General features: G+C 40.9%; 56 protein-coding genes, 1 tRNA gene, 1 rRNA gene and 2 pseudogenes. 50 read left to right on the forward strand and 10 right to left on the reverse strand.

Annotated features, from left to right (window positions below):
* Positions 1 to 64 precede the first annotated feature (64 nt).
* The 7 genes from rrf (at position 65) to ACVR1G_RS02945 (ending at position 7554) form a co-directional block, all read left to right on the forward strand.
* Positions 65 to 180, forward strand: a 5S ribosomal RNA gene (rrf, locus tag ACVR1G_RS02915).
* A gap of 6 nt (positions 181 to 186) precedes the next feature.
* Positions 187 to 260, forward strand: a tRNA-Asn gene (locus ACVR1G_RS02920).
* Positions 261 to 448: 188 nt separating this feature from the next.
* Positions 449 to 1654: a quaternary amine ABC transporter ATP-binding protein gene (locus ACVR1G_RS02925; protein ID WP_447451718.1), complete on the forward strand. Its 1206-nt coding sequence runs from the start codon at positions 449 to 451 to the stop codon at positions 1652 to 1654.
* Positions 1655 to 1656: 2 nt separating this feature from the next.
* A complete protein-coding gene (locus ACVR1G_RS02930; RefSeq protein WP_447451719.1) occupies positions 1657 to 3372 on the forward strand; it encodes an ABC transporter permease/substrate binding protein in 1716 nt (571 codons plus the stop codon).
* Between the two features lie 312 nt (positions 3373 to 3684).
* Complete coding sequence (polA, locus tag ACVR1G_RS02935) at positions 3685 to 6324, forward strand: DNA polymerase I (protein WP_447451720.1); 2640 nt, start codon at positions 3685 to 3687, stop codon at positions 6322 to 6324.
* 334 nt (positions 6325 to 6658) lie between these two features.
* Entirely contained in the window at positions 6659 to 7096 is a 438-nt protein-coding gene (locus tag ACVR1G_RS02940; protein WP_447451721.1) for a LytTR family DNA-binding domain-containing protein, read from the forward strand.
* 11 nt (positions 7097 to 7107) lie between these two features.
* Entirely contained in the window at positions 7108 to 7554 is a 447-nt protein-coding gene (locus ACVR1G_RS02945) for a DUF3021 domain-containing protein (protein ID WP_447451722.1), read from the forward strand.
* 60 nt (positions 7555 to 7614) lie between these two features.
* Here the strand turns inward: ACVR1G_RS02945 and ACVR1G_RS02950 are convergent, their stop codons facing one another.
* Together ACVR1G_RS02950 and ACVR1G_RS02955 are read right to left on the reverse strand one after the other, a co-directional pair.
* Positions 7615 to 8664 carry an Acg family FMN-binding oxidoreductase gene (locus ACVR1G_RS02950; protein WP_447451962.1) on the reverse strand — a complete coding sequence of 350 codons (1050 nt, stop codon included), beginning with the start codon at positions 8662 to 8664 and terminating at the stop codon, positions 7615 to 7617.
* 101 nt (positions 8665 to 8765) lie between these two features.
* On the reverse strand, positions 8766 to 9407 hold the full coding sequence (locus ACVR1G_RS02955) for a TetR/AcrR family transcriptional regulator (RefSeq protein WP_447451723.1): 642 nt from the start codon (positions 9405 to 9407) through the stop codon (positions 8766 to 8768).
* 161 nt (positions 9408 to 9568) lie between these two features.
* Between ACVR1G_RS02955 and ACVR1G_RS02960 the strand changes: the two genes are divergently transcribed.
* The 4 genes from ACVR1G_RS02960 (at position 9569) to ACVR1G_RS02975 (ending at position 12917) form a co-directional block, all read left to right on the forward strand.
* Positions 9569 to 10003, forward strand: coding sequence for a CoA-binding protein (locus ACVR1G_RS02960; RefSeq protein WP_447451724.1), 435 nt, complete (start codon positions 9569 to 9571; stop codon positions 10001 to 10003).
* Between the two features lie 73 nt (positions 10004 to 10076).
* Positions 10077 to 10571: a Fur family transcriptional regulator gene (locus ACVR1G_RS02965; RefSeq protein ID WP_447451725.1), complete on the forward strand. Its 495-nt coding sequence runs from the start codon at positions 10077 to 10079 to the stop codon at positions 10569 to 10571.
* A 148-nt stretch (positions 10572 to 10719) separates the two neighbouring features.
* Positions 10720 to 11970 (forward strand): threonine ammonia-lyase IlvA, encoded by a 1251-nt coding sequence (gene ilvA, locus ACVR1G_RS02970; RefSeq protein ID WP_447451726.1) that lies wholly within the window; start codon positions 10720 to 10722, stop codon positions 11968 to 11970.
* A gap of 56 nt (positions 11971 to 12026) precedes the next feature.
* Positions 12027 to 12917, forward strand: coding sequence for an SPFH domain-containing protein (locus ACVR1G_RS02975; RefSeq protein WP_447451727.1), 891 nt, complete (start codon positions 12027 to 12029; stop codon positions 12915 to 12917).
* 243 nt (positions 12918 to 13160) lie between these two features.
* On the opposite strand, the gene brnQ is transcribed toward ACVR1G_RS02975, so the two are convergent.
* From brnQ to ACVR1G_RS02990, 3 genes are all read right to left on the reverse strand, one after another.
* Positions 13161 to 14552 carry a branched-chain amino acid transport system II carrier protein gene (brnQ, locus tag ACVR1G_RS02980; protein ID WP_447451728.1) on the reverse strand — a complete coding sequence of 464 codons (1392 nt, stop codon included), beginning with the start codon at positions 14550 to 14552 and terminating at the stop codon, positions 13161 to 13163.
* A gap of 175 nt (positions 14553 to 14727) precedes the next feature.
* On the reverse strand, positions 14728 to 15468 hold the full coding sequence (locus ACVR1G_RS02985; protein ID WP_447451729.1) for an amino acid ABC transporter ATP-binding protein: 741 nt from the start codon (positions 15466 to 15468) through the stop codon (positions 14728 to 14730).
* Positions 15468 to 17003 carry an ABC transporter substrate-binding protein/permease gene (locus tag ACVR1G_RS02990; RefSeq protein ID WP_447451730.1) on the reverse strand — a complete coding sequence of 512 codons (1536 nt, stop codon included), beginning with the start codon at positions 17001 to 17003 and terminating at the stop codon, positions 15468 to 15470. Before ACVR1G_RS02990 ends, ACVR1G_RS02985 begins: the two co-directional genes overlap by 1 nt.
* A 289-nt stretch (positions 17004 to 17292) precedes the next feature.
* On the opposite strand from ACVR1G_RS02990, the gene ACVR1G_RS02995 reads away from it, so the two are divergent.
* The 31 genes and pseudogenes from ACVR1G_RS02995 (at position 17293) to ACVR1G_RS03145 (ending at position 47748) form a co-directional block, all read left to right on the forward strand.
* Entirely contained in the window at positions 17293 to 19212 is a 1920-nt protein-coding gene (locus tag ACVR1G_RS02995; protein ID WP_447451731.1) for a DUF2207 family protein, read from the forward strand.
* 49 nt (positions 19213 to 19261) lie between these two features.
* Entirely contained in the window at positions 19262 to 20104 is an 843-nt protein-coding gene (locus ACVR1G_RS03000; RefSeq protein ID WP_447451732.1) for an undecaprenyl-diphosphate phosphatase, read from the forward strand.
* Positions 20105 to 20474: 370 nt separating this feature from the next.
* A complete protein-coding gene (locus ACVR1G_RS03005; protein ID WP_447451733.1) occupies positions 20475 to 21293 on the forward strand; it encodes an adaptor protein MecA in 819 nt (272 codons plus the stop codon).
* Positions 21290 to 22453, forward strand: a complete 1164-nt coding sequence (locus ACVR1G_RS03010) for a glycosyltransferase family 4 protein (protein ID WP_447451734.1) — start codon at positions 21290 to 21292, stop codon at positions 22451 to 22453. The genes ACVR1G_RS03005 and ACVR1G_RS03010 overlap by 4 nt, the downstream gene beginning before the upstream one ends.
* A 229-nt stretch (positions 22454 to 22682) precedes the next feature.
* On the forward strand, positions 22683 to 23453 hold the full coding sequence (gene sufC, locus ACVR1G_RS03015) for a Fe-S cluster assembly ATPase SufC (RefSeq protein ID WP_447451735.1): 771 nt from the start codon (positions 22683 to 22685) through the stop codon (positions 23451 to 23453).
* A gap of 74 nt (positions 23454 to 23527) precedes the next feature.
* A complete protein-coding gene (gene sufD, locus ACVR1G_RS03020) occupies positions 23528 to 24790 on the forward strand; it encodes a Fe-S cluster assembly protein SufD (RefSeq protein WP_447451736.1) in 1263 nt (420 codons plus the stop codon).
* A gap of 379 nt (positions 24791 to 25169) precedes the next feature.
* A complete protein-coding gene (locus ACVR1G_RS03025; protein ID WP_447451737.1) occupies positions 25170 to 26396 on the forward strand; it encodes a cysteine desulfurase in 1227 nt (408 codons plus the stop codon).
* A complete protein-coding gene (gene sufU / locus ACVR1G_RS03030) occupies positions 26383 to 26817 on the forward strand; it encodes a Fe-S cluster assembly sulfur transfer protein SufU (protein ID WP_447451738.1) in 435 nt (144 codons plus the stop codon). Before ACVR1G_RS03025 ends, sufU begins: the two co-directional genes overlap by 14 nt.
* 19 nt (positions 26818 to 26836) lie before the next feature.
* On the forward strand, positions 26837 to 26959 hold the full coding sequence (locus tag ACVR1G_RS03035; RefSeq protein ID WP_447451739.1) for a hypothetical protein: 123 nt from the start codon (positions 26837 to 26839) through the stop codon (positions 26957 to 26959).
* Entirely contained in the window at positions 26925 to 27485 is a 561-nt protein-coding gene (locus tag ACVR1G_RS03040) for a nitroreductase family protein (protein ID WP_447451740.1), read from the forward strand. Before ACVR1G_RS03035 ends, ACVR1G_RS03040 begins: the two co-directional genes overlap by 35 nt.
* A 21-nt stretch (positions 27486 to 27506) precedes the next feature.
* On the forward strand, positions 27507 to 28919 hold the full coding sequence (gene sufB / locus ACVR1G_RS03045) for a Fe-S cluster assembly protein SufB (RefSeq protein WP_447451741.1): 1413 nt from the start codon (positions 27507 to 27509) through the stop codon (positions 28917 to 28919).
* 105 nt (positions 28920 to 29024) lie between these two features.
* Entirely contained in the window at positions 29025 to 30665 is a 1641-nt protein-coding gene (locus ACVR1G_RS03050) for a CHAP domain-containing protein (RefSeq protein ID WP_447451742.1), read from the forward strand.
* A 153-nt stretch (positions 30666 to 30818) separates the two neighbouring features.
* Positions 30819 to 31316, forward strand: coding sequence for a beta-class carbonic anhydrase (locus tag ACVR1G_RS03055; protein WP_447451743.1), 498 nt, complete (start codon positions 30819 to 30821; stop codon positions 31314 to 31316).
* 107 nt (positions 31317 to 31423) lie between these two features.
* Positions 31424 to 32170 (forward strand): TIGR00266 family protein, encoded by a 747-nt coding sequence (locus tag ACVR1G_RS03060; protein WP_447451744.1) that lies wholly within the window; start codon positions 31424 to 31426, stop codon positions 32168 to 32170.
* A 236-nt stretch (positions 32171 to 32406) separates the two neighbouring features.
* Positions 32407 to 32853, forward strand: a complete 447-nt coding sequence (locus ACVR1G_RS03065) for a LytTR family DNA-binding domain-containing protein (RefSeq protein ID WP_447451745.1) — start codon at positions 32407 to 32409, stop codon at positions 32851 to 32853.
* A gap of 8 nt (positions 32854 to 32861) precedes the next feature.
* The gene (locus ACVR1G_RS03070; protein WP_447451746.1) at positions 32862 to 33527 is read left to right on the forward strand and encodes a LiaF transmembrane domain-containing protein; all 666 of its coding nucleotides are present in this window, start codon (positions 32862 to 32864) and stop codon (positions 33525 to 33527) included.
* Positions 33528 to 33707: 180 nt separating this feature from the next.
* Positions 33708 to 35165, forward strand: coding sequence for a glutamate--tRNA ligase (gene gltX / locus ACVR1G_RS03075; protein ID WP_447451747.1), 1458 nt, complete (start codon positions 33708 to 33710; stop codon positions 35163 to 35165).
* A 402-nt stretch (positions 35166 to 35567) separates the two neighbouring features.
* Positions 35568 to 36317, forward strand: coding sequence for a response regulator transcription factor (locus tag ACVR1G_RS03080; RefSeq protein ID WP_447451748.1), 750 nt, complete (start codon positions 35568 to 35570; stop codon positions 36315 to 36317).
* Positions 36318 to 36787: 470 nt separating this feature from the next.
* Positions 36788 to 37984 carry an argininosuccinate synthase gene (locus ACVR1G_RS03085; protein ID WP_447451749.1) on the forward strand — a complete coding sequence of 399 codons (1197 nt, stop codon included), beginning with the start codon at positions 36788 to 36790 and terminating at the stop codon, positions 37982 to 37984.
* Positions 37985 to 38526: 542 nt separating this feature from the next.
* Positions 38527 to 39921 carry an argininosuccinate lyase gene (gene argH / locus ACVR1G_RS03090; protein ID WP_447451750.1) on the forward strand — a complete coding sequence of 465 codons (1395 nt, stop codon included), beginning with the start codon at positions 38527 to 38529 and terminating at the stop codon, positions 39919 to 39921.
* A gap of 125 nt (positions 39922 to 40046) precedes the next feature.
* The gene (gene rnpA / locus ACVR1G_RS03095) at positions 40047 to 40412 is read left to right on the forward strand and encodes a ribonuclease P protein component (protein ID WP_447451751.1); all 366 of its coding nucleotides are present in this window, start codon (positions 40047 to 40049) and stop codon (positions 40410 to 40412) included.
* The gene (locus tag ACVR1G_RS03100) at positions 40390 to 41190 is read left to right on the forward strand and encodes a YidC/Oxa1 family membrane protein insertase (RefSeq protein ID WP_447451963.1); all 801 of its coding nucleotides are present in this window, start codon (positions 40390 to 40392) and stop codon (positions 41188 to 41190) included. The genes rnpA and ACVR1G_RS03100 overlap by 23 nt, the downstream gene beginning before the upstream one ends.
* Before the next feature lie 54 nt (positions 41191 to 41244).
* Positions 41245 to 41722: pseudogene (locus tag ACVR1G_RS03105) on the forward strand (Jag N-terminal domain-containing protein); the annotation flags it as partial.
* Between the two features lie 227 nt (positions 41723 to 41949).
* Positions 41950 to 42378, forward strand: a pseudogene (locus ACVR1G_RS03110) (Jag family protein); the annotation flags it as partial.
* A 170-nt stretch (positions 42379 to 42548) separates the two neighbouring features.
* Positions 42549 to 43403 (forward strand): ABC transporter ATP-binding protein, encoded by an 855-nt coding sequence (locus tag ACVR1G_RS03115; protein WP_447451752.1) that lies wholly within the window; start codon positions 42549 to 42551, stop codon positions 43401 to 43403.
* A complete protein-coding gene (locus ACVR1G_RS03120) occupies positions 43403 to 44248 on the forward strand; it encodes an ABC transporter permease (protein WP_447451753.1) in 846 nt (281 codons plus the stop codon). The genes ACVR1G_RS03115 and ACVR1G_RS03120 overlap by 1 nt, the downstream gene beginning before the upstream one ends.
* A 164-nt stretch (positions 44249 to 44412) precedes the next feature.
* The gene (locus ACVR1G_RS03125; RefSeq protein ID WP_447451754.1) at positions 44413 to 44868 is read left to right on the forward strand and encodes a LytTR family DNA-binding domain-containing protein; all 456 of its coding nucleotides are present in this window, start codon (positions 44413 to 44415) and stop codon (positions 44866 to 44868) included.
* A gap of 9 nt (positions 44869 to 44877) precedes the next feature.
* On the forward strand, positions 44878 to 45285 hold the full coding sequence (locus tag ACVR1G_RS03130; RefSeq protein ID WP_447451755.1) for a DUF3021 domain-containing protein: 408 nt from the start codon (positions 44878 to 44880) through the stop codon (positions 45283 to 45285).
* Positions 45286 to 45386: 101 nt separating this feature from the next.
* The gene (gene rpmH / locus ACVR1G_RS03135) at positions 45387 to 45521 is read left to right on the forward strand and encodes a 50S ribosomal protein L34 (protein ID WP_002885866.1); all 135 of its coding nucleotides are present in this window, start codon (positions 45387 to 45389) and stop codon (positions 45519 to 45521) included.
* Between the two features lie 115 nt (positions 45522 to 45636).
* Entirely contained in the window at positions 45637 to 46173 is a 537-nt protein-coding gene (locus ACVR1G_RS03140) for a DUF1307 domain-containing protein (RefSeq protein WP_447451756.1), read from the forward strand.
* A gap of 132 nt (positions 46174 to 46305) precedes the next feature.
* Entirely contained in the window at positions 46306 to 47748 is a 1443-nt protein-coding gene (locus ACVR1G_RS03145) for an IS1182 family transposase (RefSeq protein ID WP_447451757.1), read from the forward strand.
* Positions 47749 to 47850: 102 nt separating this feature from the next.
* Here the strand turns inward: ACVR1G_RS03145 and ACVR1G_RS03150 are convergent, their stop codons facing one another.
* The 4 genes from ACVR1G_RS03150 to ACVR1G_RS03165 form a co-directional block, all read right to left on the reverse strand.
* Entirely contained in the window at positions 47851 to 48234 is a 384-nt protein-coding gene (locus tag ACVR1G_RS03150; RefSeq protein ID WP_447451758.1) for a hypothetical protein, read from the reverse strand.
* A 1-nt stretch (position 48235) separates the two neighbouring features.
* Positions 48236 to 48823 carry a toxin-antitoxin system HicB family antitoxin gene (locus ACVR1G_RS03155; protein WP_447451759.1) on the reverse strand — a complete coding sequence of 196 codons (588 nt, stop codon included), beginning with the start codon at positions 48821 to 48823 and terminating at the stop codon, positions 48236 to 48238.
* Positions 48810 to 49067 carry a HicA family toxin-antitoxin system gene (locus tag ACVR1G_RS03160; protein ID WP_447451760.1) on the reverse strand — a complete coding sequence of 86 codons (258 nt, stop codon included), beginning with the start codon at positions 49065 to 49067 and terminating at the stop codon, positions 48810 to 48812. Before ACVR1G_RS03160 ends, ACVR1G_RS03155 begins: the two co-directional genes overlap by 14 nt.
* Positions 49068 to 49311: 244 nt before the next feature.
* A complete protein-coding gene (locus ACVR1G_RS03165; protein WP_447451761.1) occupies positions 49312 to 49875 on the reverse strand; it encodes a TetR/AcrR family transcriptional regulator in 564 nt (187 codons plus the stop codon).
* 120 nt (positions 49876 to 49995) lie between these two features.
* Here ACVR1G_RS03165 and ACVR1G_RS03170 point away from each other — a divergent pair, with 120 nt between their 5' ends.
* Complete coding sequence (locus ACVR1G_RS03170) at positions 49996 to 51177, forward strand: macrolide family glycosyltransferase (RefSeq protein WP_447451762.1); 1182 nt, start codon at positions 49996 to 49998, stop codon at positions 51175 to 51177.
* Between the two features lie 15 nt (positions 51178 to 51192).
* The gene (locus tag ACVR1G_RS03175; RefSeq protein WP_447451763.1) at positions 51193 to 52008 is read left to right on the forward strand and encodes a tyrosine-protein phosphatase; all 816 of its coding nucleotides are present in this window, start codon (positions 51193 to 51195) and stop codon (positions 52006 to 52008) included.
* Between the two features lie 273 nt (positions 52009 to 52281).
* Here ACVR1G_RS03175 and ACVR1G_RS03180 read toward each other — a convergent pair whose 3' ends face one another.
* Positions 52282 to 52656 carry a MerR family transcriptional regulator gene (locus ACVR1G_RS03180; RefSeq protein WP_447451964.1) on the reverse strand — a complete coding sequence of 125 codons (375 nt, stop codon included), beginning with the start codon at positions 52654 to 52656 and terminating at the stop codon, positions 52282 to 52284.
* A 78-nt stretch (positions 52657 to 52734) separates the two neighbouring features.
* Between ACVR1G_RS03180 and ACVR1G_RS03185 the strand changes: the two genes are divergently transcribed.
* The 6 genes from ACVR1G_RS03185 to ACVR1G_RS03210 all read left to right on the forward strand — a co-directional run bounded on the left by ACVR1G_RS03185 (position 52735) and on the right by ACVR1G_RS03210 (position 57671).
* Positions 52735 to 53493 (forward strand): SDR family NAD(P)-dependent oxidoreductase, encoded by a 759-nt coding sequence (locus ACVR1G_RS03185; protein WP_447451764.1) that lies wholly within the window; start codon positions 52735 to 52737, stop codon positions 53491 to 53493.
* A 280-nt stretch (positions 53494 to 53773) separates the two neighbouring features.
* Entirely contained in the window at positions 53774 to 55216 is a 1443-nt protein-coding gene (locus tag ACVR1G_RS03190; protein WP_447451765.1) for an IS1182 family transposase, read from the forward strand.
* A gap of 55 nt (positions 55217 to 55271) precedes the next feature.
* Positions 55272 to 56054, forward strand: a complete 783-nt coding sequence (locus tag ACVR1G_RS03195; RefSeq protein ID WP_447451766.1) for a TatD family hydrolase — start codon at positions 55272 to 55274, stop codon at positions 56052 to 56054.
* 202 nt (positions 56055 to 56256) lie between these two features.
* Positions 56257 to 56829: a ribonuclease M5 gene (gene rnmV, locus ACVR1G_RS03200; RefSeq protein ID WP_447451767.1), complete on the forward strand. Its 573-nt coding sequence runs from the start codon at positions 56257 to 56259 to the stop codon at positions 56827 to 56829.
* 17 nt (positions 56830 to 56846) lie between these two features.
* A complete protein-coding gene (locus tag ACVR1G_RS03205) occupies positions 56847 to 57473 on the forward strand; it encodes an alpha/beta fold hydrolase (RefSeq protein WP_447451768.1) in 627 nt (208 codons plus the stop codon).
* A gap of 36 nt (positions 57474 to 57509) precedes the next feature.
* Positions 57510 to 57671 (forward strand): hypothetical protein, encoded by a 162-nt coding sequence (locus tag ACVR1G_RS03210; RefSeq protein ID WP_447451769.1) that lies wholly within the window; start codon positions 57510 to 57512, stop codon positions 57669 to 57671.

The following is a 57671-nucleotide window of genomic DNA, read 5'->3' on the forward strand; positions in this document are numbered from 1 at the left end:
AGGTTAGGCTTGATACAATAGATAGGTATTCAATTTTGAATTGGCAAACTAAGTCCATTCATAGTTAAGTGACGCTAGCCTAGGAGAGACACCTGTACCCATGCCGAACACAGTCGTTAAGCCCTAGCACGCCTGAAGTAGTTGGAGGTTGCCTCCTGCGAGATAGGGGAGTTGCTTAGCAGATTATCCGCCATAGCTCAGTTGGTAGTAGCGCATGACTGTTAATCATGATGTCGTAGGTTCGAGTCCTACTGGCGGAGTTTAGTAGAGAGGAGGAAGTCCTTCTCTTTTTTTGTGTTTTGGTAGGCAGGCTAGGAGTTTGACTGGAGAACTTCATTTGTAAACTTTTTTTAATTTAATAAGGGCTTGAATTTGATATAATAGTACAGATATGTTTTTTATCCTATATTAGGATAATCGCTTTAATAATATTAGAGAAAGGATAGATATGGGAACAATTCTTAAAGTGAACCATTTGACCAAGATCTTTGGAAAGAAGCAGAAAATGGCTCTTCAAATGGTTAAAGAAGAAAAGAGTAAAACTGAGATTCTTGAAAAGACAGGCTGCACTGTTGGTGTTTATGACGCTAATTTTGAGGTGCAAGAAGGCGAAGTTTTCGTCATCATGGGATTGTCAGGAAGCGGGAAGTCAACTTTGATCCGTTTGATCAATCGCTTGATTGAACCTTCGTCTGGTGACATCGAAATCAAAGGGAAAAATGTTTCCGAAATGAATACAGCCGATTTGCGTGAAATTCGTCGTCACTCTGTCAATATGGTTTTTCAGAATTTTGGACTTTTTCCACATAAAACTATTTTGGAGAATACAGAGTACGGCCTAGAACTACGTGGCGTTCCTGAAGAGGAGCGCACTGCTGCGGCTGAGAGAGCTCTGGAAAATTCTAATCTCATTGCTTTTAAAGATCAGTATCCAGATCAGCTGTCTGGAGGAATGCAGCAACGTGTTGGCCTAGCACGTGCATTGGCAAATAATCCTGATATTCTTTTGATGGACGAAGCTTTTTCAGCCTTAGATCCTTTGATTCGTAAGGAAATGCAGGATGAGCTGCTAGATTTACAAGACCGAGTACAGAAGACCATCATTTTTATCACACATGATTTGAATGAAGCACTTAGAATTGGTGATAGGATTGCTCTTATGAAAGATGGGCAAATCATGCAGATCGGTACAGGAGAAGAAATCCTCACACAACCAGCTAATGACTTTGTACGTGAGTTCGTTGAAGATGTCGATCGCTCTAAGGTTTTGACAGCACAAAATATTATGATCAAACCTATTACCGCTAATGTTGAAATAGACGGACCTAACGTAGCCCTCAAGCGTATGGATACCGAAGAGGTCAGTATGCTTCTGGCTACTAACCGTAAACGTAAACTCTTAGGTGTCATTACGGCTGATGCTGCTTATGAGGCTCGCAAAAATGGTACGAAACTAGCGGACAGTGTTGATCCGAATATTCGAACAGTGTCGAAGGATACTGTTTTGACAGATATTTTGCCTTTAATTTACGATTCTGCAGCTCCGATTGCTGTTCTAGATGATAATAAGCGTCCCGTGGGAGTTATTATCAAGGGACGTGTGATTGAAGCGTTAACGAAGCAAGGAATTGACACGGAAAAGGAAGGTGAGTAATTTTGGAAATACTATTAGCAGCAAAATTACCGATTGCAAACTATGTTGATAGTTTTGTGGATTGGTTGACTAATACTTTCTCAGGGCTTTTCAATATCCTTAAAGTCGTTGGTGATGGTATTATGGGCTTTATTTCTAATACCCTGACTTTCATCAATCCTTGGATTCTTATTGTTTTAATTGTGGCTCTAGCCTATATTCTTTCTAAGAAATGGAGCTTTACAATTCTTACGGCTATTGGATTGCTCTTTATCTATAATCAAGAATTATGGGGAGATTTAATTAATACCTTTACTTTGGTTCTGCTTTCCAGTCTCATTTCCATCTTGATTGGGATTCCTCTGGGGATATGGATGGCTAAAAGTGAAAATGCCAAAAAGGTTATTAATCCTATCCTAGACTTTATGCAAACCATGCCAGCCTTTGTTTATTTGATTCCTGCAGTTGCCTTCTTTGGCATCGGTATGGTACCTGGGGTATTTGCTTCTGTTATCTTTGCCTTACCACCGACAGTACGTATGACTAACTTAGGGATTCGTGAGATTCCAACTGAGTTGATCGAAGCTTCGGATGCTTTTGGTAGTACTAGTTCACAAAAGTTGTTTGGTGTTGAATTGCCGTTAGCAAAAAACACAATCATGGCAGGGGTCAATCAGACCATTATGCTGTCTCTCTCTATGGTAGTCACAGCCTCAATGATTGGGGCTCCTGGCCTTGGTAATGGTGTCTTATCAGCTCTGCAACATGCTGAAATTGGTAATGGTTTTGTCAATGGTTTGGCTCTGGTAATCTTGGCCATCATTATTGATCGTTTTACCCAAAAATTAAATGCACCAATTGGTCAAAAACAAGAACGTCCTAAATGGCAAAAATGGATTGCACCAGCTCTAGTTCTAGCATTTATGGCTACTGGTATTACCCAGACGGTATTAAGTCATATGGGTGTTCAAAAACCAAAGGTTACTTTGGCTTATGTTGAGTGGGATTCAGAAGTAGCTTCGACTAATGTTCTGGCTGAGGTCCTCAAAGATAAAGGATATGATGTTGAAATCAAGCCTCTGGATAATGCTATTGCTTGGAAATCAGTTGCTGACGGTAGTGTTGATGCATCTGTAAGTGCTTGGTTGCCGGTTACGCATAAAGCACAATACGAAAAATATAAAGGACAATTAGATGACTTGGGAGTTAATCTAAAAGGAACCAAACTAGGATTAGCTGTGCCAACCTATATGACTGATGTCAACAGTATTGAAGACCTATCTAATCAAGCTGATTCAACCATTACTGGTATTGAACCCGGAGCCGGTATTACGACTAGTGCCGAGAAGGCACAAAAAGAATATTCCAACCTCTCGAATTGGAAGGTAAGTTCTTCTTCTACTGGTGCTATGATTACCAGCCTAGAACAGGCTTTAAAAAATAAAGAAGATATTGTTATTACGGGTTGGAAGCCGCATTGGATTTTTGCCAAGTATGATTTAAAGATTTTGGAAGATCCAAAAGGTGTTTTTGGTGGATCGGAAGATATTCATACGATCTCCAGAAAAGGACTTAAGAATGATAATGCTGGCGCCTATAAAATTATTGACAACTTCCACTGGACCTCTAAGGATATGGAGTCAGTCATGTTAGATATCAGCAATGGAAAATCACCATCTGAAGCTGCTCAGAAATGGATTAAAAACAATCCTGATAAGGTGTCAGACTGGACGAAGTAGTCTTAAAGAATTTTGAATTATTGATAAAAATTTGAGATTTGAATGGTTTTTAAGTCACTATTAAGTGAGTTAGGATATACTATAGTCATCCTAAATAAACTTTTCTTTTTCATAATCTCCTGAGAGTGCCCAGCTTTTTGCTGGGTTCTTTCTTTTAGCTCTTTGTTTAATAGATGGTTCAGTTGTTAAAGTCGTGTTGCTTCATTCTTTATTTAATCATTCCGATAAAATTTGCGACACTTGAAAAGCTAATTATCGTCTGAATTTGCCTACAATTTATTGGAAGTGGTGTATCTGTGGTATAATATGCCTATGGTTAATAAGAATAAATTATTGTTAATTGACGGATCTTCCATTGCTTTTCGAGCTTTTTTTGCTCTTTATAATCAAATTGATCGCTTTAAAAGTCCTGCTGGTCTCCATACCAATGCTATTTATGGTTTTCATTTAATGCTGGACCATATGATGAAACGCATTGAACCGACTCACATATTGGTTGCCTTCGATGCCGGTAAGACGACTTTTCGAACGGAGATGTTTGCTGATTATAAGGCGGGGCGAGCTAAGACTCCAGATGAATTTCGAGAGCAATTTCCTTACATTCGAGAACTCTTGGATCATCTTGGTATTGCTTATTATGACCTTGAGAATTATGAAGCCGATGATATCATTGGAACTCTGGATAAGCAGGCTGAAAATGGGGAATTTGATGTTACTATTGTGAGTGGCGATAAAGATCTCATTCAGCTAACCGATGACAATACTATTGTAGAGATCTCTCGTAAGGGTGTGGCTGAATTTGAGGAATTTAGTCCAGCCTATCTTATGGAAAAAATGGGGATTACTCCCACCCAATTCATTGATCTTAAGGCTTTGATGGGAGACAAGTCGGATAATATTCCGGGGGTAACTAAGATTGGTGAGAAGACTGGCCTTAAACTCCTGTTAGAATATGGGAGCTTGGAGGCTATCTATGATAATATTGATCAATTTAAGCCTTCTAAAATGAAGGAAAATTTGATTAATGATAGGGAACAAGCCTTTCTTTCAAAAACACTAGCAACGATCAATACGCAGGCTCCTTTAGAAATAAGTTTGGATGATACTTGTTACCAAGGTCCACATATAGACGCTCTGGGAGCCTTCTACGATGAAATGGGCTTTAAGCAGTTGAAAGCTCAGCTTGGTTTGGACGATGAACCTATAAAGACTGCTGTAGGTTTTCAGCATGTTACTGAACATGAATTAGATGCTGCGATGTTTGGACCGGAGCAATTCTTCTACTTTGAAGTCTTTAATGATAACTACCATCAGGAAGATATTTTAGCTTTTGCCTGGGGGGATCGTGAAAATATTTATGTCAGTAAAGATTTAGATCTTTTGAAAGCACCCGAATTTTTAGAGGCTTTGCTTAAGCCGTTTAAGACTTACGATTTCAAACGCACAAAAGTGCTCCTAAGTCACTTAGGAGTTGATATACCGACAGCAGCTTTTGATAGCCGCTTGGCTAAATATCTTTTGTCTACGGTGGAGGATAATGAATTATCTACTATTGCCGCGCTTTATGGAAAAACGCCTTTGCCAAAAGATACTGAAATCTTTGGTAAGGGAGCCAAAAAAACTGTACCAGAAGATACTGTTTTATTTAAGCACCTAGCTAACAAGATCCAAGTTTTAGTGGAAACAGAAGGTAGACTAAGAGAGTTACTGGCTGAACATGGACAGTCTGATTTGCTTTTTGATATGGAATTGCCCCTGGCTAATGTCCTAGCTAAGATGGAAATTGCTGGTATTCGCGTTGATCAGCAAACGCTTAAGGATATGGCTTTGGAAAATGAGGCGGCGCTTGAAGTCTTGACTCAGGATATCTACAAGATGGCTGGAGAAGAATTTAACATCAATTCTCCCAAACAGTTAGGAACAATTCTTTTTGAAAAGATGGAATTGCCCCTGTCTATGACCAAGAAGACTAAGACCGGCTATTCGACGGCTGTAGATGTTCTAGAGCGTTTGGCTCCCCATGCTCCGATTGTGGCTAAGATTTTGGAATATCGACAAATAGCTAAATTGCAGTCAACCTATGTGGTTGGTCTACAGGATTTTATCATGGGTGATGGAAAAATTCACACCCGCTATATGCAGGATTTAACCCAGACCGGTCGTCTATCCAGTGTGGATCCTAACTTGCAAAACATTCCAGTTCGCTTAGAGCAAGGGCGGTTGATCCGTAAGGCCTTTACGCCCGAGTGGGAAGATAGCGTCCTATTGAGTTCAGACTATTCGCAGATTGAATTGCGAGTGTTAGCCCACATCTCAGGTGATGAACATCTGATCGCAGCCTTCCAAAATGGTGAGGATATTCATACGGCGACAGCCATGAGGGTTTTTAATATTGGAAGTCCTGAGGATGTCACCCCTAATGACCGCCGTAATGCTAAGGCTGTTAACTTTGGTGTCGTTTATGGGATTTCTGATTACGGGCTATCTCAAAATCTGGGCATTAGCCGCAAGGCCGCTAAGAACTATATTGATACTTATTTTGAACGCTTTCCCGGTATCAAAAATTATATGGAGAGGGTGGTTCGTGAAGCGCGTGATAAAGGATACGTAGAGACTCTCTTTAAACGTCGCCGTATGTTGCCAGATATCAATTCACGTAATTTCAATATTCGAAATTTTGCAGAGCGGACAGCTATTAACTCGCCTATTCAGGGGAGTGCGGCTGATATTTTAAAAATTGCTATGATAAATCTTGATCAGGCTCTTGAAGACGGTGGCTTCAAATCCAAGATGCTCCTGCAAGTTCATGATGAAATTGTCTTAGAAGTTCCCAATGCTGAGTTAACAGCTGTTAGTCAATTGGTTAAGAAAATTATGGAATCGGCGACTGAGCTGGCCGTACCACTTGTGGCAGATGAAAATTCGGGCTATACTTGGTATGAGGCAAAATAACCTTGATACATAAGAAATCTCCAGTCACAAAGAGCTGGAGGTTTTTAATGTTTAGCTCTAACACAAGCTAAAAGATTTCAGAAAAAGGGGAGCTGTTATATGAGTATGTAAACTTTATGTGCTTTGACCATCAAACTAATAGGTCCTTGTACTTATTTGTACTGTCCTGATAAACTTGCTTAGAAAGTTACCTGATGATTTCTGTTACTATAAGAAGATGTGCTCTTGTATTGATTTTCCGAATATCCCCTGAAAGTAACCATATAGCTAGAAGTACTAGCTATATGGTGCAGTTTCGATTATACTTTAATTACTAGGAAGGAGGCGAGCTTTAATGAGGTTAGAAATAATTAATGATAAGACTTTTAAGGAAACACTAGTTAAGATTTATACTAGTTATGTTGACAAAAAAACTCAACATTTAATTAATTGGGTTGAGTATGGCGGTCAATACATTTATGGTTTTATTGGTACTAGATCGCAGATGGTTAGTCCTGACGATATTATTAGGGTCTATACAAGTGACAAAAAAGTATATTTTGAAACTATTGATCGGGAGCATTATCAAGCTAAGCGGCGCTTGTATCAGCTGGAAGAGGAACTCCCTAGGACTTTTGTCAGGATTTCTCAAGGGGAGCTGGTCAATATTACTTATATTAAGCGTTTAGATTTGTCTATTAAAGGAACCATTCAGGTTGTTTTAAAAAATGGTGAACGGAGTTTTGTATCTCGTCGTTCCATAAAGAAATTTAAAAAGGCTTTGGGAGTCTAAGGAGGTTGCATATGATGCGAATGATTAAAAAAGGTATTGTAGGAGCTTTGATCGGGATTGGTGCTGGTGAGCTAATTTCCTTTCTAGCCGTAGTGTTGGTAGGGAAAGGCTATGCGCCTGCAGTCCCTAGCTTTATTCAAGAATTTGACACTATTACTCAGGCGGTCGGTGTACAATTGTTGATATTTGCTGTATTAGGATGTGTTCAGGGAATGGCATCTTTCCTTTTTCAATCTGTTAGAGATAAACAGGGGTTACTATTTATAACTAGTTTGCACTATGGTTTAGTGGTGCTGCCTCTGCTGGCAGCAGGTTGGTATTTACACTGGTTTTCCCTAACTTGGCTATCTTTTGCTGGTATGTTTTTATCTATCAGTTTGGTTTATACCTTGATTTTTTTGATAAATTATCTTAGTGTACGTAGAGATATTGGGAGAATTAATGCAAAACTAGGTTAGTTTCAATAGTAAAAAAAAAAGAGCGGGCTCAACAGCTATAATAATTGTTGAGCCTGCTCTTTATTGCTTGGTAACTGTAATATAATCTTTTAAAGAGCGACGCAATCCCTTGTTTTTGCCGTAGTCTTTGACACGGCCTGCTCTTAAGATCATTTGGGCATCTTGAGATAAATGAAGGCGCTTTTTCATAGCTTTTTCATAGCTTGAAACTTCAATCATAGCACTAATGGGCTGGATGGCAATATCATTCTCAGTGCAATCATACCAAAAAGCCTGTGCTTTTTCTCCAGCTTGAATCCAATCGGAAATCGTTTGTCTGCCAGTTATGACGAAAAATCCAGCACTGTGATTGACCTGTTTGGATAAGGTGTCAAGACTCTGTTTGGCGAAAGTCTTACTAGTAGCATTTCGGTGATTGCTTGTTAGGTAGTAAAGTGATTTCGTCACCATATTTAATCCCATCATATCAGCAGAAATTCCATCTAATTTGGTCTGTGTTTCTTGATTGGAGAAACGCAGCCACTCGCCTTGCTCCTGAAGAAAGTTTTTATTCTTATGCTGTTTCCTCGCTGCAGCGATGCTATTTTTCTTGATGTAGTCAAAAGGAGTAGTTCCTTTAGCATAGTAGGCAATATCAGGATATTTCTTTTGTAATTGGTTGATGTGTTCTTGAGTAATTGCTGCTGATTGATAGGGTCGTTTATCTGTGTGGCGCTTTCGAATGAGATCAATCTTATCTTGGTTGATCCTTTTTCCTTTGCTTTTTTGGTAGTAGATAGTCACTACCTGACAGTTGCTTTTAGATAAAGGGGAGGCATAGTCAGCTTCTATATCATAGCCATAAGCTTTAAAGGTTGTTTTTAAGGATTGGATATAGGCTCCGAGTGAGATATAAAGTTCTCGATTGTGGGGATCTACAATGCTTAAAGTTCGACTATCATCAATGGCAATACTTAGTTTTCCTTTTTTGGGGTTTAAGGAGACTTCCCATGCCTGAGTGTTATGGGAATTGGCGGCGAAAGAAGCATCATACAAGGCCTGTTCAATTTCGGGTGCTACCCCAGGTAGAGAAAGGCTGGCTGCTGCCGAGTTTACAGGCCTTCCAATCATGATTATTGTTGTTCCTCCTGTTAGGATTAGTAGTAAGATAATCCCTAGGATTAATTTGGAGAAAGTATATTTCATGGCCTGTCTACTCCTTTTTATATAGTTTACTTCTTTTGGTAACAGGAAAGAAGCGTTAAAAATTCCTCTTTTAGGAAGTCTTCTGTATTAAGTCCTAACAATTGATAATATTCTGCTTTTTGTTCAGCCATACGGATGATACCGGAGAGGGCACTCCAAATAAATAAAGTAGCTTTATCAAGATCAATGTCATTAGAAAGATAACCGAGCTTGCTTCCTTGCTCGATCATGAGATGGATCTTTTGGTTAATAGCTAACCCAAGTTGATAAATATCCTTGTAAATACGAGGAGTTGCTATATCCTCAATATTGACATTGATATGACCAATAAAGCCTTCAAAATAGAGAGGATACTCGCGACAGAAATGCTGTACAGCAAAGCATATCTGTAGATACTGCTGTAGTCCACTCTCTTGCGATTGCGCAGGAAGAGCTGTAATGGTTTTGATCTCTTCATAGAGGTCTTTAATGTGCTCATAGACAAGGGTAAAGAAAATTTCTTCTTTATTTTTAAAGTAAACATAAAGCGTGGCCTTGCTGTAACCAGCAGCTTGGGCAATCTTGCTGACACTAGTAGCCTCTACCCCGTTTTTGATAAAGAGCTGATGGGCGGCCTGCGCAATGGTTTTCCTATGATTTTCGGCGGGTGCTTTTTTACGACGTCCCATATAAGAGTCTCCTTTTGAATTAATTAAACCGATAGTTTAATTATAATGTAACCTATTGATAATGTCAAGCTTTAGACTTTTGGCAAGGGATGTGCTATAGTAGATTGAACTAGCAATGTTTTTAATCCATATTGGCAATATATTTAAGATGGAGGTGCTTTATGTCTTATCATTTTAGTAATCCTGATGATACTGTTATTAAGTCTTATCTGAAGGAAGCTCAAACTATTGCAGTTGTAGGCTTATCTAAGCGGGTAGAAACGGCAGCCTATGATATAGCCCAGGTGTTACAAAATGCAGGGTACCGTATTATTCCTGTTAATCCTAAGCTAGCTGGTCAAGAAATTCTTGGAGAGTCAGTTTACGCTTCCCTGAAGGATATTCCTGTTCCTGTTGATATTGTTGATGTTTTCCGCCGTTCAGAATTTTTGATTGATGTGGCTCAAGATTTTGTAGAGACAGATGCTAAAGTATTTTGGGCTCAGTTAGGTTTAGAGGCGCAGGATGCAGAGGACTTTTTGCGTCAAGCTGGTAGAAATGATATTGTTATGAACCGTTGTATTAAGGTGGAGCACCGGCGTTTACTTGGTTCATAACGTTGAAATACGGCTTTTCCGCTTTTATTTATGCTATAATAAGGCTAGTATGAATAGTGAATAGGAGGTGGCTATGGAAAAGGATCGCATGGCCTTGGAAGCTTATGAGACTGTTCTGGAGCGCCTAAGAAGTAAGCATATAAGAATTACAGAGAGCCGTAAGGCCATCATTAGATATATGATTGGAACTAAGAAACATCCTAGCGCCGAGATGATTTATGAGGATCTTTTGCCAGATTATCCTAGCATGAGTTTGGCAACGGTTTACAATAACCTCAAGGTCTTGGTAGAGGAAGGGTTTGTGACAGAGCTCAAGCTCTGCCATTACAGTACGACTTATTATGATTTCTTGGGGCATCGTGAAATCCATATTGCTTGTGAAAATTGCGGGAGAATTACAGATTTCATGGATGCTGATATTAGGGATATGTACCAGGAAGCTAGCAATCAGACGGGCTATCAGGTGACCCACAGTCAGGTTATGCTCTATGGCATCTGTCCAGAGTGTCAAGCCCAACTAGCAGGTGATAATCCAGATGACAAGTATGATAGAGAAAATCTAGCTTAAGGATGTCAAGAGAGGTCTATCGGAGGTAAGGTTTGTATCAGAAAAGGTACAAGCTTTTTATTGTCTAGAAAATTCTCTTTTATTTCATAGACGATTTTGTTATAATAAATCTACAGAAAATTTAGACAATAAGTAATAAGGAGGGGTTATGCTAACTGCAACCGATGTTATCCGAGCTCACAGTGTTCTAAAAGATGTGGTTGAACGAACACCTCTTGATTTTGACCGTTATTTGTCAGAGAAATATCAGGCAACGATTTATTTGAAGCGTGAGAATATGCAAAAGGTACGCTCTTTTAAATTGCGGGGAGCTTATTACGCCATTCATCAATTATCAGATGAAGATAAGGCACACGGAGTGGTCTGCGCTTCAGCAGGTAATCATGCTCAGGGTGTTGCATATACTTGCAACGAGATGAAGATTCCAGCTACTATTTTTATGCCGATTACGACACCTCAGCAAAAGATTACACAGGTTAAGTTCTTCGGTGGTAGCTATGTTGATATCCAACTAGTTGGTGATACCTTTGATGCTTCATCTCAGGCTGCACAGGAGTTTACCAAAGCGGAAGGTCGGACTTTTATTCCTCCTTTTGATGATGATAATGTTCAGGCAGGTCAAGGAACAGTTGCTTATGAAATTTATGAGCAAGCCAAGGAAGAAGGCGTTGATTTTGACAGTATCTTAGTTCCTGTCGGTGGTGGTGGGTTAATCGCTGGTGTATCGACTTATATGAAGGATGTATCTCCGGAAATAAGGGTGATTGGTGTAGAATCCAACGGTGCCCGTAGCATGCGTGCTGCTTTTGATAAGGGACATCCAGTTAAGCTGGAGCGTATTGATAAATTTGCAGATGGTATCGCTGTTCAGAAGGTTGGAGAGCGTACTTACGATGTGGCTCGCCGTCATGTTGATGATCTGGTCGGGGTAGATGAGGGCCTGATTTCTGAAACGTTGATTAATATGTATTCAAGGCAAGGCATTATTGCGGAGCCTGCCGGTGCAGCTTCTATTGCTGCTCTGGAAGTTCTCAAAGAGGAGATCAGGGGTACGACCCTTGTCTGCATCGTTTCTGGCGGTAATAATGATATCAATCGCATGCAGGAAATGGAAGAGCGTGCGCTGATTTACGATGGGGTTAAGCATTATTTTGTTGTGAATTTTCCACAGCGGCCGGGTGCTCTACGAGAGTTTGTTAATAATATTTTAGGACCGAATGATGACATTACACGTTTTGAGTATATCAAACGGGCTGCCAAAGGGACAGGGCCGTGTCTGGTTGGAGTAACTTTATCTGACAAAAATGATTACGACAGTTTACTTCAACGTTTGTCAAACTTTGACCCTAACTATATTAATTTGCACGGCAATGAAAGTCTTTATAATATGTTAGTTTAGTGTGATATGCACGTATTATCTTTAGATGTTTAATTTATTACTGGAGGAAAGTTATTATGGGTGGATTTTTAATTTTTTGTCTCATTTGTTTTATTATTTTTATTATCTTTTTAGTCAGTTCGCTCTATGTCGTTCGGCAGCAATCAGTAGCGATTATTGAGCGTTTTGGGCGCTATCAAACCACTTCTAGCAGTGGGATTCATGTTCGTCTGCCGCTTGGTATAGATAAGATTGCTGCGCGCGTGCAGTTACGGCTTTTACAGAGTGAAATTGTTGTTGAAACTAAGACTAAAGATAATGTTTTTGTTACCTTGAATGTAGCAACACAGTATCGGGTTAACGAGCAGAATGTTATTGATGCTTATTACAAATTAATGCGCCCAGAAGCACAGATTAAATCTTACATTGAAGATGCCCTGCGCTCGTCTGTTCCTAAATTGACCCTGGATGAACTCTTTGAGAAAAAAGATGAGATTGCCCTCGAAGTTCAGCATCAGGTGGCAGAGGAGATGTCTACATACGGATATATCATTGTTAAAACCCTGATTACTAAGGTTGAGCCAGATGCTGAAGTTAAGCAGTCCATGAATGAAATTAATGCAGCTCAACGTAAGCGAGTAGCTGCTCAAGAATTAGCAGAGGCTGATAAGATTAAGATTGTTACAGCAGCCTCTGCGGAAGCAGAAAAGGATCGGCTGCACGGTGTTGGTATCGCTCAACAACGTAAGGCGATTGTTGATGGCTTAGCTGAGTCTATTGCGGAACTCAAGCAAGCTAATGTCGGCATGACCGAGGAACAGATTATGTCTATCCTTTTGACCAACCAATATCTTGACACTCTGAATCAATTTGCTGCTGGTGGCAATCAAACCCTATTTTTGCCTAATAATCCAGAAGGGGCTGAAGATATTCGGACACAGATATTATCAGCCTTAAAAGCAAAATAAAAAGGGCAGATCCAATCTGATTTTTAGGAATCAGTCTGGATCGCTCTTTTTTGACGTTAAAGTAGAGATTGCTTTGACCACCTTTGCCAACTTTTAAAGCTTTTGATTGTCAAGTGTTAATAGTACTAGGGCCTGTTTGTAATAGATGTTAGATCTTCTTGCTCATTTGAATTGGTGATACGATATTAAGGATAAAACGCTGAATAAAGCAGGCTAGTTAAAAAGATAATATCTTTTATGATTTTAGTTATTTTTAGGTTTGCGAAAGGGAATAAGTCTTGCTAAGACTAGGCCAGCTAGCAGTCCAACTGCGGCGAAGCTAATCCAGCCCATGTTATAGCTGCCAAGTGGGATGACTTTAATGAAAAAGGTCATCAACCAATTTGGCAGTGTAAAAAGTTGAGTTTGGGCTGATAGAGTATTAAAGGCATCAAAAAGTCCAGCAATAGCAGTGAAAGCTAATGTAGCCTTATAAACGATAGGATTGTCTCCAATGAAGCCCTTTAAGAAAATAAGAATAATCGTTACAATTGTTAGCGGGTAGAGAAGGTAAAGGACCGGCAAAGACCATTTGATAATCTCTGATAGCCCTCCGAAGTAAAGTGTCACCCCAATAAGGGTAAAAATGGTCGCCCAAGCGATATGGGAGAGTCGGGGGATAATTTTGTGAAAATATTCAGCGCAGGCTGTAATGAGTCCTGTAGCTGTTGTTAGACAGGCTAGGAAAATAGCCAGAGCTAGCACAATTTGACCAAGAGAGCCCATATAGTGACTGGCTGATTGGATGAGAACTGGGCCACCATCCGTAACGGCTGTTGCGTGGTGCATAAAGAGGCCGTTAGATAGACTAAAGAGAGATTGCGATGTTGCCCCCAAACGGCCGACAAAGATATAAATTGCGGCTAGGAGAGCAGCGGCGATAATACCAGATTTTAGTGTTAGTTGAGCTATGGCAGCAGGTGTTTCAGCGCCATGGCTTTTAGCCGCATCAATAACTAAAATGGCAAAAGCTAAAGAGGCAAGGGCATCCATGGTACTGTAACCTTGAATCAGGCCTGCGACAAAAGGCAGGTCGCGGAAGCTGTCACTTACTGCATTTGAAGCGTTGACAGCCTGCCCAAGGTTACCAGCCGGTGAGATAAAGGAAGCGAGGATAAGAATACCTAGAAAAATCAAAAGAGCCGGTGTGAGGTACTTTCCAACACGGTCAGCAATTTTACTTGGGCGAACAGCAATGAGGTAAGATAGGCCAAAAAAAACAATACCATAGCTAATGTGTACAAATTGACTATCCCCAAAGAAGGGCATGATACCAATTTCGTAAGAGACAGCCCCAGTACGTGGAATAGCAAAGAAGGGGCCAATTGACAGGTAAAGGGCAATGGCAAAGAAAAGAGCATAAATTCGTGAGGCTGGTTGAGCGATAGACTCTACATCAGTCTTACCTGAATAGGCAACGGCAACTACTCCCAGCAGGGGCAAGGTTACCCCTGTTAAGCAAAAGCCGATGATAGCTAACCAAAGATTAACACCAGAATAAATCCCAAGATAGGCTGGGAAAATAAGATTGCCTGCACCAAAAAAGAGTGCAAAGAGCATGAAACCAATGATCCAATAGGTTGATCGTTTTTGCATTGTAACCTCCAGTATTGAATTGTATGACAAATTATTATAGCAAGCTGTGTTTAAAGCTGTCAAGAGAAGCATAAGAGTCTTGCCCCTTTTGAAATAAGGAACAAGACCCTTGCTGAAGATTTTATTATTTTACGATCTGCTTTAAGGGAGATGTTTCCCCAGTTCGTTTATGGCTTTATCCGAGGAAACGTTGCAGGAATTCTTTGGTACGACTCTCTTGCGGATGTTCAAAAAGCTGTTCTGGCTTTCCTTGTTCAGCGATGACACCTTTATCCATAAAGATAACGCGATCAGAAACATCTTTAGCAAATTCCATCTCATGGGTAACGATGAGCATGGTTAAACCTGATTTGGCTAAATCCTGCATAGTTTTAAGAACTTCGCCGACCATTTCAGGATCCAGAGCGGATGTTGGCTCATCGAAAAGAATGGCTTCAGGATTGACTGAGAGCGCACGTGCAATAGCGACCCGCTGTTTTTGTCCTCCGGAGAGTTGAGCTGGTTTGGCTTTCCAGTACTGCTCTCCCATTCCAACTTTTTCTAGATTGGCTTTAGCGACCGCTATAGCTTCATCTTTAGGACGTTTCAGAACAGTTGTCTGAGGAACAACGGCATTATCAAGGACATTGAGGTTTTCAAAAAGATTAAAAGATTGGAAAACCATTCCTAATTTTTCACGGTAGGTTGCTAAATCATACCCTTTTTCAAGAACATCTTGTCCATGGTAGAGAATTTGTCCATCGGTTGGAGTTTCAAGAAGATTGATAGAGCGCAGAAAGGTTGATTTACCAGATCCGGAACTCCCGATGATTGAGATGACTTCTCCCTTTTTGACACTTAGTGAAATATCTTTGAGGACTTCATTTTGTCCGTAGGATTTTTTTAAATGTTTAATTTCTAAGATGGTATCAGTCATTAGTGGGCACCTCCCTGTGTGTAATTATCTTGGTCAAGGCGGCGTTCAACGTAACGCAAGATGCGGGTAACGGTAAAGGTAAGGATAAAGTAGATAGTGGCGATGATAAAGAAGGTTTGGAAATATTGATAGGTTTGAGTGGCCACAGTGTTACCAGAGAAGTAGAGTTCTACCACCGAGATAACATTAAGAACGGATGTGTCCTTGATGTTGATAACAAATTCATTGCCAGTAGCAGGCAGAATATTGCGAATGACCTGTGGCAAAACAATCTTACGCATAGTCTGGCTGTGGTTAAAACCTAAAGCTGTGGCAGCTTCAAACTGCCCCCTATCAACTGCAAAGATGCCGCCACGGACAATTTCACTCATGTAAGCACCTGTATTTATGGAAACAATAAAGATGGCTGCCCAAGTGCGATCGAGTGAAATATCAAAGGCCTGATCGAGACCGTAGTAAATAACCATGGCCTGAACGATCATTGGCGTCCCGCGAAAGACCTCGATATAGATATTAAGGAGCCAATTGAAAAGAGTTTGCAAAAGGGTAAGGACCTTGTTGGCAGCTTTGGGAGCAGTTCGATAGACGCCGATCAAAAGACCAATAATCATGCCAACCAGAGTTCCGACAATTGAGATGAGCAGGGTTATGCCCGTTCCGCGCAGGAATTGGGACCAATTCTCGGTAAGAATTGTCCAAGCTTGATTGAAGAAAGTTTGGTTGTCTTGGCCAGCCCCTGGTTGTTCTTTAGTCATCTTATCCATGAGCTGAAGTCGTTCTTTTTCAGGGATTGTGGCCAGAATTTCGTTAACTTTGTTGAGCGTTTGGGTATCATCTTTGCGCAAGCCGATAGCGAGTGCCGTATCATCTGGATTTGTTTTAAAGCCCTTATCCAACTCGATCATTTTGAAGTCATCACTAAATGTCTCCGCAGTCAGGGCCTCGGGCCGTTCAGATACATAAGCATCAATTTTTCCCGACGTTAAAGATTGGCGCATTTGAGAAAAGTCACTGACAGCTGTTTCTTTTTTAGCATTGGGAATTTGATCAATAAGACCGTAAAGGTAGACCCCTTGTTGAGATGTAATTTTTGCACCAGAGAAGTCAGAAAGGCTGCTGGCATCCGCGTATTTGCTATCCGATTTTACTACTAGAACAGGCTCGCTAGTATAGTAGGTATTGGAAAAATTGATTTCTCTCTTACGTTCCGCTGTTGGACTCATACCAGCGACGATCATATCAATTTTATTGGAAGTTAGGGCAGGCAGCAGCCCGTCCCATTTAGTCTTGACGACGATGAGCTTTTTGTCCATCTTCTTAGCAATTTTCTTAGCCATCTGGACATCATAACCATTGGCGTACTGACGACTGCCGTCAATGGGAACGGCACCGTTAGAATCATCATTTTGTGTCCAGTTGAAGGGGGCATAGGCCGCTTCCATGCCGACACGTAAGTATTCATCTGCTTGAACAGATGTTGTCCCACCCCAAACTAGGGCAGCAGCTAACACGAAGGTTAGGATTAGTTTTTTCATGAGATACTCCTATAGTTAAAGGTCCTAATTCTAGCTATCAAGACACAAATATACATACTATCCTATTTTACAGGAAATATCAGTCGATTTCAATGGGAGTATCCCCTTTTTAAAGAGGAATTTCTCAAGTACCGTTTTAATTTATGATAAAATGGGGGGTATAAGAAGTTATACAGTTAAGTCTAGGTTTAAGTAGGTTAAAGAATAGTTTTCTTGCCTTTTGAGGGTTAGAATATTCTCTATCTGCTTGTTTTCTCGGCGCTTTTGTACTGTCGTAAGAGAGGAGTTTATGAGAAATAAATTTTTGTTTTGTCTGTCTTTGCTAATACCTTTAATTATTTTTGCGTCTAAGATTCAGGCGGACGATGAGGTGGATTATAGCATTAGCCGTTATGAGGGACGGCTTAATATTCGTAAGGATAACACAGCGACTTTTACTCAAGTGATAACCTATAAATTTGATTCGGCTTATAAGGGTCAATATGTTACCCTAGGGAGTGCTGGAAATAACCCCAAGGGATTTTCTATTGACAAATCAAAGGTTACCTCTTGGGTCGAGAACAATAGAGAGGTGAAAAGGAAGCCTAAAGCTCACTTAGAATCACTAAAAGAAGGATATGCCCTTAAAATCTATAATGCTGGACAAAAGGGAGACCAAGTTCGAGTAACAGTGACTTGGCAATTGAATCATATTTTGACGGTTCATCGAGACATTGCTGAATTAAACTGGAAACCAGTCAGCGATTGGGATGTCCCTCTGCGTCACGTGAGCTTTAAAATATCGGCTCCAAGTAGTTCACAGCAGCAATTATTTGTGCATTTAGGGTATCTACAACCGGCTGCTCGTATTAAGAATATGGGGAACACATTTGGTGTGGACGCTGACTATATTGGTGAAGGAAAAGCTTTAGAGCTGCATGGATACTGGGATTCAAATAGTTTTACAGCTAAAAAGGACGATCGAAAGCTAGTTCTGGGACAATTTCAAAGTGTAGAAAAGAAAATTCATCGAAAGAGTCTTCTTTTTCGCAGGGTATTCTCTGTAGTTTTTCCGGTTGTCATAAGTGCTGCTGCCCTTATTGCTGTTTGCGTTTTTATTCTTTATAAGCTTTTGCTAAAACCCCGCAGTACCTATCAGGGAGCCAAATGGCTCTACGCTGCCCCTGCAGACTGGTCTCCGCAACTGGTTGCTTCTGCTGTTTACAGTACAGACTGGTCTGAGGTCAATCCTGTTACAGGAGGAAAGGGGCTCTTTTCCTTTGAAAATTTAGTTCAGGCAACGCTACTTGACTTAATTGATCGAGGGAATCTCAAGTTAAAAGTAGATGAGAAGGGTGCTTGGCTTTCCTACATGACCTCTAAGGGGCTAACTCCATCTGAGGAGTATTTTATTCACATGGCTATGGGAGAACATTTGGATAGTAAACTTGCTGTGGAAGGGCTGTTTTCTGATTACAAAGTTGACAGGAGTATTAGTGTTAAAAAGGGGTATAATGCTTCGCAGGTCAACGATTATGGACGCCGCAAGACAAGCGCGTTTACACGGTCGCTAAAGAAGTTGACGCAAGCTGTTGCTGATGAAAAGCAAATTTACCGTTTGGGGGATTATTACAGACCTTTGAGTTTACGGGAGAACGGTCTGAGACAGCTCAGCCTAGCTTTGCTTTTAGGAGCGAGTCTATTTTCCGTGGTATCCCTCCTCTATCTTCTGATTTCAGGGAAGTTAACGCTGCTTAATTGGCAACTTTCCTTGGGGTACGTTTTACTGAGTCTAGGGTCTTTGCTGCTTTGGATTCTGTTTAATGCTTTTAGCCGTTTGGAAAAACAAAATGGGGTGCTCAAAGAAGAGTTTTTACCTGACTATTATGCTTGGCAAGCCTTTCGCCGTATGATGAAGGATATTAAGACTTTTAATCAGGCTGAATTGGAAAGTATTGTGGTGTGGAATCGTATTCTTGTATATGCTACGCTCTTTGGCTATGCCAAGGAGGTCGAAGAGGTTATTAGGGTTCACCGAATAGAAGTTCCTTCTGCAATGGCAGGCTATGTTTATCACGATTGGTATCCCTTGCTTTATCTATCTGCTCATCACTTTGCTGATTACGGACATCAAGCGGTGGCAGCTCAAAACTTTCATGTTTCGTCAGGTGGTTTCAGTAGCGGCGGCTTTTCCGGAGGCGGTGGAGGTGGAGGAGGCGGAGCCTTCTAAAATCTACTTCTTTTTGCTATAATGGAACAAAACTTATCTAGGAGATGCTATGCTATTTATTGAACTGCTTAAGGCAGTATTTCTCGGCATTGTTGAAGGTATTACTGAATGGTTGCCGATTTCTAGCACAGGGCATTTAATTCTGGTGCAGGAATTTATCAATCTCAATCAGGGAGATGCCTTCCGCGAACTCTTTAATATTGTCATCCAGCTGGGTGCTATCTTGGCAGTCATGGTTATTTACTTTGAGCGCCTTAATCCCTTTCAAAGAGGTAAGACGGCTAGAGAGGTACGTCTGACTTGGCAACTTTGGCTGAAGGTTGTTATTGCCTGCATTCCCTCGGCTGTAGTGGGACTTCTTTTGGATGATTGGATGGATGCTCACTTTAGTAATTTCACCAGTGTTGCTACGATGCTGATTGTCTACGGTATTGCTTTTATCTGGATTGAAAGACGTAATCAAAATGTTGAGCCAGCAGTGAAAGATTTAGCACGTATGCACTATAAGACCGCTCTTTATATCGGATTGTTTCAAGTTCTTAGTATTATTCCGGGGACCAGTCGTTCGGGTGCGACAATATTAGGTGCCATCCTGGTTGGGGCCAGCCGCAGTGTGGCTGCTGATTTTACATTCTTTCTAGGAATTCCGACCATGTTTGGCTACAGCGGGCTTAAGTTTGTCAAATTCCTTCTCGATGGTCATCATCTGACTGGTCCCCAGTGGCTTATTCTGCTGCTGGCTTCGGTGGTGGCCTTTGCAGTCAGCATGGTTGTTATTAAATTCTTGACTAATTTTGTCAAAAAGCATGATTTTACAGTTTTTGGCTGGTACCGAATTGTATTAGGTGTTGTTCTTTTGCTATATGCAGCAGTCAAGGTATTGGTGGCTTAAGACAGTTTTTATTGTGCAAAGAGTAGAAAAGGGCTTGGAACATCCGTGTTCCCTGCTCTTATTTTTTGTACTGATTGTTTAATGTCTTTTGAAAACCTCATGATCTGGCCTTGTCCTTATGGTGGGAGACCAGCACAAAAATTTTAAGTTTGATTCACACCACTCTCTAGTTTCTAGGCGATAGCCTAAAACGGTCTGGAGTTCAATTATTTCGAACCAGCAACTAGAAATTAAGATTTATTGAATAGTTGATTTCTGCGAAATCATGATTTTAATCTTATTTCTAGTTGGCTTTAGAAACATACTGTAAAATTGAACTTTTAGGACTTTTCTTGTATAATAAAATAACTACTCGTGCGAGGTAAAGACTATGGAAATGAAACAGATCAATGAATCCACGTTGAAGATTTCAGTTAGTATGGATGATCTAGATACTTATGGCATGGAATTGAAAGATTTCCTCATGCCACAAGAAAAAACAGAAGAGTTTTTCTATACCATTTTGGATGAGTTGGATATTCCTGATAACTTTAAATCAACTGGTATGTTGAGCTTTCGGGTAACCCCCCGTCAGGATAGGGTTGATGTTTTTGTCACCAAATCGGACCTCAGTGAAGATTTGGACTTTGAGCAGTTTGCAGAAGGGGTGAACGATTGGTCCGACTTGACCCCAGAAGATTTTTTTAAAAATTTGGAAAAAAATATGATGGAACAAGGGGATACAGAAGCTCATGAAAAGCTGAAAAACATCGAAGAAATGCTGGATGATGCCCTTAGTAATCTATCGGACTCACCTGTCTCAACGACGGAAACATCGGAAGCTGATGAGGATGATGGCGAAGATAAACCTTTCAAATTTAAGCCGGAAGATCTGATCCCAGAGACTCACTATGTGCATTTTGCAGCGGATTATCCTACTTTAAAGGATGCGATTATAGCAGCACAGGCATTGGATGTACCAACAGAAGCTTCTGAGCTTTTTAAGTCGGAAGACAAATACCATATGACGGTTCTCTTTTATATTGCAAATGAGTCTCCTCAGCGGTCCGATCAGCTAAAGGCCCGTTTTTATGAGTACGGTTATCCTTCAGAATATACGCGGGCCTACCTGTTGGAGCATATGATTAAGCTGGTTGATGACAACGCCATTGAACACCTGAAAAAAATAAAGTTGGTGCCCTCTAAATGATAAATCCATTTCGTTTACAATACATCTTGGTCTTGATTGGGGTATTTTTGATTTCTCTTATCCTGACTCCCTTGGTGCGGTTTTTGGCTTTACATATTGGTGCAGTTGATAATCCTAACGCCAGACGTATCAACAAGGTTCCCATGCCTAGCAGCGGCGGGCTGGGAATTTTAATTGCCTTTTTGATTGGTTCTCTGATTTTGATGCCGATTATTACCGAGCGCCATCATTTTTTACAGTCCTACTTTGATTATATTTTGCCAGTTTCTCTAGGAGGACTTATCGTAGCAATGACTGGCTTTATTGATGATATACGTGAACTTACACCAAAGTGGAAGATGTTGGGAATTGTGCTTGGCGCCATCGTTGTCTGGACCTTTACAGATTATCGTTTTGACAGCTTCAAGATTCCCTTTGGAGGTCCGATGCTCTATTTTGGGCCTGTTTTAAGTTTCTTTTTGACTGTTCTGTGGATTATTGCCATTACTAATGCTATTAATTTGATTGATGGTTTAGATGGATTGGTCTGCGGAGTATCAATTATCAGTCTAACGACTATGGGGCTGATTTCTTATTTCTTTCTTTTTGATAGTAATCTTTATACTACTCTGACGATCTTTCTTTTAATCGCGGCGATTGCTGGCTTTTTTCCTTACAATTATAATCCTGCTATTATCTATCTGGGGGATACTGGTGCGCTCTTTATTGGTTTTATGATTGGTGTTTTGTCCCTGCAGGGATTAAAAAATTCGACAGCAGTTGCAGTTATCACACCGGTTATCATTTTAGGGGTACCAATTTTAGATACCTTCGTGGCTATTATTCGGCGGAAACTGTCAGGACGTTCAGCCATAGAGGCTGATAAAATGCACCTGCACCACCGTCTGTTGGCTATGGGATTTACTCATCGAGGGGCAGTCTTGGTTGTTTATGGGATTGCTATGGTTTTCTCTTTAACCTCCCTGCTTTTAAATGTTTCCAGCCGTCTTGGGGGAGTCCTTCTGATGATTGGTATTCTGTTTACAGCAGAGGTGCTTATTGAGGGGCTGCAAATTTGGGGGATCGGCCGAACACCGCTCTTTGATGCCTTGAAGTTTATTGGCAACAGCTCTTACCGCCAATCGGTATTGGACAGGTGGAAGCAAAAGTTTAATAGATAATTTTATAATCAAAGACAAAGCTAAGCTTGTCTTTTTTTGTTATAATGAAGGGTGATTAGAGGCTAAGTTGTGTATTGTACTCTTTAAAATTTAGGGTAGCACTTTATAGATGGCAATATGTTGTATTGCGCGCAGCTGTTGTTTCACTAATGTGTTTTTTGAGTATTAGTCTCTTCTAAAGACAGGCCCTTGCGATTGACGCTGGCCAACAATGATAAAGGAGTTATACATGTCTGTACTGGAAATAAAAAATCTTCACGTCTCCATTGAGGATAAGGAAATTTTGAAAGGACTGAACTTGACCCTGAGAACAGGTGAAATTGCAGCCATTATGGGGCCAAATGGTACAGGGAAATCAACACTCTCTGCGGCTATCATGGGAAACCCTAATTATGAGGTGACTGAAGGTGAAATTTGGTTCGAGGGGCAAAATATTCTTGAATTAGAAGTGGACGAACGTGCGCGTTTAGGCCTTTTCTTAGCGATGCAGTATCCGTCAGAAATTCCAGGAATCACTAATGCAGAGTTTATCCGTGCGGCGATGAATGCTGGCAAGGAGGATGAAGAAAAGATTTCCATTCGCGATTTCATCACTAAATTGGATGAAAAAATGGAACTATTGGGCATGAAAGAAGAGATGGCTGAGCGTTATCTCAACGAGGGATTCTCTGGTGGTGAGAAAAAGCGCAATGAAATTTTACAGCTTCTGATGTTGGAACCTAAATTTGCTCTCTTAGATGAGATTGACTCTGGCTTGGATATCGACGCCCTGAAGGTTGTCTCTAAAGGAGTTAATGCCATGCGCGGTGAAGGATTTGGGGCTATGATTATCACCCACTATCAACGCCTACTCAACTACATTAAGCCTGATGTTGTTCATGTTATGATGGATGGTCGGATTGTTCTTTCAGGTGATGCTGAGTTGGCAGCCCGACTTGAGCGTGAAGGCTATGCCCAAGTAGCTGAAGAGTTGGGATTAGAATACCACGAAGAAGTTTAATAGGCGTCTAATTTAAAACAAGTTTAGGCTAAAATTACCTAGACGTGTTAGAAGAGAGGAGCAACCACCATCTCATGTCAAAGGAATCTATTGTAAAATTTTCACAGGCGCAGGCTGAGCCGGTTTGGATACGTGAACGGCGTTTAGCAGCTTTTGATCAGATCGAAAATCTGCCTTTGCCTGATATTGAACGTGTTAAGTTTCATCGTTGGAATCTGGGTGACGGTAGAATAGCTGAAAGTGAGGCTAGTAACAATGTGCCTGATTTCACAGCACTTGGGGATAATCCTAAGCTTGTCCAGCTGGGAACGCAGACGGTACTTGAGCAGCTCTCGGCAGATTTGTTAGAACAAGGTGTTGTGTTTACTGATTTAGCTTCTGCCCTAGAGGAGATCCCAGAGATTATTGAGAGCCACTTTGGTCAAGCACTGGCTCTGAATGAGGATAAATTAGCTGCTTATCACTATGCTTATTTCAACAGCGCAGCTGTTCTGTATGTGCCGGACAATGTTGAAGTCTCCCGACCAATTGAAGGTGTTTTTCTGCAGGATAGCGATAGTGCAGTGCCTTTTAATAAGCACGTGTTGATTATTGTCGGTCGCAATGCGCGTGTGAGTTACTTGGAGCGGTTTGAGTCTATTGGTGATGGCAGTGCCCAAACAACAGCTAATATTAGTGTCGAAGTTATTGCCGGTGCTGGTAGTCAGGTTAAATTTTCCGCTATTGATAGGCTTGGAGATAATTTGACAACCTATATGAGCCGGCGGGGACGTCTGGAGCGTGATGCTACTGTTGATTGGGCTCTTGGCGTTATGAACGAAGGCAATGTGATTGCCGATTTTGATAGCGATCTTAAAGGGGACGGTAGCCATGCTGATCTCAAGGTCGTTGCGGCTTCCAGTGGTCGTCAGGTACAAGGGATCGATACACGGGTAACCAATTATGGGAAAAATTCTGTTGGGCATATTCTCCAACATGGTGTTATCTTAGAACGGGGGACCTTGACCTTTAACGGTATTGGTCATATTATTAAAGGTGCCAAGGGGGCTGACGCCCAGCAGGAAAGTCGTGTCCTTATGCTGTCTGATAAGGCGCGCAGTGATGCTAATCCCATCTTGTTGATTGATGAAAATGATGTAACGGCTGGTCATGCAGCCTCGATTGGTCAAATTGATCCAGAGGACATGTATTATCTGATGAGCCGCGGTTTAAAATTTGAAGAAGCTGAACGTCTGGTTATTCGCGGATTCTTAGGGGCTGTTATTACAGAGATTCCTATTAAGGAAGTTCGTGATGAAATGATTTCAGTCCTAGATACAAAGCTGGATAAGCGCTAAATCTTGTTTTAGTTTGCTTTTTGTCGTCTGATTATTGCATTTTATGGGCTAAATCTTACGTAAAAATGTCGGTAAAGGGAAGGCCCCTTGCGAGTGGGATAAAAAACAGTAATTCAGAAGCATTTGATTTTTCAGCAAGTCCTAATTTTTAGTTGCTGACCTAAGGGGTCGGGGCAAATGTTCCCCCTCCATCAATTATTTGAGATATAACAGTTTGACAGTCCGTTGGCACTGTCAAAGGTTTAAGCCTAGAAGATAGAAAGCACCTCCTTGCGTCTTGCAAGTAGAACTACAAAAATGCATAAGTCTAGGAAATTTTATCCCATATCTCAAAAATGACTATTTGGCGTCCTTATATCTTATAAAAAGGAGTTTATCATTGTTGGATGCAAGAAAACTGCGGAAAGATTTTTCGATTTTAGACCAGGTAATAAATGATGAGCCATTAGTTTATTTAGATAATGCGGCTACAACGCAAAAACCTCAAGCAGTCCTTGAGGTTTTAGAATCTTATTACCGTACAAATAATGCCAATGTTCATCGTGGTGTACATACCTTAGCTGAACGAGCAACTCAGTCTTATGAAGACAGTCGTGAGAAGTTACGCTTCTTTTTAAATGCGCGTTCAACTAAGGAGATTCTTTTTACGCGCGGAACAACGACGGGGCTCAACTGGGTAGCTCAATTTGCCAAGGGGATTTTACAAACTGGAGATCAAGTTTTGATTTCGGTTATGGAGCATCACTCTAACTTGGTTCCATGGCAGAGAGTCTGTCAGGAAACAGGTGCTGAGTTAGTCTATGTCTACCTAAAAGATGGTCAGTTGGATATGGATGACCTTAAATCTAAGCTCAGTGAACGGACTAGATTTGTCAGCCTTGCCCACGTCTCTAATGTTCTTGGTTGCATCAATCCTGTCAAGACTGTTGCTGACTTAGCTCATCAATATGGTGCTTATATGGTTGTTGATGGTGCGCAATCAGCTCCTCATATGGCTATTGATGTGCAGGATATGGATTGTGATTTTTATGCTCTTTCTGGTCATAAAATGTTAGGTCCGACAGGTATTGGTGTTTTGTATGGTAAAGAAGAGCTTCTCAATCAGATTTCACCGGTTGAATTTGGTGGTGAAATGATTGATTTTGTCTACGAACAGGAGGCAACATGGAAAGAGCTGCCGTGGAAATTTGAAGCGGGGACTCCCAATATTGCTGGAGCCATCGCTTTAGGAGCGGCGGTTGATTATCTAGGTGAGTTGGGAATGGCTAATGTGCAGGCACACGAACAAGAGCTTGTTGATTATGTCTTGCCTCAATTACAGGCGATTACAGGGCTAACTGTTTATGGGCCGCAGGATTCGTCTCAGCATGCAGGTGTTATTGCCTTTAATTTAGAGGGATTGCATCCTCATGATGTGGCGACAGCCTTAGATTATGAGGGAGTAGCTGTACGAGCCGGGCACCACTGTGCTCAACCCTTGATTAATCATCTGGGTATTCATTCAGCCGTACGGGCTAGTTTTTATATTTACAATACCAAAGAAGATTGTGATCGATTAGTGGATGCAATTTTAAAAGCGAAGGAGTTCTTTAATGGCACTTTCTAGGTTAGATAGTCTTTATAAGGCGGTTATTGCCGATCACTCTAGGAGTCCTCACCATCATGGTTTTTTAGAAGGAGTTGAGCAATTGCAGCTCAATAATCCAACCTGCGGTGATGTCATCAACCTTTCGGTGAAGTTTAAGGATGGTGTTATTGAGGATATCGCCTTTGCCGGCCATGGTTGTACGATTTCGACTGCTTCGTCTAGTATGATGACAGATGCGGTTATTGGCAAAACCAAGGAGGAGGCGCTTCGTTTGGCGGATATCTTTTCAAAGATGGTTCAAGGAGAAACAGACGACCAGCAAAAAGAGCTAGGTGAAGCTGAGCTCATGGCTGGTGTGTCAAAATTTCCACAGCGTATCAAATGTGCCACTCTCTCATGGAATGCTCTCAAAAAGGCCATCGAACGTAGTGAGATGTAATCGAGATAAGAAGCTACTTATGGAATTTAGTAATTTAATGGCCAATCGTCATTCGACACGTCACTTTAAGGATCAAGCAGTCGAGACAGAAATGCTGAAGCAAATTGTTGCAGAAAGCCAGTCAAACGGCTTCTTGGGTTAATTCACAGCCCTGGAAAGTCTATGTAGCGACTGGAGAAACCTTGGAGAAAATAAAGTCAGACCACAGGAGTTTGATCGAAGTTGGACAAAAATCAACTCCGATTTTTCCAGTTCGTTCTCGTACAGGTTTTCAAGAAGATCAGCATTCTCACATGGCGGCTTGGTCTAATCGCTTAGATAACTTTACAGAGGTTGGAAATGAGACCTTTTGGCAACTTAACCAAGAACTTTTTCAAGCTCCAGCGATTATGTATTTTGCCTTGCCAAAAAACTCACCTGAGTGGTCTATTTTAGATATGGGAGCTTTTTTGCAAACAGCAAGTTTATCGGCCAATAACCAAGGTTTGGCAACCATGGTGGCTTATGAATTAGTTAAATTTCCAGGAAATTTAGCTCAAATCTTACGGGTTGATAGTGCTTATGAGATTGTAATCGGGATGGCCTTAGGCTATGAAAGTGACCATCCTGTCAATACTTTCCGCCCTAAGCGACAATCGCTAGATAAGATTTTGAAGATTTTAGACTAAGTTAAAATAGAAAGAGGGAACATGGCAGAAGAAAAAGTAGAGCCAAAACCGATTGACCTCGGTGAATATAAATATGGTTTCCACGATGACGTTACTCCTGTATTTTCAACAGGTAAGGGGATCAGTGAAGAGGTTGTGCGTCGAATGTCGGCGGAAAAAGGCGAGCCTGACTGGATGTTGGACTTTCGCCTAAGGTCCTTAGAAACCTTTAAGAAGATGCCTATGCAGGAGTGGGGACCAGATCTCTCAGATATCAACTTTGATGATCTGATTTACTACTCAAAAGCAACAGACAAGGCTGCTCGTGATTGGGATGACGTTCCCGATAAGATCAAGGAAACATTTGAGAGGATAGGGATCCCAGAGGCAGAACGGGCATATCTGGCTGGCGCCTCAGCTCAATACGAGTCAGAAGTGGTCTACCATAATATGAAAGAGGAATATGATAAGCTGGGAATTGTTTTTACAGATACAGACTCAGCGCTCAAGGAATATCCAGACCTCTTTAAACAGTACTTCTCAAAACTGGTTCCTCCCACGGATAATAAGCTGGCAGCTCTCAACTCTGCTTTCTGGTCAGGAGGAACATTCATCTACGTGCCTAAGGGAGTTAAGGTTGATATTCCTTTGCAGACCTATTTCCGCATGAACAATGAGGCGACAGCTCAATTTGAGCGAACCCTGATTATTGTAGATGAAGGGGCTAGTGTCCATTATGTTGAAGGTTGTACAGCGCCGACCTATTCAACGGCCAGTCTTCACGCTGCCATTGTGGAAATTTTTGCCTTGGATGGTGCCTATATGCGTTACTCAACCATTCAAAACTGGTCTGATAATGTCTATAACCTAGTAACCAAGCGGGCTAAGGCAACAAAAAATGCTACCGTCGAGTGGATTGATGGTAATATTGGTGCTAAAACGACTATGAAGTACCCTTCTGTTTACCTTGAAGGTGAGGGAGCGCGCGGGACTATGTTATCTATTGCCTTTGCCAATGAAGGGCAGCACCAAGATACTGGTGCAAAAATGATTCACAATGCGCCCCGCACCTCCTCGTCTATTGTGTCAAAATCTATTGCTCGAAATGGGGGTAAAGTGGATTACCGCGGTCAGGTGACTTTTAATCGTGAATCGACAAAGTCTGTTAGTCATATCGAATGCGATACGATTTTGATGGACGATTTATCTAAATCTGATACCATCCCTTTTAATGAAATCCATAATTCACAAGTAGCCCTTGAGCATGAAGCAAAAGTCTCAAAAATTTCAGAAGAACAGCTCTACTATCTTATGAGTCGAGGCTTGTCTGAGCAAGAGGCGACAGAGATGATTGTTATGGGATTTGTCGAACCCTTTACCAAGGAACTGCCAATGGAATATGCTGTTGAGCTTAATCGCTTAATTAGCTATGAAATGGAAGGTTCAGTTGGTTAACTAAAAATGAAGCTTTAGGAACATTGTTACAGAGATGTTTCTAAAGCTTTTTTATATGTTTTGCGAATAAATAGGTGAATCATATTATGAAAGGAGTTTTGGGCCATGAAAAAAGAAAAATTGGTGGCTTTGACGCTTTTACTTATCTTAAGTGGGGCCTATCTTGTTCCTCCCCTAACAAGAGCCGAAACGGCAGAAAGAACGGTTCGCCGGTCTAAGGAAGAAGGGAAAAGTAGCGAGTCGAGCAGCAGTTCGGATGATATTTCTTTTTCTGAGGATTCGACGGAGGGAGAAGAAACTAAGGATGAAGATGAGAACAAGGCGGAAACGCAGACAGAGAGTAGTGCTCAGGAAGTCTCGTCCTCTGCGTCAGACCAGAGTTCAGCAGATTCTAAGGAAACTTTTAAAGGTTCTCCTCAGCCATCATCTGAGGAGAAAGTAGAAAGTGAGCAGGAGAAAAGTAAAACCGAAATGGCTGATCGTACTGAGGATAGTTCGGTCGCATCAGAGAGGGCAGTGGAGGAAACTGAAATAACGGAAAAAGAGGTTTCTTCAGATGCAGCCAAAGGTTCTTCTTCAGATCTTCCCTCAAGAGACCAGCAAGCGCCTGTTAAATCATATGACCCATTCAATTTATCTTTACCTACATATTCAGAGAGCTCTGGAACGGTCACATCAAGTTCCCAAGCTTCAGTCATTGCTAGCCCATTGTGGAGCGCAACATCGGTTTTTGATAACGATGATAGTGAGGTTACTCCAGCTTTTTCTTATACAAAGTATGTAGAACACTGGTCTGGCAAAAATGCCTACAGTCATAATCTTCTGTCTCATCGCTATGGGATCAAGGCTGAACAACTGGATGGCTACCTCAATTCCTTAGGAATAGCTTACGATCGAAATCGTATCAATGGACAGCGTCTGCTTAAATGGGAAAGAGAGAGCGGCCTAGATGTCCGTGCTATCATTGCTATCGCACTTTTTGAAAGCTCACTAGGAACTGCTGGTGTAGCCAAAGAAGCTGGTGCTAATATGTTTGGTTACGGAGCTTTTGATACTAATGTCAGCAATGCGACTCATTTTTCAGACGAGATTGCTATTAGGCGGATGACTGCTGAAACAATTATTCAAAATAAAAATTGGAGTTTTAAGCGTCAAGATGACAAAGCGATAAAGTACGCTCAAGGACAACTAGATTTATTAACGGAAGGGGGCGTTTATTTTACGGATACTTCCGGTACAGGTAAACGCCGCGCGCAAGCCATGCAGGATATAGATCGCTGGATTGATCAGCACGGGGGAACGCCGACTATCCCTGAAGAACTTAAGAATTTCAGTGGGACTAGCCTTGAGGTCGTCCCCGCAGGTTATCACTTATCTAAGCCAATGCACATAGAAAACTATCTTGCTCTTTCCTATCCTTGGGGGCAGTGTACTTGGTATGTTTATAATCGTGCTCATGAATTGGGCTATCAATTTGATGCCTATATGGGGAATGGAGGTGCATGGATTTACAAATCTGGTTATGAATTAACTCATGAACCCAAGCTAGGCTATGCCGTATCGTTTGCTCCTAATCAGGCCGGTGCTGATCCTAATTATGGCCATGTCGCTATTGTGGAGGAGGTTCGAAAGGATGGATCAATTTTAATTTCTGAATCTAATGCTTTAGGGCTAGGCCTTGTTTCCTATCGCACCTTCACAGCTAAACAAGCAACAGAATTGACCTACGTTATTGGGAAAAGGTAAGATTAGGTTAGAATTTTGGGGCTATTGACCAAAAGGCTTCTCTTCGTAAACAAGAAACAAGCTTTTTTGATCCGAGTCCGAACTCAGGCTTTTCTTTGCTATTTGTGTTATAATAACAGCGTTTTATACTTAGCAGTAGTAAAGGAGAAAATTATGTCATATTTTGATAATTTTATAAATGCCAACAGCGCTTACGTTGCATTACATGGGACAAGCCATTTACCGATTAAACCCAAAACAGAAGTAGCTGTTATCACCTGTATGGATGCTCGTTTGCATGTTGCCCCAGCTCTGGGATTAGCACTGGGTGATGCCCATATTCTACGCAATGCAGGTGGTCGGGTAACCGAGGATACTATTCGCTCTCTTGTTATTTCAGAACAACTGCTTGGGACACATGAAATCGTTGTTCTCCACCATACGGACTGTGGCATGCTTACTTTTAAAAATGACGAGCTAGCTGACCTTGTTGAGAGTAAGTTAAATCAGAATGTACATGATCATGATTTTCGTCCATTTGATGATCTTGAAACCAGCGTTCGAGAGGATGTCAATCTCTTACGAGACTCTCCGCTAATTCCAGATGATATTATCATCTCTGGTGCTATCTATGATGTTGATAGTGGCCGCATTTCAGCAGTTGAGTGCTAGGGACATCAGCCTAAGACTTTGGGCTGATTTTTCTTTTGGTCTATTGACAATCTTTGGGATATCCCGCTATACTGAAACTATTATTAAATAAGTAAGCGAGAAATATTATGTCCGATAATCATATGACTTACCGTATTGATAGCCATATGCAATTTCCTTTAGTTGAGATATTTTTAGAAGCTGGGGAATCAGCTTATATCCAACGAGGCAGCATGGTCTACCACACGCCGTCTATTAGCTTGAATACAAAGCTTAACGCTAAAGGTGCAGGTCTTGGTAAAATCTTTAAGGCTGTTGGTCGTTCTGTAGTTTCAGGGGAGTCGGCCTTTATTACACAGGCGATTGCTAATGGTAATGATGGTCGTTTGGCGATTGCTCCTTCAATGCCGGGTCAGATTATTGCCTTAGAGCTTGGAGCTAAACAATACCGTCTCAATGATGGTGCTTTTCTGGCCTTGGATGGCTCGGCCCAGTATACTATGGAGCGCCAGTCTGTCGGTCGTGCCTTCTTTGGTGGGCAAGGTGGCCTCTTTGTTATGTCAACAGAAGGAGTTGGCACCTTACTGGCTAACAGTTTCGGTTCTATTCAGAAGCTGGAGCTTGATCAACAGGAGATTACGATTGATAATGCACACGTTGTCGCTTGGTCTAAGGAATTAGATTATCAGATTCACCTAGAGAATGGCCTTTTGCAGTCGTTTGGTACAGGCGAAGGGATTGTTAATACCTTCCGGGGAAGTGGTGAAGTCTATGTTCAAAGTCTCAATATCGAGACTTTCTCTCAGGTTATTGGCGGCCATTTAGCGGTTTCAAATACGAACAGTAACGGTTCAGGGATTTTAGGGTTGATGTAATTGAACTTTTGGCTTTGTAGCCTATCTTATAGATAGAGGTCTATGCCGTTACTACCTTAATAAAAGGTTAATGGAAATCTAGGGAGTTGTTATACTGCCCTGGATTTTTATTTATTAAAAGTCAATAGGTCCATTTTAGCGACTTACCAGCCGAATGTTACCACTTATGAGAGTTCTCTTGTTTATAGCAGCAGACTTGCTATAATAAAGTTACTAGAGATGGAAAGGTAATTCTTATGAAGATTAGGGTTGAGCTGGATAAAAGATTAGAGACTCTTGAAGTTGTTTTAAAAACGCCTAATCTTAGTGGTAAAATAGATGAAATCTGCCGTTTACTCAGTTGTATGGATAGGGCACCTTTTCCATTGTATAAAGGGACGAGTGAATATTTTATTGACTTAGCAGAGCTCCTTTTCTTTGAAACTGAGGGAGCAAATATTTATGCCCATACCAAGGAGGACGCTTATAGGGTCAAAATGAGACTCTATGAGCTAGAAGACAGATTACCTGCTTACTTTTGCCGTATTTCAAAATCGGCTATTGTTAATGTTCAAACTATCTATTCTCTGGATAAATCATTTTCAGGAACCAGTACGATCCGTTTTGAAGGTACACACAAGCAAATTCATGTTTCGCGTCATTATTATCAATATTTAAAAAACAAGCTAAATGAAATGAGGTAGGTTATATCATGAAAAAGTATTTCTTGGGTATCGTTTTGCTCTTTTTATCTGTTTTTCTATTATTTAAAGACTATCTAATGCCTTCTCCCCTATCCATTTGGGCTCTACTTGCCCTAGTCTTCTTGGCTTATCATGCTATTAAAAGCCTACTGACAGGTTCTATTATGGGGCTAGGAATCTGTGGCGTTTTGATAGTTATTATCCTAAACAGTCAGTACCATTTTATTCGCATTGAGACTTGGACACTGTTCTTAGCTGTTATCCTTGCCTGTATTGGCTTGGAATTAATTTTTAATCCTGAGCATAAATGGCACAGGACTCTGACCTATGGACGATTTTATTCCTCCTCCAATGATGGGAAAGAATATAATTTTGGCAATTCTACCCGCTATATTCATAATGATAATTTTCTGTCAGATAAAGCAGAGGTCAATTTTGGAAATTCCACTATTTATTTTGATAATGCCTTAATTTTAGGTGATACTGCTAATTTTGAGGTAGAAGTCAATTTTGGTAATATTACCCTTTATATTCCCAAAGATTGGTATGTTGATTTGCAAGTAAAGACCGCCTTGGGAATGGCTCAAGCTCCGCAAAGGCTGTCCGGTCAGAATAAGCGTTTAGTTGTGACCGGTGACGTTAATTTTGGACGACTGAGCATTGAATATATTTGAACTGGAAGAGGCTGAGGTTTTAACAACAGTGGATTTTATCAAGAGGCAAAGTTTCTAGTTAAGATCATAATTCCTCATATTTGTGCTATAATAAAAAGGATCGCAAACGGCTAATTAAGTGGTTTGCTTTCTGTTCTTTTAGGACAGCTATAACAGGAAAATAGGAGACGGTAGAAGACTATGTCTAATGAAATTCGTGTGCGTTACGCACCAAGTCCAACGGGACTGCTACATATCGGAAATGCGCGGACAGCGCTCTTTAATTATCTTTATGCTCGTCACTATGGCGGTACCTTTGTCATTCGTATTGAGGATACGGATCGCAAGCGCCATGTTGAAGATGGCGAGCGTTCCCAACTGGACAATTTACGCTGGTTGGGAATAGACTGGGATGAGAGCCCAGAAACTCATGAAAATTATCGTCAGTCCGAACGCCTGCCTCTATACCAAAAATATATTGACCAACTCTTGGAGGAAGGAAAGGCTTACAAGTCTTATGTGACAGAAGAAGAACTTGCAGCTGAGCGTGAGCGTCAAGAAGCAGCTGGTGAAACACCTCGTTATATCAATGAATATCTGGGGATGAACGAGGAAGAAAAAGCAGCTTATGTTGCTGAGCGTGAGGCAGCCGGTGTTATCCCAACGGTTCGTTTGGCTGTTAATGATGCCAGTATTTATAAATGGACTGATATCGTTAAAGGTGACATTGAGTTTGAAGGCGGCAATATCGGTGGTGATTGGGTTATTCAGAAACGCGATGGTTATCCAACTTACAACTTTGCCGTTGTCATTGATGACCACGATATGCGAATTTCCCATGTTATCCGCGGCGATGACCATATCGCCAACACCCCTAAACAGCTCATGGTCTATGAAGCACTTGGCTGGGAGGCACCAGAGTTTGGCCATATGACCTTGATCATCAACTCTGAGACTGGTAAAAAACTGTCGAAGCGTGATACCAACACCCTTCAATTTATCGAAGACTACCGTAAAAAGGGCTATCTGCCAGAAGCTGTCTTCAACTTTATTGCCCTCTTAGGTTGGAATCCTGGTGGAGAAGAAGAAATCTTCTCCCGTGAGGAGTTGATTAAACTCTTTGATGAAAGTCGTCTCAGCAAGTCACCAGCAGCCTTTGACCAAAAGAAGCTGGACTGGGTTAGTAATGACTATATTAAGAAGGCTGATTTTGATAAGGTTTTTGAGCTTTGCAAACCATTCCTTGAGGCAGCAGGACGTCTGACCGATAAGGCTGAGAAATTAGTCCAGCTCTACCAGCCTCAGCTAAAATCGGCTGATGAAATTGTTCCTCTAACTGACCTCTTCTTTGAAGACTTTCCAGAATTGACACAGGAAGAGAAAAATTTCATGGCTGGTGAGACGGTTCCGACAGTGCTTGAAGCTTTTAAGGCTAAGTTAGAAGCTATGTCTGATGAGGATTTTGTTGTTGAAAACATCTTCCCACAAATTAAGGCCGTTCAAAAAGAAACGGGTATCAAGGGCAAGAACCTCTTCATGCCGATTCGCATTGCAGTATCTGGGGAAATGCACGGGCCTGAATTACCCGACACAATCTATCTCTTAGGTAGAGAAAAATCAATTGAGCACCTTGCCAATATGCTGGAGAGCTTGAGGTAGGGACAACGTTTCTCTATAGCTCTGTAGAACTCATTTAAATTGGTAGATTATAGCAGAGTGTTTAGGTCGCTCTGCTTTTAATGTAGGAAATAATTTACAGTCTTTTTACTTTCTATTGGAGGTAGCTTATGGTATACTAGACACGATTGGTGATAAGTTTGCTTACTGTAAAAGTTGGCTTCTAATGGAAAGCTGCCTTAGAGAATGGGGGAGAGATATATTCTCAAGGCGACTGTAACGGCTTCTCCTAGCCAAGCCAATTATAAGACATACTGTTCACTGTTTTGGACATCCCCCGAATGGTCGGGGGATTTTTTATTTTCAATGAAGATAGCGTGTTGTTATTTTAATTATAAAATAATATAATAATTCAAACAGTAGTTGAAATTAGGATAAGAAGTTATGAATATATTTATTTTAGAGGATAATCTCATCCAACAGACGCGGATAAAAACGCTGGTAACAGAGATCTTGCGTGAAGAAGGGACATCAGCTCGTCAGTTTGGGGTCTTTTCCAAGGCAGAAAATTTATTAGAGGCGATTGCGGAAAAGGGAAATCACCAGCTCTTCCTTTTGGATATTGAAATTAAAGGCGAGACCAAAAAGGGATTGGAAACCGCAGCTGAAATTCGGCAGATTGATCCGGCAGCTGTCATTGTGTTTGTGACCACCCACTCAGAATTTGCTCCGATCAGTTTTAAATATAAGGTATCAGCCCTAGATTTTATTGACAAGACTGGAACAGATGAGGAATTTAAAATTGATTTACGAGAAGCAATCAGATATACAGCTGACCACATGCATCGTTCTGAAGAAGTGGATGAGGTCTTTACCTTTGAGTCGGCTCAGGCGCGTGTCCAATTGCCTTTTAAGGATATTTACTACTTTGCGACTTCCCCTACCCCTCATAAGGTGATGCTGATGACAAAAAGTGAGCGGCTGGAATTTTACGGCAATCTTTCTGAAATTGCTGAAGTAGATTCCCGACTCTTCTCCTGCCACCGATCTTTCCTTGTCAATCTGGATAATATTAGCCGTGTGGATAAGGCAGAGCTTCTTGCTTTCTTCGAGAATGGAGATTCCTGTCCGGTCTCTCGTCTGAAATTAAAGTCTCTTATGAAAGAGTGGGAGCAAAGACGTCAGGGTGCTTAGGCAGTTCAAGATTATTTTTGACATTTCAGGACAAAAAAACGACAATTCAAGACATAGCGGTTTAAAAAATAGAGATTTGAGATATACTAGTGAACGTAGGGATGAAGTTTTCTATTAGTTTCTCTCTCCCAAGTCTTTCACTAATAGGAAACAGACGCAAACTTATCCCGAACTTCTTATTTATTCGAAACCCATTTCTCATCTCTCTCCCAATATACTTGTGAAATGGAAAGGAACCTGCCGTTTAGGCAGGTTTCTTTTTGTCTTAAAAATTTTTATTAATCAGATTAATAGATTGTTTATTTTTATGTGTATATTCTACTGTATTATGAATAAAAATCCAAAAAATGACAAAAAATCGATAAAAATACAAAAAACACTTGACGAGTGAATAAAAATACCATATAATGGGGTTTGTAAGGTTGAGATATACAAAAAACAACCAAAAAAATAAGAAAAGAGAAATAATTATGTCAAAAGAGAAAGTTATTCTAGCTTATTCGGGGGGTCTTGATACCTCAGTTGCTATCACTTGGTTGAAAAAGGACTACGATGTTGTTGCGGTCTGTATGGATGTTGGTGAAGGAAAGGATCTTGAGTTTATTCATGATAAAGCTCTCAGTGTTGGAGCAGTTGAATCTTATGTCCTTGATGTTAAAGATGAGTTTGCGCAAGAATATGTTTTGCCAGCTCTTCAAGCCCATGCCTACTACGAACAAAAATATCCGCTGGTATCAGCCCTCAGCCGTCCGGTGATTTCTAAGAAATTGGTTGAAATCGCCCACAAGACAGGAGCAACAACTATCGCTCATGGTTGTACTGGTAAAGGAAATGACCAGGTTCGTTTCGAAGTAGCCATTGCAGCTCTTGATCCAAGTTTGAAAGTTATTGCCCCAGTAAGGGAGTGGAAGTGGTCACGTGAAGAAGAAATCGAATACGCTAAAGCTAATGGTGTACCGGTTCCTGCCGATCTTGACAATCCATATTCAGTCGACCAAAATCTTTGGGGACGTGCTAACGAATGTGGTGTTCTTGAAAATCCTTGGAATGAAGCACCAGAAGATGCCTTTGGGATTACAAACCCGGTAGAAGAAGCTCCTGATACCCCTGAGTTTGTAGAAATTACTTTTAAGGAAGGTAAGCCAGTTGCTCTTGATGGTCAGGAAATGAAACTGGCTGATCTTATCCAAAAATTGAACGACCTCGCTGGCAAACATGGAGTGGGACGTATTGACCATGTGGAAAATAGGCTTGTCGGTATCAAATCTCGGGAAATCTATGAATGTCCAGGGGCTATTACCCTCTTGATGGCTCACAAAGAGATCGAGGATCTGACCTTGGTGCGTGAAGTATCGCATTTCAAACCTATCCTTGAAAACGAGCTGTCAAACTTGATTTACAATGCTCTGTGGTTCAGCCCGGCGACACAAGCTATTCTTGCTTATATCAAGGAAACGCAAAAAGTGGTGAACGGTACTGCTAAAGTAAAATTGTACAAGGGTTCTGCTAAGGTTGTGGCTCGTAAATCACCAAATTCCTTGTACGACGAAAATCTTGCCACATATACTTCAGCAGACAGTTTTGATCAAGACGCTGCTGTTGGCTTCATCAAACTCTGGGGGCTGCCGACTCAGGTTAATGCTCAGGTTAATAAGCCAGGTGAATAGTTGAGGTGACTGGTGGTATCAGAGCTGTTTCTAAGAGTATAGCCACTATTAATCGGACTGTAGTGATTGAGGGCAAGCTATAATCAATCAGCTCAGCCTTATAGTTCGCTAGTGCGCCTGAATTAGAGGTTTTAAGAAGAGAATCCCCAAGTTGACTGAGCTTCAGTCTTTGAGGTTTCTCGGATTATTGAAGCGCCTAGGATTTTTATAGAAGGGAAGTTTTATCAGATAATCACAGTCAGAGAGCTGGATCTGAGACTCTTTTCTTATTATTTTCGATTCTCGATTGGGAGATTCAGTGAGGTCTCCTACGAGCTTGAATAAGGTGAACCAGTGAGTTCCTTTCAAGGGTCTGTCCCGTGAGGCTGTTAAAACTAGCTGTGACATAGGCTAGTTTTTTTGATAGAATGAGGAAGTACTGTTTTGTCACTGCTAGGATTTTTTGGCTGTGGTAAGATAATCAAATTAGCTGATAATTATTTGAAAAGATCAGAAAGGAATGGGGAGTTGCTCAAGCTAATGCAACTGTCCTAGAAAATACAATGGCAGAAAATCATAAACTGTGGGGCGGCCGTTTTGAAGCTGGCCTTGAAAAATGGGTTGAAGAGTTTGGAGCTTCTATCTCTTTTGACCAAAAGATGGCAGAATTTGATCTAAAAGGGTCGCTGGCTCACGTGACGATGCTGGGTGAGACAGGAATCATTACTCAGGATGAGTCTGCTCAAATTAAAGCTGGCTTGGAAGAATTGCTGCAGGACTTTCAGGCTGGGAAGCTGGTGTTTGATATCAGCAATGAAGATATCCACATGAACTTGGAGTCATTGTTGACTCAAAAGATCGGCCCGGTAGCAGGGAAACTTCATACTGCCCGCTCACGTAACGATCAGGTTGCGACAGATATGCATCTCTACCTTCAGGCTAAGTTGAGTGAGGTCATTGATAAATTGCATCATCTGCGTCAGATTTTGGTCGAGTTAGCTGCTGAGCATACTGATACGATTATGCCGGGTTATACGCACTTGCAGCATGCTCAGCCCATTTCCTTTGGGCACCATCTGATGGCCTACTACAATATGTTTACCCGTGATAGCGAGCGATTTGAGTTCAACCAAAAACATACCAATATTTCCCCTCTGGGGGCAGCAGCTCTTGCTGGAACGACCTTTCCTATTGATCGTGAAATGACAGCTCAGTTGATGGGATTTGAACAACCTTACAGTAACTCTCTGGATGCTGTATCTGACCGCGATTTTATTTTAGAATTTCTTGCAAATGCTAGTATCTTAATGATGCATATGAGCCGGATTTGTGAAGAAATCATCAGCTGGTGTTCCAACGAGTTTAAATTTGTTACCCTGTCAGACACTTTTTCAACAGGGTCGTCTATTATGCCGCAAAAGAAAAATCCGGATATGGCAGAGTTAATTCGTGGCAAAACTGGGCGTATTTATGGTAACTTAACTGGTCTTTTGACCGTGATGAAGTCCTTGCCTTTAGCCTACAATAAGGACTTGCAGGAGGACAAGGAGGGCATGTTTGATACGGTGGAAACTATTACGGTTGCTATTGATATTCTAGCTGGAATGCTAGACAGCATGACTGTCAATGATGTCCATATGGCTGAATCGACTGAAAAAGACTTCTCTAATGCAACCGAGCTGGCTGATTACTTAGCAGTTAAGGGAGTGCCTTTCCGTCAGGCCCATGAAATCGTTGGTAAGCTGGTACTGGAGTGCACCAAGAATGGTCATTACTTGCAGGATCTTCCTCTGGAACGTTACCAAGAAATTTCAGATCTAATTGAAGAGGATATCTATGTGACCTTGCAGTCCAAAACAGCTGTAGAGCGCCGCAATTCTCTAGGAGGGACAGGTTTTGAACAGGTTAAATGGCAAGTTGAACAGGCTAAGAAGGCTTTGGATAGGTCGCTTTTTTGAGAACAACCGAGCGAGCTGTTTATAAGTAAGATTTTCTATCAGGATAGTCCAAAATCTGAGGGATTTTGGGCTTTTTGGTCTTTTGTGGTATAATAAAGAATAATTTCGAGTGTTTGGAGACCGTGGTGAAAAAGACTTATCGAGTAAAGCGTCATCAAGATTTTCAGGCTATTTTTGGTCAGGGTAAGAGTGTAGCCAACCGAAAATTCGTCGTCTACAGTCTTGAGAGGCCGCAAAAACATTTCAGGGTGGGCTTATCTGTCAGTAAGAAGCTGGGGAATGCTGTCACCCGCAACCGTGTTAAACGAAAATTGAGGCATATTTTAATGGAGCTCTCGCCTGATCTGACAAAACATGATTTTGTTGTGATTGCCAGAAAAGGAGTGGAGGACTTGAACTATCAGGAAGTGAAGCAAAATTTGAAGCATGTATTAGCACTTGCTCAGCTGTATCGGAAAGGAAATGACTGTGAAGAAAACCATGAAGCTTAGTGGACTGGCTTTAGCCGCCCTTATCTTTTTATCGGCTTGCGGACGCAACGGCGAAGTGACCAGTTCCTCGACAGGCTGGGATCAGCTAGTCTATGGGTTCGGTCGGGCTATCCAATTTATGTCGTTTGGTGGCTCGGTTGGTATCGGTATTATTCTTTTTACTCTTTTGGTTCGAATTGCCCTGATTCCTCTCTATAATCGTCAGATTAAATCTAGTCAGGAAATGCAGGAATTACAGCCAGAACTCAAACGTATTCAAAAAGAATATGCGGACGATCGCAATATGCAGGCCCTAAAAACCCAGGAACTTTACAAAGAGAAAGGGATCAACCAATGGGCAGCTTTCCTGCCTTTAGTGATTCAGTTTCCTGTAATGCTGGCGCTCTATCAGGCCTTGATCAGGGTACCAGAGCTCAGTCGCGGTAGCTTTTTGATTTGGAATCTTGGTCGTAACGATACAACTTATATTTTGCCAGTCTTAGCAGCGCTCTTTACTTTCTTGTCCATGTGGCTGAGCAACAAGGCTGCCAAAGAGAAAAATGGTTTCATGACAGCAACCAGTATTATCATGCCCCTCTTTATTCTCTGGATTGGCGCCCGTTTCACCAGCGGTATCGCTCTCTATTGGGCTATCGGTAATGCTTTTCAGGTTGTTCAGATGCTGATTTTCAACAACCCCTTTAAGATTATTGCCGAGCGCGAGCGTCAGGAGCGTGAGGCCAAAGAGAGGGAAGCGAAAATTCGTCGTGCTAAGAAGAAGGCGCGTAAAAGACGTTAAGTAAACGCATCAGAAGGTAGATATTTTTTCTGTTAGCGAAGGAGAAGATAGATTATGGTTAAATTCACAGGTAACACTGTTGATGAGGCAATTGAGAACGGCTTACGTGAACTCGATATCACGAGGACTAAGGCCTCTATCCGTGTCCTATCCCGTGGAAAGAAAGGATTTTTTGGTTTTTGGAAGAAGCCAGCGGAGGTCGATGTCGAAGTCATTAATCGCACGACGGTTTCTCAGGCTGATCAAGAAATTGTCCGCAGTTTACCAAGAGCTTTAAGTAAGCAAGAAGTGTCTGAAGAAGCTCTGAAACAAGAGCAACTGGAAGCTCGTAAGGTTACCAGTATTATCAAGTATTTAGAAAAGCGTGGACAGATTGTCAATGATAATGTGAAATCAGAAATGCTGGATGCCAGACGATCGGTGACGGCTATTCTCAGCGACTTACTGCCAGATGAGATTGTCGAGGAGTATCGTCGGAAGAAAGAGGAGCTGGATGAAGAAGGACTGGATTGGGAGGATGAGTTAGACGATAGTTCAGCGGATGTTGTTGCCTTATCGCAGCAGCAAGAGGTGTCTGAAGGGGGGGCTGTTGCAGCGCCGGAGATAGCAGTTTCTAAAGGAACGGAAATTGCTGTAGCGGCTTCAACTGCCCATTCATCATCAGAAGTTGATTCCTTTGAAGCTTTTGTCGCCAGTGAGTTTGATCAAGTAGAGTCGTTGACCAGCAAAGATATCGAAAAGGCTGCAACAGATGTGGCTTCCTATATAGAAGCTATTATCTATGAAATGGATGTTGAAGCCAGTCTGACCACCAGACATACTAACCGTCAAATCACTGTTCAGATTGAAACACCTGAAGCAGGACGTGTTATCGGTTATCATGGGAAGGTACTCAAATCTCTGCAGGTTTTGGCACAAAATTATTTACATGACCACTATTCGCGCGCTTTTTCTATCACGCTCAATGTGCATGATTATGTCGAGCGGCGGATGGAGACCCTGAGTGAATTTGCTAAAAAAATTGCCTATAGGGTTATGGATAGCGGTAAATCTTATGCTATGGACAGTATGAGCAATGATGAGCGCAAAATTGTGCATAAGACCATTGCTAATATTAAGGGGGTTGACAGCTATTCAGAAGGAAGGGATCCTAAGCGTTATGTCGTTGTGATTCCCGACAGGACTTAGCAATAAAGTAAGGGAGCTGGGCGCGTACGGTCTGGCTCTTTTTTTGAGGAAAATTTTAAATAAGTGATATCTTCTTTTGCTACCGCTTACCTCCTTGTTTTTACCGCTTACTGGTATTTCAGTCACGAGAAGGGACATTTTTGCTACTATATGATGTGGAGGTGGGAGATATGTTAATGGAAACAAAATCATTAAGCAAAGTCTATGCTAATCAGACAGTTGTGGACCAGCTTGATTTACAGATTCCCAAGGGTAGTTTGGTAGCTTACTTAGGAACCAATGGTGCCGGAAAATCAACGACAATTAAAATGTTAACAGGACTTTTAAAACCAAGCTTTGGTGAGATTAAGGTTCTTCCTCAGGTCAAGATTGGTATTGTCTTTCAAGACAGCGTGCTTGATGAAGAATTGACTGTCAAGGCTAATCTCAACAACCGTGCAGGTCTATATCGTCAAATTGACAGGGACTGGTTGACTGATTTGATTGATATGACTGGATTGAAGGACTTTTTTCATCAAAAATACGGCACCTTATCTGGCGGTCAGCGCCGCCGCGTCGATATTGCACGTGCTCTTATCAGTAAGCCTGACCTCCTTTTTCTTGACGAGCCCACGACAGGGTTGGATATTCAGACGCGTCAGATGATTTGGGATTTGCTCTATCGCTTGAAAAAAGAAGAGGGTTTGACTATTTTTTTGACAACGCATTATCTAGAAGAAGCTGAAAATGCGGAAGTGACCTATGTCATTGATCAAGGAAAAATTTTAGCACAGGGAACAGCCTTTGAAATAATCAAGGAATATGCAAAGAGTCAGCTCCTTTTAAAAACAAAGGACCAGCAAAAATTGCTTGATTTCCCTTATGAGATAAGGAGGGTCGAAGCGGGCTATCTGGTGGAAGGATTATCCTCTCAGGAGGTTATTACTATACTTGCTGACTATCGGGATAGTATTATCGATTTTGAATTTAAACAAGGGACAATTAATGAAGCTTTTATGGCTATTACAGGAAGGGAGATTGACTAATGTTAGCTATTATCAAACGAAATCTAGCACTTTATTTTAGCAATAAGGCTAGTGTTTTTTTCTCCCTTATGGGGGCTTGGATTGCCTTTGCACTCTATATTATCTTCCTGCAAAAAAATATGCTGGATGCTTGGAGCAGTCTGGACCATCCAGAAAAATTCTTAGATAAATGGGTAATGGGAGGTATTCTAGCGGTTACTAGCATTACGACGACCTGGTCTAGTGCTGTGCGTCTGGTTCGTGATAAGGAAAGTCAAAAATTTAATGATTTTTTGCTGACAGAGACCTCTGCTTTTAAATTGAATCTTGGCTATCTTATCAGCACCAGCTTGATTGGTAGTATTATGCAGTTGGTCATGTATGGTGTTATGTCGCTCTATTTTGCCTGGCAGGATGGTTTAGGGTTTGATGGAGCTGCTCTTCCTAAAATTCTGGGACTCATGCTCTTGAGCTCGATCATGGCAGCTATCCTTAATTTGATCATCTTGCAATTTATTCATTCTGTTGAAGTTGCGGAACGCTTGGCTGTTATTATCGGGACAGCGTCTGGTTTTTTAGTTGGGGTTTACATGCCGATCGGTGGTTTGCCAGATATGGCTCAAAAGGTGATTAAATTAGTTCCAGGAGCCTATGTTGCTGCGGCTTTCCGTCAGATTCTCATCGGGGGTAAGATTCCTCAATGGCAGTCTCCCTTAGATTTAAAGGAATACCTAGGCATTAGTCTGGTTGTAAAGGATCATGTTATGACCTTGTCACAGAATGTTTTATTAAGTGCTGGTGTCACGCTTGTCAGCTTGCTTGTTTTGAGTATTCTTCTATTTGTCAAGAAGTCAGTTTTGCGATAAACTGATAAGAGTATTGGGGCAAAGTTTGAGTTGCTAGTGTAAATTCTGGTATGATTAATTAGGCATTTCTTGCTTGTCCAAAGACCAGAGCTGGGTTCTCCGGAATTTTGAGGCGGATTGGTGGTGGAATGCAGTAATACTATGCCAAGGGGGCAGAGAGACAGATGAATTACCGCTTTGAAGAAGATAAGAGCTTGGATCGGGAAGCAATTGAGGTAGTGGTTCGCAGCCAAATACTAAATGCAGAGGTGCAGCAAGTTTTGAATTATCTATCGGCTTACCAAACCGAGACTCCAGCCGTGTTGCCGCTTAAAACAGCTGATCGTATTGAAATGCTTAAGGTGCAAGATTTGATCTTTGTTGATGTCGATGGCAGCAGTTTGATCTTAGAAACCTTGCAGGGGCGCTATCAGACCAATGAGCGACTCTATAGGTTCAGTCAACGGCTCAATAATCCAGATTTTGTACAGGTATCTAAGCATGCCCTCTTGAATATTAACCATCTGGAAGCTTTGGAGGCCAGTTTTTCTGGTAACATGCTAGCTATTCTGACAGGGAAACGCAGACTAGATGTCAGCCGTCGCTATCTGCGCAATTTAGAGGAACGTTTAGGTTTATGAGGTGAGAAAATGAAGAGATTTTTGAGAAAAATGGCCCTATACGCTCTTATAGGTGTCGGCTTTGGTGGTTTCACCTATGTTGTCATCCTCTGGTTAAATGGTGCAGAAAGTCAGTCTGTGGAACAGATTGCCAATGTTGTATGGATCAGTGCTTTAATAGGATTGATTTCCATGATTTTTAGCTTTGAACGTCCTTCTTTTATAGCCCAGCTATTCCTTCATTTTTGTTTGGTCTATAGTCTGGTTATTCTTATGAATAGATTAAATGATTATGATGGGACTCTTTTTTCCCTCAGTTCGTTTGGTAACTTTATTTTATGCTATCTTATTATTTGGGGAATAGTTTATAGTATATGGCTTCATCGTATTGATAAGATTAACCATAAGCTAGCTGAAAAAAAGAAGAGTAAATCTTGACAAGCGTACCCATTTCCTATAGAATAATAAGGTATGTTTAGTAACTGATCACAATAATAGCCGGCTAAACGAATACGAAAATCTTAGAGGAGGTATTCAAGGTGAAACGTACGTATCAACCAAGTAAAATTCGTCGCCAACGTAAGCACGGATTCCGTCACCGTATGTCAACTAAAAACGGCCGCCGCGTGCTAGCAGCCCGCCGTCGTAAGGGACGTAAGGTATTGTCAGCTTAAGGGTGATAATGAATAAAAAGCCAATTCTTACTCGAGGGAATTGGCTTTTTAGATTTTTCTTGACCCTGCAGTAAAATACCTTATAATGGAGGGAGTGAAAAGATTGGAGATTTTTATGACTTTCAAAAAGGTGATTGTCAGCTTGCTGGCCTTGTTGGTCCTTGTCGGCTTGAGCGCATGTGGCGGTAGCAAGACATCTGATAATACTACAAATACTACCAGCAATAGTCAGGCTAGTCGGCAGCAGTCTGATTATCAGAAATTTGTTGCCGGTGAAAGGGATATCCGTAATCATTATGAGTACGCAGGGGATCAGCTATTGTTGTCGCAGACAAGCACAGTTGTCCTTTACTCGGCTTTGGGCGTTGATTCACCAGAGGCTGCGCAGGCCCACCATGAGCAAAACGGTGCGACTAAGTGGGATGGTATCGAAGGCATTGAGCATAAGATTGATTATCAGACAGATCGCCTGATAGAGGAGACAACTATTGATTATACCAAGGTTGATTTACAAGCTAATGCTGAACTTTTGCAGATTCAGTTGACAGATGGAAAAGCCCCCGATCAGATTAGTTACAGCCAAACCATTCAAGCCTTGCTAGCTGGTGGTTACACTGAGGTCAAAGATGGTAAATTCCAAGAACTAAACTAAAGAATAAGATAGCAGAGCCCAAATATGATTTGGGCTCTCAGACTGAAGACAAAGCTCTTAAAATTGAATTTCTAAGAGCTTTTTGCTCTGTTTAGGAGTATACTAAAAGAAAACGGTTTGTGAGGTAAGAGCATGTTTCACAAAGAAAAGCCAGATTATAATCGCCATCAGTACGGGTTCTATACGCTTGATCAGCTTGTTCCTGAGGATCACTTTCTGCGTAAAATTGAGGCTGTGATTGATTTTGACTTCATCTATGACTTAGTTGAAGATACTTACTCTTGTGATAATGGGCGTCCGAGTCTGGATCCTGTGACGCTTATCAAAATCCCTCTCATTCAATGTTTCTATGGCATTCGCTCTATGCGTCAGACCATCAAAGAGATTGAGGTGAATACTGCCTATCGTTGGTTTTTAGGACTAACTTTAGATGACAAGGTACCTCATTTTACCACCTATGGTAAGAATTACAGTCGGCGTTTCCAAGATAAACAGGTCATTTCTGAAATTTTCAATCAGGTGCTGCATCAAGCCCTGATGGCTGGTTTGATTGACCCCAATGAGATTTTCGTGGACGGCACTCACGTCAAAGCCGCAGCTAATAATCACAAGTATCGCAAGGAAATGGTGGAACAACAGGCTAAATTTATGAGTGACCAGCTGGAACTTGAAATTGATTTGGACAGGAAAAAGCACGCAAAAAAGTCGCTAAAGCCCGCCGCAAAAAGCGAGGCTAAAGAAAAGAAAGTCTCAACGACTGACCCGGAGAGCGGTTGGTTTCATAAAGGTGAGCATAAAGAAGTTTTTGCCTATAATGCTCAGTTTGCCTGCGACAAACATGGCTGGGCATTAGCCTATAGTGTAGAAGCAGGGAATGTCCATGACAGCCAAGCTTTTCCTGCCCTGTTTGCCAAACTTGAGCCCTTCAGTCCTCACTTCCTGATCGCTGATTCAGGTTATAAAACGCCTTCTATCGCTAAATTCTTGCTGGATAAAAACATTACCCCTGTTTTTCCTTACACCAGACCGAAAGGAAAGAAAGGGCTGTTACAGCCTAAGGATTTTGTTTACGATGAGTATTATGATTGTTATCTTTGTCCTGAAAATCAGACGTTAGAGTATTGTACAACGACTCGTGAGGGCTATCGGGAGTATAAGAGTAAGGCCAAGATTTGTGCCACTTGTCCTTTATTAGGGAGTTGCACAGAGAGTCAGAAGCATCAAAAAGTCGTCACGAGACATCTTTGGAAAGAGGATATGGAGATTTGTGAGGACATTCGCTATCAAAGAGGGATGAGGGAACGCTACCAACATCGAAAAGAAACCATTGAACGTCTCTTTGGGGCAGCTAAAGACTATCACAATCTCAGATATACGAGAGAGATTGGCAAGTCCAAAATGGAGGATAAGGTTGGGCTGATTTTAGCGTGTTTAAATCTCAAAAAACTGGTAAAAATGATGGCAGGAAGGCCTTTTTATTTTGGACAGCTTCAGCTTTTTTACCCATTTTTCATCTCAAAGATAAGAGACACCAAAAAAGACAAACTCCCAAAAAGAAGTTTGTCTTCGGTCTGAAAAGCCTATGAAACCAACGTTTCAAAGGCTTTTTTCTTTTTATTTTAGCAAAATAACTGATTATATATTTTGAACTAGATTAGAGGCAAAAATGGATAATATCTATTCTTGATTAAAATCTATATTTGGAATCTGAATAGCTCCATAAGCTCCCTCAGAAAATAAACCAATATATAATCTGAACTTTTCTATCATCGGTGTAACAAGTGCTTGTTGAAATTCACTATCTTGTGAAATATCTTCTGGTAAATCTGAAGCCAAGACAGAATACATTGCATCAATTTCGGCAATAACTCGGTATTGACTATCTGGGTAAGAAATTTCCATCTTTATTAGAATAAGTTGATTCTCTTGCCCTTCCTCTCTATCAGGAAGATTCATATTAATTGAGGCCCTACCATCTTCTTCAACCTCCCCAGAATTATGAATATTAAATTCAAATTTACTAAATGTTATTCTTCTTATCTCTATATTTTTTGACTTCATTTTATCCTCCAATAGACCATGAAAATGCTTTATTTTCCTGTAGTCTATCTTTAGTAATATTTTGTTCTTTATATGGTTGTATTTTTTCAGATTGATTTTTTACGATAATTGTTTGATGAATATGTTGTTCTGGTGCTGAAACCTTTTCTACGATAGTTCGACTAAATTGCTTAGTCATAATTTCAATTTGATTAGTTAATTGTTCAATAACATTTTGAGTTTGTTTGAATAATCCATCATTGATTAATTGTACCAAAGTTTGATTTAAACTAACGCCCTCTATTTCAGAACGTTCCTTGACACTTTTATGCAACGTTTTAGGTAATCTTAAAGTAACCTTTCCGCTGAAATCTTCTAAAGAAGATTCAAAAGGTTCTTTAATCTCTCTTCCCCATTCAAGATTTGCCTCAATCCAGTCTTCCTTGGCTAATTCAATTTCATCATAAACTTCTTCTAAAGATTCACCATAAACGATTAGCCCTGGTAATTCTTTAATAGAGGCAGTGAACAATAGCTCACCCTCATCATTAGTTCGATTAATCACAATTGGATAGTTCAACCCAAGATAGTACTCCTTATCTTTCATCATTTAAACCCTCCTCTAATTCTATCACTTTCTCAATCATCTTTATAACATGCTTTACATAAACTGGTTTAATCGGCTTATGTCGCGGTATCGGAAAACTCTCTTCTAATAAGGAATGAGAAGTAATTGAATGATTGGTTCCTTGCTTCCACATAAAACCATATTTTTTACATATAGCTTCTAAACGCTTAGGGGTAACAGATTTGGGATCATTTTTTATTTTTTGCAAATCTTTTTCTTTGCCCATTATATACCTCATTTATTGTGACACCATATATAGTGTCATATTGATTATATAAAAAAAAGTTGATAATTTCAATAACTTCCTCTATTTTTTCAAAGTAACTGATTAACCTAAATCAATTCATCATACCAGCCAAATCTAGCATAGCTTTTTCAATCTTATCTTTTCCTTTTTACATAGAAAGAGCTGATTATGTTTTTATCAAGTAATATTCTACTACAATTGCATTGGTAACTGGTGGTGCCTTTCATTTCTTTCTTGCCTTTTCTAATAAAGAAACTAAATCGTAAGTCTCTTCAATAAATTGTTGGCGACTGTAATTCTTTTGCGATAGGAACCACTCAATCATAGCGATGAGTCCGGCAGTTCGGATATGAATGGTAAAATCTTTTGAGTTTCCTATTTTCTCAGAAAAGAAGTTATCGTGTTCTGTTAAAAACACTTTAAGGACTTTACGTATTGAATGAATGGCAAAAGGATAGTTGGTTTCATTAAATAAACGTTTGAAAAAGACAGTATTTCCCTGAAGATAATCATACAGCTTAGCCAAACTAACAGCAAGCAGGTCTTGTTGATTGACGGATTGACTCAAATCGCTTTCACTAACAATCGGCAGCAGACTTAATAGATAAGCATCTAACAAAGCGTATTTATCTTCAAAATGAAGGTAGAAAGTTGAGCGATTGATATCAGCCAAGCGACTAATATCATTAACGGTCATCTCTGTCAAATCTTTTTCCAAAAACAAGGCTGTGAATGCTTCATAGATAGATTTTTGTGTGCGTTTGAAACGGCGATCCTGTTTATTCATGGGGAACTTCCTAGATAATATTAGATATGTGTTGATTATACAACAAATAGTGTTTTTTGCCCATTGTTTCCTTATTTTCATCTGATAAACTAAAAGCATTAAGAAATAGGGGGAAAAACAATGAAACGTATTATCTTTATGGGGGTCCCTGCATTTGGTCATACCAACCCAACTTTATTAGTGGTTCAAAAATTAATTGAACAAGGCCATCAGGTTCGCTACTACACAGTCTCCAATTTTAAAGAGACCTTAGAAAAACTTGGTGCTGAAGTGGTTTGTTACGATGAGAAAATAGATAATATGACAGTGGAACACGTTAATCAGCCAACCCATAATCAGAAAAATCATTTTTCGGCCCTTTTATCAATTGTTTCAAAAGCCATTGAAGATATTCTAAATACCTATCTGGAAGAAATTAGATCTTGGCTGCCTGATATTATTGTCGGTGACTCCCTTGCTCTATGGGCTTCTGTTATCGCTGATTATTTAGGTGTCCCCTATGTGTCTTACAATACACATTTCGCTTTTAACAAGCATACACCAACCATGTTAAGTGATGCTTCACATAAAGACAATTTCAAAATGGTTTTACAATTGCCTGAAATAATGACCAATTACCAAAAAATAAAAAAGCTGGGCTATCCAACCAAGCATGTCACTGATCTGGCCTTAACCAGAACGGATTGTCCTGTCATCGTGACAACATCACAAAATTTCCAGCCTGCTGGTGCTACTTTTGAAGAAAATGTTCATTTTGTCGGACCAATTATTAGAGAAAGTGCTGCAAGCTGGAAAAAATCTAATCGTCCGCTGATTTACATTTCTCTGGGAACAGTTAACAATCAGGCTAGCCGCTTTTATCGTAACTGTTTCACAGCCTTGGGAAATAAAGAGGTTGACATTCTTTTATCTGTCGGCGTTAAAACGAATATTAGTTCATTAGGTCAGATACCGCAAAATTTTCAAGTCGTTCATTCTGTTGATCAAATCGCGGTCCTGAAATCAGCTGATGTTTTCCTCACCCACTGTGGTTTAAACAGTACAAGCGAAGCTCTCTATTATGAAGTTCCTCTCCTTGTTTTTCCGCAAACAGTAGAACAAAATATGGTGGCTGAACAAGTGCTTGCAGCAGGTGCTGGCTTTAAGCTGGAAAATGGTGAACCTTCAACTATAGCTCAAGGCATTGACAACATCCTTCATCACGCTAATTATAAAAAAGAGGCTAGCAAAGTATCACAAGATTTTAAAGCTAGCGGCGGTGTTGATGCGGCCCTACAAATCATTTTAAATCCAAAACAATAATAAGGTAAACTATCTATGAACAGATCTGAAAGATCGACCAAAGAAACCGAACAAGAAATCATCTGTCATACCATAAATAACCTACGTGATTTAGGTGGTTACAAAACTATTGACGGAAAAACAGTCAAACACCGTCTCCTCTTCAGAGGACCTGCCCTAACAGATCTTTCTCAGGATGCTAAATCGGCGATAAATAGTTTAGAGCTCAAACAAATTTTAGATTTGAGATCAGAGCAAGAAGCCCTAAAAGCACCTGATTATATTCCTCAAAATTGTGCTTATATGAGATTCTGTGCCAGTGTTATTGATGGCAGAGAAGTTGACCTGTCTCCAGAAGCATTTAACCAAAATCTTTTCAAAAACTTTTCAAGTCTTATTCGACTGATAAAAAATACCATCAATCAAACGAGTTATAACAATATGAGCTTTTCAAATCCAGCTTTCCACGAACTGTTTCAATTACTAGAAAATCAAAAGGTGCCTCTCTACTTCCATTGCTCAGCTGGAAAAGACCGGACAGGTCTGGCAGCACTTCTTATCTTATTAGCATTAGGAGTGAGCAAAGAAGTAGCCTTAGATGATTTTGAATTTACCAATCATTTCTATGCAGAAAAAATTAAGTCGGCACAGCAAAAACACCGCTTACTGTGCCGATTTTCAAAAAAAGCAAGATTACTTATCCAAGCAAGCGAAGGAGTGTCAAGACAAACCGCCGAACACGCTCTGCAAGCTATTTTAGATAAATATGATACGTTTGAAAACTATTTTTATCAAGAATTTGGTCTTGACGAAGCGAGACTAAAACAGCTTCGTCAAAATTATACCACCTAAAAATACTTTAAAATCACCAGAGAAATAAAGTATCACTTCAGACTTGGAGATGCTGGTTTGTTTTAAAAGGCATGTTTAGTTTTTATTATTCCAAGCCTACAAAAATTGGGATTCAATAGTGTAATAGCTAAAGAGGGAGAACAGCAGTCTTAAAAATTATTGAAGACGCTAAAGTAAAAAAGCAAACACGGTGATTTAATAATGTTTGTATTTGTAACATATAAAAAGTAAAAAAGCTTATGAAATCAACGTTTCAAAGGCTTTTTTGCTTGTCTAAAACAGTGTCTTAGTCGATTGACTTTCTCCTTCATTTTTCTTTATCTCCCCTTTATAGAATTCAATCTTCTCAAGCAATTTCTCTCTATTTTCCAGTAGCTCTGCGATATTGCTATCTAATACTTTTAAGTGGGTTTCCAGTAATTCCAACCTCTCCTGATAGGTAGCATCCCCTTGCAATCGCAGGTCTGAATAGATCTTGATTTCCTTGATAGGCATCCCAACTCGCTTTAAACGCTGAATAAATTGGAGCCACCTATAGTCATTTTCGTCATAATAACGTCTGCCTCCCTCGTCTCTCTTGGGCGATAACAACCCTTCTTTCTCATAATATCTTAGGGTATGGATACTAAGACGAGTCAATTGCGTAATTCATACTGATTTCCTCCTTGACCTAGAGTTAACTCTAGAAGCTATAATAAGTATAGCTCAAAAAGGAGGAATTTAACAATGACCATCCCACTCAATCAATATGTTTGTATTACCGGTGCCAGTTCCGGGATTGGCCTTGAGGCCGCAAAAGCCTTTGCACATCTCGGCTTTCATCTCATTCTAGCAGCAAGACGAGAGGAATTACTAGAGGATTTAAAGCGAGAAATCCTTCAGACCCATCCTAACTTAGATATTATGGTCAAAAAAGTTGATTTATCTGCTTCAGATAATGCTTATCAGCTGTATGAAGATTTAAAAGATTATCATATCTCAGTCTGGATTAATAACGCTGGTTTTGGCAATTATGACAGCGTCGCTAAGCAAAATCTAGAGAAAATGTCAACTATGATTCATTTGAACATTGAAGCTTTGACTATACTATCTACACTCTATGTCAGAGATTATCAAGATGTTGATGGCGCTCAGCTGATCAATATCTCATCTCGCGGCGGTTACATGCTGGTCAGCAATGCCGTCACCTACTGTGCGACAAAGTTTTATGTCAGTGCCTTCACTGAAGGACTCGCTCTTGAGATGCAAAACAACGGCCATAAACTACAAGCAAAAGTCCTTGCTCCCGCGGCAACGAAAACAGCATTCGGCAAGGTAGCAACTGATTCCACTCAATATGATTATGACCAACATTTCAAGCAATACCATACAGCACAGGAAATGGCTGATTTTCTCATCCGACTCTATCAAAGTAGTGACGTGGTAGGTTTAGTCGATGTCGCAGATTTTAGTTTTCAACTAAGCGGACCGCTCTTTCCTTATTAATGTTAAAAGCCTGCGAAGTTAGTTGTAAGTTAAACACAGAAAAACCAAGGTGTAACTTTTAATTTCTATTGTAACACTTATCTTGATAAATTTCTTTTATATTCAAAATAAGTTTTCTCTACCTTTTAGGATAGAAAATTGAATCGGATAATACAAAAAAGACATTCTATTATTTTTAGGATGTCTCAGACTGAAGACAAAGCTCTTAAAATTGAATTTCTAAGAGCTTTTTGCTCTGTTTAGGAGTATACTAAAAGAAAACGGTTTGTGAGGTAAGAGCATGTTTCACAAAGAAAAGCCAGATTATAATCGCCATCAGTACGGGTTCTATACGCTTGATCAGCTTGTTCCTGAGGATCACTTTCTGCGTAAAATTGAGGCTGTGATTGATTTTGACTTCATCTATGACTTAGTTGAAGATACTTACTCTTGTGATAATGGGCGTCCGAGTCTGGATCCTGTGACGCTTATCAAAATCCCTCTCATTCAATGTTTCTATGGCATTCGCTCTATGCGTCAGACCATCAAAGAGATTGAGGTGAATACTGCCTATCGTTGGTTTTTAGGACTAACTTTAGATGACAAGGTACCTCATTTTACCACCTATGGTAAGAATTACAGTCGGCGTTTCCAAGATAAACAGGTCATTTCTGAAATTTTCAATCAGGTGCTGCATCAAGCCCTGATGGCTGGTTTGATTGACCCCAATGAGATTTTCGTGGACGGCACTCACGTCAAAGCCGCAGCTAATAATCACAAGTATCGCAAGGAAATGGTGGAACAACAGGCTAAATTTATGAGTGACCAGCTGGAACTTGAAATTGATTTGGACAGGAAAAAGCACGCAAAAAAGTCGCTAAAGCCCGCCGCAAAAAGCGAGGCTAAAGAAAAGAAAGTCTCAACGACTGACCCGGAGAGCGGTTGGTTTCATAAAGGTGAGCATAAAGAAGTTTTTGCCTATAATGCTCAGTTTGCCTGCGACAAACATGGCTGGGCATTAGCCTATAGTGTAGAAGCAGGGAATGTCCATGACAGCCAAGCTTTTCCTGCCCTGTTTGCCAAACTTGAGCCCTTCAGTCCTCACTTCCTGATCGCTGATTCAGGTTATAAAACGCCTTCTATCGCTAAATTCTTGCTGGATAAAAACATTACCCCTGTTTTTCCTTACACCAGACCGAAAGGAAAGAAAGGGCTGTTACAGCCTAAGGATTTTGTTTACGATGAGTATTATGATTGTTATCTTTGTCCTGAAAATCAGACGTTAGAGTATTGTACAACGACTCGTGAGGGCTATCGGGAGTATAAGAGTAAGGCCAAGATTTGTGCCACTTGTCCTTTATTAGGGAGTTGCACAGAGAGTCAGAAGCATCAAAAAGTCGTCACGAGACATCTTTGGAAAGAGGATATGGAGATTTGTGAGGACATTCGCTATCAAAGAGGGATGAGGGAACGCTACCAACATCGAAAAGAAACCATTGAACGTCTCTTTGGGGCAGCTAAAGACTATCACAATCTCAGATATACGAGAGAGATTGGCAAGTCCAAAATGGAGGATAAGGTTGGGCTGATTTTAGCGTGTTTAAATCTCAAAAAACTGGTAAAAATGATGGCAGGAAGGCCTTTTTATTTTGGACAGCTTCAGCTTTTTTACCCATTTTTCATCTCAAAGATAAGAGACACCAAAAAAGACAAACTCCCAAAAAGAAGTTTGTCTACAGTCTGAGAGCCCAAATATGATTTGGGCTCTTTTTATCTGGACTTTGTGATAAAATAAAGGCATGAATATATTCGATACCCATACTCATTTAAACGTAGAAAATTTTGCAGGAAAAGAAGCAGAAGAAATTGCAGCAGCGCGTGAACTCGGTGTGACGAGGATGAACATCGTTGGTTTTGATGAACCGACGATTAAGCGGAGTTTGGAATTGTCTGCCCAGTTTTCTGAGCTTTATTCGACTATCGGCTGGCATCCGACTGAGGCTGGCTCCTACACGCAGGAAGTGGAGGAGATGATTGTTTGTCATCTGTCCAATCCGCGCGTGGTTGCTCTTGGTGAGATTGGGCTGGATTACCACTGGATGGAAGATCCCAAAGAAGTTCAAATTGAGGTCTTTAAACGCCAAATCCAGCTATCTAAGGACCATGACCTGCCTTTTGTGGTGCATACCCGTGATGCCCTAGAGGACACTTATGAGGTCGTTAAGGAGGTTGGCGTCGGCCCCCGTGGTGGGATCATGCACTCCTACTCAGGTTCCTTGGAAATGGCACAGCGTTTTGTCGAACTTGGCATGCTGATTTCCTTTTCGGGTGTGGTCACCTTTAAGAAGGCTCTGGATGTACAGGAAGCAGCCACTGCTTTACCAATGGATAAAATTTTAGTTGAGACTGATGCACCCTACCTGGCACCAGTACCTAAACGCGGCCGAGAAAACCGCACAGCCTATACTCGCTATGTTGTCGATAAGATTGCTGAACTCCGTGGACTAACCACCGAAGAAGTCGCACAAGCTACTTATGATAATGCTATAAAAGTGTTTGGATTGGAGAATAGAGGCGAGTAAAGCGAGCTTACTCCGAACAGACCGTGAAACCTTATGATAAAAAACATTGAAGAAGAGAATGGCACTCCAAGGCCGCCTAAGCCGATGGTTTTCGCCGTGACGAGGGATTTTTAAAACGTTAAGTTCAAAACTAAGTCATGGAAGGACGAAAGGCGATCGCTGACGTCCCCATCACTTAAGAAAACTATCAAAAAACAAAATTATGGAAAATAAAATTAAAATACAAGAAGTCCTCGTTGTTGAGGGCAAGAGTGACACTGCCAACCTGCGCCGTTTCTATGAGGTTGACACCTACGAAACCAAGGGTTCTGCCATTACCGATGAGGATCTAGAACGCATCGCTTATCTCAATGAGTTACGAGGTGTCATCGTCTTCACCGATCCCGACTATAATGGGGAGCGTATCCGAAAAATCATCATGGAGGCTGTACCGACAGCCAAACATGCCTTTCTTAACCGCGATGAAGCTGTACCAAAATCAAAAACCAAGGGGCGCTCGCTCGGTGTTGAGCATGCCTCTTTTGAGGATTTGCAAAGGGCTCTGGCAGGGGTGCTTAGTAGCTATGATGATGAAAACCATTTTGATATTACCCAATCCGATCTCGTTCGTCTCGGCCTTCTCATGGGAGCTGACAGTCGTCAGCGCCGTGAGTATCTCGGTGAACAGTTGCGAATAGGTTACACCAACGGTAAGCAACTCCTCAAACGTTTGGAATTGTTCGGAGTGACGCTGGCAGAGGTTGAAGAAGTGATGGAGAATTATCAAAAAAATTAAAAATTGGAGGAAGGGAAATGGAGCATGTTTATCTGCACGGTTTAGGCGATTCTCCATCTGTCTGGCGAGATATAGCAACTAAAATTCCTTCAGAAAAATCTTCTATTTTGCCTTTAGGGGATTGGTTTGATAAAGAGCATCCACATTACAAACAATTATATGAAGGTCTAGAAAACTACTGTCAAGCTACTAGCGAGCCATTGGTTTTGTCTGGACATTCACTAGGAGCTATACTGGCCTTACATTATGCGGCTGCTCATCAGGATAAAGTTTCTGGCTTGATCTTAATTTCTGCTCAGTATAAGACACCTAAATGGCTGATACAAGTACAAAATTTCATCTTTCATTTCATGCCTGAGCAGACTTTTAAAGGTTTGGGGCTGACAAAAAATCGGGCGATTGAATTTATGAATTCCATGCTAGATGTTAATCTAGAAGAAAAATTGTCGGCAGTCTCTTGTCCGACTTTGGTATTATGTGGAACAAAAGATGTTCCCAATAAGAGGGCTGCCAGAGAGTTAGCCAAGCGTATAAAGGTAGCTCAATTAGAATGGATTGAAGGTGGAGCCCATCAAGTGCTTACTTCTCACTCGGGACAGATTGAAGAGGTTATATCTAAATTTTTAGAGGGTCAAGAGAAGTGATCAATAGGGGATAGGATAACCTACAAGATTGGAAAAATGATAGGAAATAAAGGCGATAGACTGAATGACTTCCTGTATGAGGTTATCTTTGTTCCAAAAGGAATCGAAAAGCCTGACAAAGACATTATTAAGCGCCCAGAACACTTTAACATTAGCTTTGTGGAAGTTGAGGGTGTGATGAAAGGATTTGATAAATAA

It is taken from the genome of Streptococcus dentasini, from assembly GCF_053206945.1.

Coding starts and splice junctions, on each gene's coding strand:
- ACVR1G_RS02925 (WP_447451718.1), top strand. CDS start 449: ATGGGAACAATTCTTAAAGTGAACCATTTGACCAAGATCTTTGGAAAG.
- polA (WP_447451720.1), top strand. CDS start 3,685: ATGGTTAATAAGAATAAATTATTGTTAATTGACGGATCTTCCATTGCT.
- ACVR1G_RS02940 (WP_447451721.1), top strand. CDS start 6,659: ATGAGGTTAGAAATAATTAATGATAAGACTTTTAAGGAAACACTAGTT.
- ACVR1G_RS02945 (WP_447451722.1), top strand. CDS start 7,108: ATGATGCGAATGATTAAAAAAGGTATTGTAGGAGCTTTGATCGGGATT.
- ACVR1G_RS02950 (WP_447451962.1), bottom strand. CDS start 8,664: ATGATTGGAAGGCCTGTAAACTCGGCAGCAGCCAGCCTTTCTCTACCT.
- ACVR1G_RS02955 (WP_447451723.1), bottom strand. CDS start 9,407: ATGGGACGTCGTAAAAAAGCACCCGCCGAAAATCATAGGAAAACCATT.
- ACVR1G_RS02960 (WP_447451724.1), top strand. CDS start 9,569: ATGTCTTATCATTTTAGTAATCCTGATGATACTGTTATTAAGTCTTAT.
- ACVR1G_RS02965 (WP_447451725.1), top strand. CDS start 10,077: ATGGAAAAGGATCGCATGGCCTTGGAAGCTTATGAGACTGTTCTGGAG.
- ilvA (WP_447451726.1), top strand. CDS start 10,720: ATGCTAACTGCAACCGATGTTATCCGAGCTCACAGTGTTCTAAAAGAT.
- ACVR1G_RS02975 (WP_447451727.1), top strand. CDS start 12,027: ATGGGTGGATTTTTAATTTTTTGTCTCATTTGTTTTATTATTTTTATT.
- brnQ (WP_447451728.1), bottom strand. CDS start 14,552: ATGCAAAAACGATCAACCTATTGGATCATTGGTTTCATGCTCTTTGCA.
- ACVR1G_RS02985 (WP_447451729.1), bottom strand. CDS start 15,468: ATGACTGATACCATCTTAGAAATTAAACATTTAAAAAAATCCTACGGA.
- ACVR1G_RS02990 (WP_447451730.1), bottom strand. CDS start 17,003: ATGAAAAAACTAATCCTAACCTTCGTGTTAGCTGCTGCCCTAGTTTGG.
- ACVR1G_RS02995 (WP_447451731.1), top strand. CDS start 17,293: ATGAGAAATAAATTTTTGTTTTGTCTGTCTTTGCTAATACCTTTAATT.
- ACVR1G_RS03000 (WP_447451732.1), top strand. CDS start 19,262: ATGCTATTTATTGAACTGCTTAAGGCAGTATTTCTCGGCATTGTTGAA.
- ACVR1G_RS03005 (WP_447451733.1), top strand. CDS start 20,475: ATGGAAATGAAACAGATCAATGAATCCACGTTGAAGATTTCAGTTAGT.
- ACVR1G_RS03010 (WP_447451734.1), top strand. CDS start 21,290: ATGATAAATCCATTTCGTTTACAATACATCTTGGTCTTGATTGGGGTA.
- sufC (WP_447451735.1), top strand. CDS start 22,683: ATGTCTGTACTGGAAATAAAAAATCTTCACGTCTCCATTGAGGATAAG.
- sufD (WP_447451736.1), top strand. CDS start 23,528: ATGTCAAAGGAATCTATTGTAAAATTTTCACAGGCGCAGGCTGAGCCG.
- sufU (WP_447451738.1), top strand. CDS start 26,383: ATGGCACTTTCTAGGTTAGATAGTCTTTATAAGGCGGTTATTGCCGAT.
- ACVR1G_RS03035 (WP_447451739.1), top strand. CDS start 26,837: ATGGAATTTAGTAATTTAATGGCCAATCGTCATTCGACACGTCACTTT.
- sufB (WP_447451741.1), top strand. CDS start 27,507: ATGGCAGAAGAAAAAGTAGAGCCAAAACCGATTGACCTCGGTGAATAT.
- ACVR1G_RS03050 (WP_447451742.1), top strand. CDS start 29,025: ATGAAAAAAGAAAAATTGGTGGCTTTGACGCTTTTACTTATCTTAAGT.
- ACVR1G_RS03055 (WP_447451743.1), top strand. CDS start 30,819: ATGTCATATTTTGATAATTTTATAAATGCCAACAGCGCTTACGTTGCA.
- ACVR1G_RS03060 (WP_447451744.1), top strand. CDS start 31,424: ATGTCCGATAATCATATGACTTACCGTATTGATAGCCATATGCAATTT.
- ACVR1G_RS03065 (WP_447451745.1), top strand. CDS start 32,407: ATGAAGATTAGGGTTGAGCTGGATAAAAGATTAGAGACTCTTGAAGTT.
- ACVR1G_RS03070 (WP_447451746.1), top strand. CDS start 32,862: ATGAAAAAGTATTTCTTGGGTATCGTTTTGCTCTTTTTATCTGTTTTT.
- gltX (WP_447451747.1), top strand. CDS start 33,708: ATGTCTAATGAAATTCGTGTGCGTTACGCACCAAGTCCAACGGGACTG.
- ACVR1G_RS03080 (WP_447451748.1), top strand. CDS start 35,568: ATGAATATATTTATTTTAGAGGATAATCTCATCCAACAGACGCGGATA.
- ACVR1G_RS03085 (WP_447451749.1), top strand. CDS start 36,788: ATGTCAAAAGAGAAAGTTATTCTAGCTTATTCGGGGGGTCTTGATACC.
- argH (WP_447451750.1), top strand. CDS start 38,527: ATGGCAGAAAATCATAAACTGTGGGGCGGCCGTTTTGAAGCTGGCCTT.
- ACVR1G_RS03115 (WP_447451752.1), top strand. CDS start 42,549: ATGTTAATGGAAACAAAATCATTAAGCAAAGTCTATGCTAATCAGACA.
- ACVR1G_RS03120 (WP_447451753.1), top strand. CDS start 43,403: ATGTTAGCTATTATCAAACGAAATCTAGCACTTTATTTTAGCAATAAG.
- ACVR1G_RS03125 (WP_447451754.1), top strand. CDS start 44,413: ATGAATTACCGCTTTGAAGAAGATAAGAGCTTGGATCGGGAAGCAATT.
- ACVR1G_RS03130 (WP_447451755.1), top strand. CDS start 44,878: ATGAAGAGATTTTTGAGAAAAATGGCCCTATACGCTCTTATAGGTGTC.
- ACVR1G_RS03140 (WP_447451756.1), top strand. CDS start 45,637: ATGACTTTCAAAAAGGTGATTGTCAGCTTGCTGGCCTTGTTGGTCCTT.
- ACVR1G_RS03145 (WP_447451757.1), top strand. CDS start 46,306: ATGTTTCACAAAGAAAAGCCAGATTATAATCGCCATCAGTACGGGTTC.
- ACVR1G_RS03150 (WP_447451758.1), bottom strand. CDS start 48,234: ATGAAGTCAAAAAATATAGAGATAAGAAGAATAACATTTAGTAAATTT.
- ACVR1G_RS03155 (WP_447451759.1), bottom strand. CDS start 48,823: ATGATGAAAGATAAGGAGTACTATCTTGGGTTGAACTATCCAATTGTG.
- ACVR1G_RS03160 (WP_447451760.1), bottom strand. CDS start 49,067: ATGGGCAAAGAAAAAGATTTGCAAAAAATAAAAAATGATCCCAAATCT.
- ACVR1G_RS03165 (WP_447451761.1), bottom strand. CDS start 49,875: ATGAATAAACAGGATCGCCGTTTCAAACGCACACAAAAATCTATCTAT.
- ACVR1G_RS03170 (WP_447451762.1), top strand. CDS start 49,996: ATGAAACGTATTATCTTTATGGGGGTCCCTGCATTTGGTCATACCAAC.
- ACVR1G_RS03175 (WP_447451763.1), top strand. CDS start 51,193: ATGAACAGATCTGAAAGATCGACCAAAGAAACCGAACAAGAAATCATC.
- ACVR1G_RS03185 (WP_447451764.1), top strand. CDS start 52,735: ATGACCATCCCACTCAATCAATATGTTTGTATTACCGGTGCCAGTTCC.
- ACVR1G_RS03190 (WP_447451765.1), top strand. CDS start 53,774: ATGTTTCACAAAGAAAAGCCAGATTATAATCGCCATCAGTACGGGTTC.
- ACVR1G_RS03195 (WP_447451766.1), top strand. CDS start 55,272: ATGAATATATTCGATACCCATACTCATTTAAACGTAGAAAATTTTGCA.
- rnmV (WP_447451767.1), top strand. CDS start 56,257: ATGGAAAATAAAATTAAAATACAAGAAGTCCTCGTTGTTGAGGGCAAG.
- ACVR1G_RS03205 (WP_447451768.1), top strand. CDS start 56,847: ATGGAGCATGTTTATCTGCACGGTTTAGGCGATTCTCCATCTGTCTGG.
- ACVR1G_RS03210 (WP_447451769.1), top strand. CDS start 57,510: ATGATAGGAAATAAAGGCGATAGACTGAATGACTTCCTGTATGAGGTT.